Here is a 57671-nt window from a genome sequence, read left to right on the forward strand (position 1 = left end):
GAGGTGTAAGGATGGTAACATTTTTAGCTGACTAATACTAATAGGTCGAGGGCTTGACCAATTTAAAATAACTATTTGCTATGCAATTTTGAAAGTACAATACTTTCATTTACATATATATCCGGTGACAATGGCTTAGTTGTAACACCCGTTCCCATTCCGAACACGAAGGTTAAGAACTAATACGCCGATGGTAGTGCAGAGGAGGCTCTGTGTGAGAGTAGGACGTTGCCGGGTACTTTACAATATGGATCTTTAGCTCAGTTGGTTAGAGCAACCGGCTCATAACCGGTCGGTCCGGGGTTCGAGTCCCTGAAGGTCCACCATATGGGGGATTAGCTCAGCTGGGAGAGCACCTGCCTTGCACGCAGGGGGTCAAGAGTTCGAATCTCTTATTCTCCACCAAAAAACAGTGATTTAAATAATCACTGTTTTTTTATATTTTTTTGTAGAGTATTAAAAGGAAGAATAAACTTAGGTATAGAACTCAAATTGCGACTTTTGTTAAAGATAATCTTTCATAAGTAGAGAAATTTTATTTTCTCTATTTTTTTATATATTTGTTGAAGTTATTTCACTATAATTATACAATTAGAGTATTGAGGTGATATCTTGAATAGGGTAAAGCAGTTTTTTAGTTATGCAATTGCAAAACTAGATATAAATGATAAAATGTATATTGAAAAACACTTAAACGATGATGAAATTGCGCTCTTTAATAAATTATCTATTCATGAACAAAAACACTCGGTTAATGTTGCGAGAGATGTAGAAAGTGAATGCAGGATTAATTTAGTGGACTCAAATAATCTAGTTAAGACAGCACTGCTGCACGATATAGGTAAAATAAAAGTGCCAGTAAATATAATAGATAAGTCAATTGTAGTTATTTTAGATAAGATAACAAACAGTAAAATAAAAGAGTTAAAAAATGTAAAAAAAATATATATTCATTATAATCATGGATATGAAGGGTACAAGATTTTAAAGAAAATTAATGAAGATGAACAAATTTTGTTTATGGTAAAGAATCACCATAATGCAGAATTAAAAGATAATTTAGAATTAAATATACTTAGAAAATGTGATGATAGGAATTGAAGGTTAAGGAATGGTGAAATTTAATTATGAATTCAGATGAAAGAAGAAATTCTATAAGAAAAAAATTAGAGGATGAAGGTAGACCGATAAAAGGCAGCGCGCTTGCAAAAGAATTTGGGGTAACTCGGCAGATAATTGTTAAGGATATTGCTATACTGAGAGCAGAAGGTTCAGATATATTTGCTACACCTAAGGGATATATAATAAATAAGAGTAATACAAACATAGTAAAAAGGGTAATAGCCGTATCTCATAAACCAGAAGAAATAGAGGATGAATTAAATTCTATAGTAAAGTTTGGAGGGACAGCTTATGATGTTGTTATAGAACATTCTTTGTATGGTGAGATAAGGGGAGTACTTATGGTTAAAACTCCGTACGATGTGCAAAATTTTATGGAGAAGCTTAATAAGCATAGAGCTGAACCTTTATGTATTTTGACAGGAGGTGTACACCTTCATACTATAATTGCAAATAGTGAAGAGGATTTAAATAAAATAATAAATGAGCTTAATGAAAAGGGATATATAATTTCTGATTAATAATTAATAATTTTTGGGAGTGATTTTATTTGAAAAAGGGTTTGAAGTATATATGGATACCTATTCTTTTAATTATTATCGTTGGTTTTTTTGGAAGAATTACAAACTTTATAATTAATATTGAATGGTTTAAAGAAGTGGGATATTTATCAGTATATTTTACTAGAATTGTAGCAGTGCTAATTCTTATGGTACCTTTATTTGCAATTATATATACAATGGTATGGCTGTATTATAGGAGCATTAGAAAGAGCATAATTAAATGGGATAAAGTAGTTGAAGTAAGCACTAAAAAGGCAAAACTTCAAAAAAGAATATTTTTTATTGTAGATTTAGTAGTATCACTTTTACTTTCATATTCTGTAGCAGATACCTACTGGTATAAAATACTTCAGTTTGCTAAATCATCTTCTTTTAATACAAAGGATCCTATATTTGGCATAGACATATCTTTTTATGTATTTAAGCTGCCACTAATACAATCTTTGTATGGAGTTATAATGTTTCTATTAATTTTTCTTTTTATTTTAACAGTAATAATTTATATTTTATTCAATGTAAAAGATTCTATAAATGCAAGAAGCAGAGGAATAAATATTATTAATCTAAAAGGCTTTGGAAGTGGTTTAGTTAAATTTGCGGGAAAGCTTTTAGCAACATTATCATCACTTATAATTTTTTTACTTTCTTTTGGATACCTTATAAGAGCTTGGAATTTAGTTTATTCTCCTAGAGGTGTAGTTTATGGAGCAGGCTATACAGATATTCATGTATCACTTATTTTTTATGCTATAATAGCTGTGTTTTCCATAATAGCAGGTATTGTTATATTTATAAGTGTAGTTAAATCTAAGGTAAGACCAATAATTATTTCTATTTGTATAATTGTAGTTCTCGTCATAGCAGAAGGGGTTTCCTCACCAATAGTTCAGAACCTCTTTGTTAAATCAAATGAAAAAACTAAGGAAGCTTCGTATATAAGATATAATATAGATTATACTAGAAAGGCTTTTAACGTAGATAAAATTGATGAAAAAGAATTTCCGGCAAATGAAGATTTAACTGTAGATGATATAAAAAATAACAGGCCAACTATAGATAATATAAAGGTAAATTCTTATGACCCATCACTTGAGTTTTATAATCAAGTTCAAGTTATAAGGTATTATTATGATTTTAATGATATTGATGTAGACAGATATAATATAAATGGCAAGTACAATCAAGTGTTTATAGCACCAAGAGAACTTGACACTAAAACTCTTCAAGGAAATGCAGATACATGGCAGAACAAGCATCTTGTTTATACCCATGGATATGGGGCTGTTATGAGTAAAGTAAATTCTATAACGGATTCGGGACAGCCAGATTTTGTTATGAAGGATATACCACCGGTTAATAGCACTAAAATTCCTTTTACTGATCCAAGGATATATTTTGGAGAGGAAACAAATGATTATGTTATAGGTAACAATACTCTTGGAGAATTTGATTATCCAAATGGATCTGTAAATAAGACAAATAACTATGATGGCAAAGGTGGAATAAAAGCAAGTTTAATAAACAGATTTTTATTTGCAGTAAATAAGCATGATATAAACTTTATTCTTTCAGGAAATATAAATTCTAACAGTAAAATATTAATAAATAGAAATATAACCGATAGAGTAGAGAAAATAGCACCTTTTTTAAGCTATGACAAAGACCCATATGCGGTCATAAGCAATGGAAAAATATATTGGATTATAGATGCTTATACGACTTCTGACAGATACCCTTACTCTCAACCAGTTGATAACGTAAATTATATAAGAAACTCAGTAAAGGTTGTTGTAGATGCCCTAGATGGGACTACGAACTTCTATATTGTAGATAAGAATGATCCTATAGCTAATAGCTATGCTAAAATTTTTCCAGGTTTATTTAAGGATGCAAGTGAAGTTCCAACAGATATAAAAAATCATTTTAAATATCCGGAAGACTTATTTAGAATCCAAAGTACTGTACTTGAAAAATACCATGTTACAGATACAGGAATATTCTACAATGGTGAAGATTTGTGGGATGTATCTAAAAATATGAATGATGTTGAGGGCGAAAAAAGTGTAAGTGATTCATCTTATATGGTTATGAAGCTTCCAAATGAAAGCAAAGAAGAAATGGTACTTATGCAGTATTTTAATATGAGAAGTAAAAACAATATGGTGGCACTTTTGGGAGCAAGAATGGATGGAAATAACTATGGAAAGATGGTTTTATACAAACTTCCTACAGATAAAACTATAGATAGTCCATATTTATTTAATCAAAAGCTTAGGCAGGATCCTACTATTTCAAAGGAAATTTCCTTATGGAATACCCAAGGTTCTAAGGTGCAATTTGGGGATACCTCTGTTGTTCCTATTAATAAGTCCCTTATATATATAGTTCCTGTTTATATAAGAGCTCAGGGTAAAAATAGTATTCCAGAAGTAAAAAGGGTTATAGTTTCTTATGGAAGCAAGGTTGTTATGGATGATAATGTTGATAAAGCACTGCAGCAAATTTTTAACTATACCGATAATGATAATAATAATCCTCAAACTGAAGTCCCAAATAAGGATAATAAGGTTAAAACCGATGTGAGCTTAGATAGAGAAAAATTAAAGACAGCACAAGATTTGTATGATAAGGCTATCGATGCTCAGAAAAATGGGGATTGGTCAAAGTATGGAGACTATATAAAAGAATTGGGAAAAACTATAGAAGAACTAAATAAATAGTAATTCAGTAATCACTAGTCTATTAATTATAAATTATTTGTTTGATTAGGGAGATTTCATTAGTATAAAAAATATGTTAATGAGATCTCTCTTTTATTTTTATACGGAAAAAGGTTATTAGAACAATTGAATTTTAATTCGTAGCAAATAATACTAATTCTTGTTTTAAAGAAGTTAATTTTATTTTTATGGTTACATTTTCCTAAATGTGTGTTTAAAAATTTTTTAAGTGTAAAGAATATTAAATAGCATTTAGGAGGTTCAGTTATGAGTAAAAAATCTTTTATAAATTTTTTAGCGGGATGTTTTTTTAGTGCGGTTATTGCATGTCTTATAATAATATCTCCTGTATTTTTTACATGTTATGATACTGGTGGAGATAAATACATATCTGGAAGCAATGTTAGCACTTTAAGTGAAAAAAATACTAAAGCCGAAGCTACAAATAAAGATAATAAAAAAGAGGATATTGCAGTTTTTTCTTCAGAAACATGCTTTAAGAAAACATATTATGTTGCTCAAAATGGAGTTAAAATGTTTAGTAATATAGATAATGCCTCATCACAAATAACCATTTTAAATAAAGATGATGAGCTTGTTTGTGATAAGGAAAAGGATGGATATTTGTATTGTGAAAGCAATCATATTGATTCTAAAGGAAAACTAGTAAACGGATGGGTAAAAAAAGATAATAATAATTTAAAAGGAATGGTTTTTAAAAATGCAAAGCTTATAGTAGATATAAACTTAACTAATCAAACTTTAAATATGTACAGAAACAATATTCCTATAAATAATGCTCCTATAAAGTGTTCAAGTGGAATAAAAGGCAATAATGATACAGAAACGCCTTTAGGCTTTTTTACGATTAAAGATAAGTTTGAAAATCTTACAAGTGTAAAATATAATGAGAATTTAAAATATGCTGTTAAATTTCTTGGAAATTATTTAATTCACTCTTTACCGATTGATGAAACCAAAAAAGATGGTAAAATTAAATATGAAGAACAAAAACAAGCGAAGGATGATTTAGGAAAAGAAGCATCTCATGGATGCATAAGATTGTCTATGGATGATGCTAAAACTGTTTATAATACTGTAAGTAGGGGAGATCTAGTGTATATACATTATTAGAGAAAAATATTTATGGTAATTGGGGTGTGAATTTATGGATTACGATGTACTTATTCTTGGAGGTGGAATTGTTGGATGTTCCATAGCTTATGAGCTATCAAAATATAGCCTTAATGTTTCAATTATTGAAAAAGAATTAGATATAGGAAATGATGTTTCAGAGACTAATGCCTCTTTAATATTCGATGGAATGGAAATAGATAATGACTTAAACTACTATATGGAGTACTATGGAAATAGAAATATGAGGGATATAACAAGAAATTTTAATGTTCCTTTTAAAAGATTTAAGTCAGTTATTTTTGAAGAAAATTCAATAGAGAATAAAAATTTTATAGAAAAGATGTATGCTAGATCTATTAGAAGAGGAATTAAAGGAATACAAAAGGTTAGTGGCAATAATTTAAAGTTTGGATTAGATACTAAAATTAATTTCAATAAGGCAATTATATCTAAAAATTGGGGTGTTATATGCCCGTATGATTTATCTATAGCTTATGGAGAAATAGCTTTTGATAATGGAGTTAATTTTAGATTGGGAGAAAAAGTTGTTGAAATAAAAAAAATATCTAAGGGATTTAAAGTAACAACTACAAAAAATAAATTTACATGTAAGTTTGTTATTAATACAATTCCAGATGATGATTATAAGTTAGGAAGTAAAATAAAGAAAAATAGTCATAAGAATAATAACGCTAAATGTTTTTTAATAAACAAAAAATTTAAATTCAAAGACATTGCTGTTATATTAGGAGAGGATGAAGAAAGGATTTTTATTTATCCTAATTTTAATGGTGAAACTGTAGCTTATGTTATAACTAAAAATGAGATAAGCTATGAGGAGGCATTTGAAAAATTACAAAATAGATTTCCTGCAATCAATCATAACTATATTAACAATTCTTACAACAAGCAGTTTTTTAATGACAGAATAATTATTGATGATAAACTAATTAGTAAAGGATATATTAAGATAGATGGTAAGAATTATGGAACAGTAACAATGACTCAATTTATTGCAAATACTATAAGAAAAATGGTTATAGAAAATATTCCATCCAAGCTTAAAAAGGATTTCTACGGGAAAAGAAGAGAAATATATAGATTTAGGGATATGACTAATGAGGAAAGAAAGAACTTAATAAATATAAATCCTAAGTATGGTAAGATAATATGCTTGTGTAATCAGGTTACAGAAGGAGAAATAATAGATTCTATAAGAAGACCGCTGGGTGCAAGAACTATTGATGGTATAAGAAAAAGGACGGGAGTAATGAAGGGAGACTGCTGTGGAAGTTACTGCATGAGTAAAGTAATATCCATTTTAGCAAATGAAACTAATAAAGATATCACTGAAATACTTGAAAAATCAGATGGATCGAATATGATAATGAGTAGAATAAAACAGTTTAACGAAATATAGGTGATAATATATGAAGGGTGAAGTGAATAAAAAAAAGGACATACTTACAACTTTAGTTAGAGTAAAAGGTTCAAAAGTAAAAGTGGTTTCAGTAAAAAGTGCTGAGCCAATAGAAAAGGAATTGTTTATAGAATGTTCTAAGGCACTTGGAAGACTTTATGTTAGTGCTCCTATAAAGCAAGGTGATTTAATATGCAAAAACATTTTAAATACTGGTGTGGATATAATTGCAACAAAGAATATATAAAAATTTCAAAAAAGGTATTGACATAAGAATATAATGAATATATAATTAAATTAACATTTAGATATTAAACCGTTGAAGAGAATAGTAACATTTAGTGGTTTTTAGAGAGTCAGTGGTTGGTGTAAACTGATAGCTACTAGGTTGTGAATCCGCCTCGGAGGGATTGCGATGAGCAATACGGTGTGATTACCGTTATATTTTAATTAAGTTGAATCACTTATTTTGTGATTAACTAGGGTGGTAACGCGGAGTCTTTCGTCCCTAATTTAGGGATGAAGGGCCTTTTTTATTTATTAAAAAATGTTACTGCAATGAGCATATTTTCTTAAAAGCATATTTGAATAAAATAATCTAAGCTGAAATATGAATTATGGCACATGTATAAAATTAATTGTAAGAATATTATGAATATTATCGTGACCGAAATTATATGTTATATGTTTTTTTATACATATTATTTAAGAATTTATGCAGCTATTTTTCGGAAATATAATACATAAAATACAAAAATTAAAATGAGTTTACAGAGAGTATTTAAGGAGGAAAGTTTACAATGCATAAGAAATTATTTATACCAGGACCAGTAGAGGTAAGAGAAGATGTACTTGAAAAAATGGCAACACCTATGATAGGACATAGGAGCAAAGATGCATCAGCACTTCAAAGGGGAATAAGTGATAAGCTAAGATTAGTATTTAATACAAAAGAGGAAATTTTATTATCTACAAGTTCAGGTAGTGGACTTATGGAAGGTGCTATTAGATCATGTACAGCTAAAAGGGCTGCTGTATTTTCAATCGGCGCTTTTGGAAAAAGATGGTATGAGATGGCTTTAAATAATAATGTACCTGCTGATTTATACGAAGTTGAATGGGGAGAAGCACTTAACCCACAGTTTGTAGATGAAGTTTTAGGCACTGGAAAGTACGATTTGATAACAATAACTCACAATGAGACATCAACAGGAATAATGAATCCAGTTGAAGAATTAGCAAAAGTTATAAAAAAATATCCAGATGTAGTTTGGTGTCTTGATACAGTAAGCTCTATGGGTGGAACTAAAATAGAAGTAGATAAGCTTGGTGTGGACATATGCATAACATCATCTCAAAAAGCTATTGGACTTCCTCCTGGACTTGCAATATGTTCATTTTCTAAAAAAGCTGTAGAAAGAGCAAAAACAGTTGAGTTCAGAGGATATTATCTGGATTTACTAAATCTATATGAATTTATACAGAAAAAAGATTACCAATATCCATCTACCCCATCATTATCACATATGTTTGCACTTGATTATGTACTTGATAATATGCTTAAAGAAGGATTAGAAAACAGATATAATAGGCATATAGAAATGGCTGAATATGTTAGAAATTGGGCTAGAAAGTACTTTGAAGTATTTGGGGATGAAAACAATCTTTCAAATACTGTAACAACTATAAAAAATACAAGAGGTATAAGCGTTGCAGATTTAAATAAGAAGCTTGGTGAAAGAGGTTTCCAGATATCTAACGGCTACGGAAAATTAAAAGAAAAAACCTTTAGAATTGCCCATATGGCAGAGATGACTTTAGATGATATAAAAGAGCTTATTTGTAACATAAATGATATATTAGGATTAGAATAAGGAGGAAGTTAATATGATAAGATTACTAGCAAACGATGGAATGGATAAGGATGCAGCAGCTAAATTACGCGAACTTGGATATGATGTGGTAGAAGACCATTATGAAGGTGAAGAGCTGTTTGAGAAAATAAAGACTTTTGATATTTTAGTTGTAAGATCAAATACAAAGGTTAGAAAAGATTTAATAGATGCAGCAGTAGGCGGAAAACTTAAACTTGTTATAAGAGCTGGTGTCGGTGTAGATAATATAGACGTTAAGTATGCTAGAGAAAAAGGAATTAATGTTAGCAATACCCCTAAAGCAAGCAGTATATCAGTTGCAGAGTTAACTTTAGGTCATATATTTGCAGTATCAAGATTCATAAATACTTCTAATGTTACAATGAGAGAAGGAAAATGGGAGAAAAAAGCTTATAAAGGAGTAGAGCTTTTTGGTAAAACTTTAGGACTTATAGGCTTTGGAAGAATATCAAAAGAGGTGGCTAAAAGAGCAAATGCCTTAGGAATGAAAATAATTTATACAGATATATGCGGAAAAGCTGAAGGATATGATGAATATAAATTTGTAGAATTAAATGAACTACTTAAAAAAGCAGATTTTGTTTCACTTCACGTTCCTTTGGATAAAAATAAAGGATATGTTATAGGAAAAGAAGAAATTAATATGATGAAGGATGGAGCTTATCTAATAAACTGTGCAAGAGGCGGCGTTGTAGATGAGGAAGCATTAGTTGAGGCATTGAATACAGGAAAAATTTCTGGAGCAGCTCTTGATGTTTTTGAAAATGAACCTAAGCCTAATAAAGAACTTTTAGATAATCCAAAGGTTTCCGTTACTCCACACATAGGGGCATCTACTGCAGAAGCTCAAGAAAGAATTGGAGTAGAGATAGTTAATATAGTTAATGAATTCTTTGAAAAAGCTAGTTAAATAATTTTGCTAAAAACTTTCCCTAATAAAGCCGCCGCTTTGATTTCTGCGGCGGCATTTATATTATGTGAGGATACGATATTTTACATATTAAAGTTTAACCATGAAGTAGAAAGGAAGAATATTTATGGCAGTACTAAAACCCTTTAAGGCTGTAAGACCTGTAAAAGAGCTAGCAGGAAATGTTGCAGAACTTCCCTATGATGTAATGAATACAGAGGAAGCAAGGACAATTGGAGAAAAAAATGCGTTTTCATTTATACATGTAGATAGAGCTGAAATAGATTTGGAGAAAGACGTAAATCCGTATAGCGTTAAAGTATATGAAAAAGCTAGAAATAATTTATTTGATATGATTAAAAAGAGAATATTAGTCAAAGATAATAAAGAAAACTTATATGTATATAGACAAATAATGAATGGAAGAAGTCAAACAGGTATAGTTGGCTGTACCTCTATAGATGATTATCAAAAGGGAATAATAAAAAAGCATGAATTTACTCTTGAAAGTAAGGAAAAGGATAGAATAAATCATGTTGATTTTTGTAATGCCAATACAGGTCCTATCTTTTTAACTTATAGAGCAAAGGGCGAAATAAATAATATAGTAAGTAAAGTTACAGCTGGTGAGCCAGAATATAGTTTTGTAAGTGAAGATGGAATAACTCACATTGTTTGGGTTATAGAAGATGAAAACACTATAAATAAGTTAACAAATTTATTTAAAGAGGTTAGTGCACTTTATATTGCCGATGGTCACCACAGGGCAGCATCAGCAGTAAAAGTAGGATTAAAGAGAAGAGAAGAAAATCCAGATTATACAGGAGAAGAAGAGTTTAATTATTTTCTTTCTGTATTATTTCCAGACAGGGATCTTGCAATAATGGATTATAACAGAGTTGTTAAAGATTTAAATGGAATGGAAACATCAGAATTAATTGAAAAAATAAAAGAGTATTTTGAAGTTGAAAAGCTTGATGATGAGGTTCATTATAAGCCAGATGAAAAACATACTTTTGGAATGTATGTTGATGAAACTTGGTATAAGCTAACTGCTAAAAAGGGAACCTTTGATGAAAATGATCCTGTTCTTAGCTTGGATGTTTCAATACTTCAAAACAATTTAATTAATCCTATACTTGGTATATCTGATCCAAGAAAAGATGAAAGAATAGATTTCATAGGTGGAATAAGGGGAATAAAGGAACTTGAAAAAAGAGCTAACAACGATATGAAATTAGCATTTTCAATGTATCCTACAACAGTTCAAGATTTAATGAAGGTTGCAGACAGTGGGAATGTTATGCCACCTAAATCAACTTGGTTTGAACCAAAGCTTAGAAGTGGACTTTTTATACATGAGTTGCAATAAGGCATCTTTGAAGAATAAATTTTAATTTTATTTTAAGGGGTAATTAATTATGTTGGATTTAGAGTTAATAAGAGAAAAAACTGATGAGGTTAGAAATGCTCTACTGAAAAAGATTGACAATGTAGATTTTACTAAACTAATAGAATTTGATGATGAGAGAAGAAAACTTATAAGAGAAATAGAAGTTTTAAAAAATAAAAAAAATAAAGTTTCCAAAGAAATCTCACAAATAAAAAGTCAAGGTGGAAATGTTGATGAAGCCTGCTTTAAGCAAATGAAAGAGGTTTCTAATCAGATAGCTGAACTTGAGGAGAAATTATTACCAATAAAAGAAAAAATAGAAACCTTTTTAGAAGCTCTTCCTAATATGCCTGATCCAGATGTACTGCCAGGTGGAAAAGAAAATAATAAGGTTGTTAGAGTTCACGGTGAAAAACCACAATTTGATTTTACACCAAAAGATCATGTTGAACTTGCAAAAAAATTAAACCTCATAGATTATGAAAGAGGAACTAGGCTTTCTGGTAATGGATTTTGGATTTATAAAGGTAATGGTGCAATGCTTGAATGGGCACTTTTAAATTATTTTATAGAGCAGCATACTAAAGATGGATATGAATTTATTTTACCTCCTCATATTTTAAATTATGAATGTGGAAGAACAGCAGGTCAATTTCCTAAGTTTAAAGATGAAGTTTTTAAAGTTGGAGAAGGCAAAGATAATGATAACATGCAGTTTATCCTTCCAACAGCTGAAACTGCTTTGGTTAATCTACATCGAGGTGAGATTTTAAAAGAAAACGAACTTCCTAAAAAGTATTTTGCCTATACCCCATGTTATCGTGTTGAAGCAGGAAGCTATAGAGCATCTGAAAGAGGAATGATTAGAGGACATCAATTTAATAAAGTTGAAATGTTCCAGTATACAAAGCCAGAAGACTCAGATGCTGCACTAGAGGAACTTATAAATAAGGCAGAAAAGCTTATGCAGGGGCTTGGATTACACTATAGACTATCTAAACTTGCAGCAAAAGATTGTAGTGCGTCTATGGCAAAAACTTATGATATTGAAGTTTGGATTCCAAGTATGAATGAATACAAGGAAGTAAGCTCTGTGTCAAATGCACGGGACTATCAGGCAAGAAGAGGAATGATAAGATTTAGAAGAGAAGAAACTAAAAAAATAGAGTACGTAAATACTTTGAATGGTTCTGGTCTTGCTACAAGCAGATTAATGCCAGCAATACTTGAGCAAATGCAGGATAAGGATGGTCATATAGTTGTTCCAGAAGTTTTGAGAAAATGGATTGGAAAAGATAGAATATAGGATGATAAAAGATTACTACGGTAAAAATACTGTAGTGATTTTTTTTGTCAGCTTAAATTCTATACTTTTGTAGAGTGTTTTGCTAAATGATTATTAGATAATGGACAGCTTATTTTTTTTGTTCATCATCCGTTTATGGATTTTAAAGTGCATAATAGAAAAACCTGACACACATGAAATATTAACTAAAAAGCCTTAGTTTTTATTCATAAGTGCGAAAAAATTATCAAATTAAGAGCAATATATTGTGTAAAATTTTGATTGATTACAAATACTGTGGGAGTGAAGTAACAATGCTGAAGGAACAGTTTAAAAAATCCTAATAAATCTTGGCTCAAAAATCATAAAATACTTAGATATTTCAATTGTCTGAGCATTTTCTCAGCGAGTAAACATACACGAGGTTTGGACTTTGCCCATTATCCTTCTATACCTCAAGCAAGCACTTGCTTAGAATCACCACTTAGATTTATAGGATTTTTTTAATGTGACGAAGCATTGTTACTTCACATTATTTTTCTTGCAGCATTGCAACAATAACACGAGTACATTCATCTAAAAGTACATCTTTATTTAGTTCTGGATTTATATGAAAAACAAGCTCATCTTCGATATTTTCAATTAGTGAATACATTAAAAAGGATTGTTCTTTTTCATGGATTAACTTAATCCCTGAATTTTTTAACTGAGTTAAAACAGCATTCATAAGAACAGTTTTCATATGCTTGAAATATTTCATTATATCTTCATCGGTGTAGACTAAGGACATAAGTTCATCATGATATTTTTTAGGATAAGTAGTGTGAAGTTGTATGAAAATTTTAAGGATATTTTTTATAGTATTAAAAAGATTTTTGTCTTGTGGAAATTTTGATAATTCGTCAGTAATTTGGTTTATGTAAACAGAACCATTATTAGAAAGACATTCAAGAAGGATGTCTTTTTTATCTTTAAAGTAGGCATAAACTGTACCTGTTGAAAGTCCTGCAGCTTTTGCTATTTCTACTGTGGTCATATCAAAATAACCTTTTTCCATAAAAAGATTTTGAGCTGCCGATAATATTCTCTCTTTTTTTTCAATTGAACGTTTTTGTTTAGGTTCACGAACTTCTTTATCCAATCTTTTCACCTCTAATAGTTTTTATAGTTATCTTAATACAATAGAAATGCATTGTCAATAAATATGAAACTGAACTCACATTTCTATTGACTTTTGAAAAATAGAGAATTATAATATGAATGTGAAATGAGTTTCATATTTTGGAGGTGGATATAAAATGAATAAAAAAACCAAATACATTGGATTTATTGGAATACTTATAGCAGCCTTTCTTGGAGTAATTGACAGTACAATTGTTAATATTGCGCTTCCTAGTATAACGGATTATTTTAAGGCGAATCTAAATGATACTAGCTGGATAAGCACTATTTATTCTTTAGCATTGGCAGTTTTTATGATCACAGCTTCAAAACTTGCAGATCAATTTGGAAGAAAAAAGTTGATGGCCATTGGTCTTTTGATTTTTGGAATTAGTTCAACCCTTTGTGCCATGTCTAATTCACTGTTATTTCTTATTGTTATGAGATTTATACAGGGTATTGGAGGAGCTATTATCACTCCAATAGTACTTCCAATGGGTATTGAAATCTTTGGAAAAGAAAAAATGCAGATAGTTGTCGGAGCATCAGGTGCTATAGTTGGACTGGCAGCTGCAAGTGGGCCACCGGTTGGAGGAATTTTAATAAAATATATAAATTGGCAGTCGGTTTTCTTTGTTAATGTACCACTCGCTATTATTGCATTAGTTTTAATATTAATTTTTGTAGATGAATCATATGATGATACGGTTTCAAAAAGCATAGATTGGCTTGGAATGATAATGATCACAATAAGTTTATTTTGTCTTACTTTTGCACTTCTTAAGGGAAAAGATTACGGATGGAGTTCAACTATTATACTATCTTTATTTATAACTTTTGTAGTAGCTTTAATTATATTTATTATAGCAGAACTTAAAGTTTCTGCACCTATGGTAGAACTTGACCTTTTTAAAGAACCAACTTTTACAGCTTCAAATATATGCTACTTAATAACAGGCTTTGGAATTATGTGTCCTCTTCTCATTTTTAATTATTATCTTCAAAATGTGATGGAATATGATACTCTCAAAGCTGCTTTTATTATGATGAGTGTCTCACTTACAACAATGTTTGCAACACCAATAGGGAGCATTTTAAGTAAAAAAATTGGCACGAGAGTTGTAAATTTTATTGGTATATTAATACTTGGAATTGCAACTTTTAAATTATCATATTTAAGCACAGATATGACGAGAGGCACAATGATATTTGATTTAATTATTTCTGGAATAGGACTTGGATTTTCTGTTCAAGCACTTTCATCTTCTGTAAAATATATTCCTAAAGAAAAAAGTGGAATGGGTTCTGGCATAATAAATGCAGCTAGGCAGATAGGAAGTTGTATTGGAATTGCAATGCTTGTAAGTATGCTAAATGGGAATGTATCTACTGCAAAGACTGATATTAAAAATAACATTACTTCATATATAGATAATAAAAAGGGAATAATTAAACCTGTAAGAACTGAACTTGTAAAAATAATAGATGATAAATTTAAAAATACAGATAATGATAAAAATACTATATCTCAAAGTTCAATTGAAAAATCAGTTGAAAAAATTATAAAAGATAATAAGAACTTATTTTCAAAAAATGCAACTTTTTATAATAATACAACCTTGAAAAAATTATATGATGGAACAAGTACGCTTAGGGATGGACAAAATAAAGTATATGATGGGCAAAATGCTTTAAATGACGGAATAGAAAAATTAGATAATGGATTAGGTACAATTTATAATGGAAGTAATTCTTTGAATTCCAGTTTAGGCACCTTTAATGATGGAGTTAGTAAATTAGCAGCGGGAAGTCAAAAGTTAGCAGATGGAAGTCAGGGAATAGCTACATTAGTTAATGGAATAAATGCATTAGATTCTGGATCACAAAAACTTATGGGACAATTTTCATCAAGTGGTGATATAAATAAGCCAAGTTTGTATGATGGAATTACAGCTGTTGATGCTGGGACACAGAAAGTTTCTGATGGGGTTGATAGTTATGCAGCTGCTGTAAATAATACATTATATATGATGATAAAAAGTAATCCAGCTGCAGCTAATTTGCTTGATGGATACAAAAATAGTTTTACTAAAGCAATGAAAGCTAAGGATGCTGAGCAAGTGAAAATGCTTTCAAACATGATAAGTATTTATACAGCTGCTATAGATTCTTCCAGCGAAGGTGAATTTGAAAATAAATTAAAAGGTTCTGAGAATGTTGTGTCTGCTGGTGGAGAACTTGAAAACGGAGCAAAAAATCTTCAAGGTGGAGTTTCTAAGGTTGCAGCACAATTTAACGATGGTGGAGCATTTAAAAATGGCATATCACAGCTTGCTGCGGGAACTCATACACTTTCAGGGGCTTCTCAAAAGCTTACACAACTTAAAGATGGAATAGAGACTATTAATACTTCAATTTTAAAGTTAAGTGATGGTTCAGAAAAATTATATGATGGTTCTTCAAAGTTAAAAGCTGGTATATATAATGCCAAAGGTGGAAATGATAAACTGATGGATGGATCTAATAAGCTTATGAGTGCTTCAGGTAAGATAAATGATGGAACTGAAACCTTAGTAACAAGCATAGGAATGGCTGGACAAAAAGGAGCAATTCAGAGTGTAATGGATAAAGTGAAGAGCGAAAAGAATGATAAATTATCAAATGCTTTTAGTAAAACCTTTTTTATTGCATCAATAATAGTAATGGTGTTTTCTGTATTTGGATTATTTACAGATAAAAAGGTGAAAATAGAAGATGAGGCTAGGGAATATAGTGAGAATAAATCCTTGGGTAATATGTAAAGATATATGCTTCTAACTGTTTTATTGTGCAGTTTCAATTGAATTTTTCTAGTATTAGTGATAAACTACTTTATGTATGCAAATATGAACATTTAGTATATTTAATCTTATTACGAAAATATAATATGACATCAATTTTGGATGGCATATGCATATATAGATGTGGGAGGAGGAAACTATTGAATTTGATGTTCAATAGAAATAAGTATGTTAGATTTAAAGAAGATAAGAAACAATCCTGAAGAGGTAAAAAAATCTCTTTTAAATAGAGGAGAGGACTTTGATGTTTCTGTAATTGATAAGGTTGTAGAGCTTGATGAAAAAAGAAGAAAAAATTTAGTTGAGGTTGAAAACTTAAAAAGCAAGAGAAACAAAGATTCTGGTGAAATACCAAAGTTAAAAAAAGCAGGTCAAAATACAGATGCATTAATGGCAGAGATGAAAAAGCTTTCTGATGATATTAAAAACATCGATGCTGAAGTTTCAAAGATAGATGAAGAAATAGAGTACATAATGCTTAGAATTCCTAATATACCTCATCCAAGCGTTCCAGAAGGTAAATCAGATGAAGATAATGTTGAAATAAGAAAATGGGGAGAACCTAGAAAATTTGATTTCGAATTTAAAGCTCACTGGGATGTTGGAACAGGTTTAGACATACTTGATTTTGAAAGAGCAGGAAAAGTAGCTGGCTCAAGATTTACTTTTTATAAGGGTCTTGGTGCAAGACTTGAAAGATCTGTAATAAACTTTTTCTTAGATACACATGTTGAAAAGCATGGATATAAAGAAGTACTTCCACCATACATGGTAAACAGAAACAGTATGACAGGAACTGGTCAGCTTCCAAAGTTCGAAGAAGATGCTTTCAAAGTAGAAAACAATGGATTTTTCTTAATCCCTACAGCAGAAGTTCCAGTTACAAATTTACACAGAGATGAAATGCTTAAGGCTGAAGATTTGCCTATAAAATATGCTGCATATAGTGCATGCTTTAGATCAGAAGCAGGTTCAGCAGGAAGAGATACTAGAGGACTTGTTCGTCAGCACCAGTTTAATAAGGTTGAACTTGTTAAATTTGCAAAACCAGAAGATTCATACGATGAACTTGAAAAATTAACTCACGATGCTGAAGAAGTTCTTCAAATGCTAGGCCTTCCATATAGAGTTGTTAGAATATGCAAAGGTGATTTAGGTTTTACAGCTGCATTAAAATATGATATAGAGGTTTGGATGCCAAGTTACAATAGATATGTTGAAATATCAAGTTGCAGTAACTTTGAAGATTTCCAGGCAAGACGTGCAAATATTAAATTTAAGAGAGATCCTAAAGCAAAACCAGAATTTGTTCATACATTAAATGGATCTGGAGTTGCTATTGGAAGAACTGTAGCTGCTATACTTGAAAACTATCAAAATGCAGATGGAAGTGTAACTGTTCCAGAAGTTTTAAAGCAGTACATGGGAAGAGATATAATTAAATAGGATATAGTATAAAAGCTGCTGCATTTATTGCAGCAGCTTTATGTCTCATTAATTTCTAAAGAATGATTTTTGTCAGTAAATTTTATGTTGAAAAAAATTATAAAAATATGTTGACAACATTTTCAGTGAATGATATAATGTAATCTGTCGTGGTCGTGGAAAGATGGTCGAGTTGGTTTAAGGCACCGGTCTTGAAAACCGGCGTGCGGGTGACCGCACCTAGGGTTCGAATCCCTATCTTTCCGCCATTATTTTATATAAAAAATTATAAAGTAAAGCACATGGAGAAGTACTCAAGTGGTTGAAGAGGTGCCCTTGCTAAGGGTATAGATCGGGTGACCGGTGCGAGGGTTCGAAACCCTCCTTCTCCGCCATAAAGGAACATATTTATTATGTTCCTTTATTTTTTTACATATAAATATTATTTAATATGAAAATGTGTTGACTTTTTCTAAAATTATTGATATAATTTTTATTGTTGTTTGTGTGGAAAGATGGTCGAGTTGGTTTAAGGCACCGGTCTTGAAAACCGGCGTGCGGGTGACCGCACCTAGGGTTCGAATCCCTATCTTTCCGCCATTATTTTATATAAAAAGTTATAAAGTAAAGCACATGGAGAAGTACTCAAGTGGTTGAAGAGGTGCCCTTGCTAAGGGTATAGATCGGGTGACCGGTGCGAGGGTTCGAAACCCTCCTTCTCCGCCATAAAAGAACATATTTATTATGTTCTTTTATTTTTATAGAATATTTGATTTTTATGTGTTATTGTGGTAATATGTTTATGGTAAATTTAATAGCTATGCGATAGTACCTCAACTGGATAGAGGACTCGGCTACGAACCGAGGCGCTGCGGGTTCAAGTCCTGCCTGTCGCACCAAAAAAAGTCCATGTGTCCGTATTTAAACTGACATATGGACTTTTTTATTTCGTGATAGAATTGCTACAAAGATTATTTATATAACTTGTGCAGAGAGGTGTGACATGAAGTACAATAAAGATCTAATTGAAAAATTAATATATTTGATAAATATTGTTTTGGTTTGCGTTTGTGCAAACTGCTTTTATCTTGCGAAGCGATTCCCGGCACTGATTCCTGTTTTTGCTGTTGGACTTATCTTCTCTAATTTTCTACCAATGTACTCGGCAAATAATTTTCCAAACAAGCAGATGAAAATTTGTAATCACGGTACAAAATGCCTGAAAGTATTTTCACTGTCTGTGATGATATCGATTGTTTATCATATTGTCATCATATTTTACCTTTTTCCTATACAATGGTTACAATGGATTTTGAGTGCAGTAATTTGCATTTGTGTGGAGTCAATTATTTTTTGGAATGGAATCATTAGCGTTTATTCTACATCGTTGCAGCTCGGTATTAAGCTGCGGGTACTCGGTATCATTTTCGGAATGATTCCGGTGGCGCATCTCCTTATGCTGGGTAAAATCATACATATAACTTCGGAAGAAGTACGCTTTGAGACAGAGAAATACAAGATTAATATGACACGACATGATGAGCAGCGCTGCGACACAAAATACCCCATTTTGCTTGTTCACGGAGTGTTTTTCAGGGATTTTAAATATTTCAACTATTGGGGACGAATTCCGAAAGAGCTTATAGAAAATGGTGCACAGATATATTACGGTGAACATCAGTCGGCAGCATCTGTACAAGCAAGTGCTGCTGAACTTGCGGAGCGAATTAAAAAAATTATTCAGGAAACGGACTGTGAAAAGGTCAATATAATTGCACATTCAAAGGGTGGTATTGACTGCCGATATGCGATTAGCCATACAGATATTGCTCAGTATGTTGCGTCACTGACTACCATAAACACGCCGCACCGCGGTTGTAAATTCGCTGATTATCTTTTAAATAAAGTTCCAAAGTCAGCGCAACAGAAGCTTGCCAATACTTATAACACCGCCTTACGAAAATTTGGGGACAAAAATCCGGATTTTATTGCCGCTGTACGTGACCTGACATCGGAACGGTGCATGATACTGGATCAGATGATGCCTGTTCCTAAAGGAATTGTATGTAGTAGCATCGGTTCCAAACTAAATCATGCTACAAACGGAAAATTCCCACTTAACTTTTCATATTATCTAGTAAAGCATTTTGATGGTTCTAACGATGGACTTGTGGGAGAAGAGTCTTTTCGCTGGGGTGAAAATTATACATTTTTGACGGTTAAGGGTAAACGTGGTATTTCGCATGGAGATATGATTGATTTGAACCGAGAAAATATTCCAGGTTTTGATGTGCGCGAATTTTATGTAAAACTGGTTTGCAATCTGAAACGACAGGGATTGTGAGCATTTCGCGCAGTTGTAACCTGCATCTAAATTGAGTAAATAAATGACACAATAAAAATAAAGTATAGATAAATCGCTTCAACTATTGAAATTCATGTGCACCATAATGTCCAGAGGATGGCGTTTTGGTACAAATAAATTTCAAGTTTCAAGGTGGTTTATCTTTAGGAGTATTTGAATCTTGATATGATTCAAATCTTTTTTTGCCTAAAAAATGTTGACTCTAACACCATGTCATAGTGTAATATAAAAACAGAGATTAGCAAAACTCATACCGGTAGGAGTATTGAAGCTCTAAAATCAGAGTAGGAGGAAGAGTTATGAAAACAGTAAAACAAGTTTCAGATTTGACAGGAATAAGTGTGCGTATGCTGCATCACTACGATAAGATTGGATTATTAAAACCTACAAAATTAACAGAAGCTGGTTATAGGCTTTATGATGATGAAGCTCTTGAAACTTTGCAGCAGATTTTGTTTTTTAGAGAACTTGATTTACCACTAAAAGAAATTAAAGAAATCATAACTAGTCCTAGCTTTGATAAGATGAAGGCTCTAGAAAGTCATAAAAAGCTAATTATTTTAAAACGGAATAGATTGAATGGTTTAATAGAGCTTATAAATAAAACTTTAAAAGGAGCGAATGGGATGAGTTTTAAAGAATTTGATATGACTGAGTATTATAGGGTGCTAGAAGAATTTAAGACAGAACATGAGGACAAAGTAATCAAAATGTATGGAAGTGTAGACAGATTTAATGAACATATTGAAAAATTTAAGTCTAAGGAAACTGAAATCGCTAAGGAAGCTATAAAGCATTATGGAAGTATAAAAAAATTTACTGAAGCTTTAAAGAAAAATTTAAATAGTGATGCAATAACTAAATCGGAGCAAATTGATAAGTTTAAAAAAGATTGTTTTTATGAAAGACACCCTGAACTAAAAGAATTATATAAAAAGCTTACAGCTGATTTAAGTAAAGATCCTTTGTCAGATGAGATTCAGCAAATTGCTGGTGAAATAACTAATATAGCTAAAAGAGATTATGACGCTTTTAGAGATGAACTTGGGGATTATTATTGGCTTATTATGGTAAGGCTATATTTAAATCCTTTTCCTAAGGAGCTAGAAAAGTATGAAAAGGAAAATGGAGGAGTTGGCATGGCATGGATAGATGAAAGATATGGAGAGGGTGCAGCTAAGTTCATTGGAAAGGCTTTGAAAACTTATTTGGGTGATTATGAACCTAAAATAGAAAATCTATATAAAAAGCTTACAGCGGACTTAAGTAAAGAACCTACTTCAAAGGAAGTTCAACAAATTGTTTTTGAAATAGCAGATGAAACGCAAAGACAGAATGAAATCTTAAAAGTAGATGAGGGAGAAAATCATTTTGGATATATGGCAGATTGGTATTTAACAAAACCCACATTTATAGAATCAACAGATAAAAAATATGGTGAAGGTGCATCAAAATTTATTGGCGAAGCTTTTAAATTTTATTCTGAAAATAGTGAGAATATGTCTAAGTAATGATGATTTTCAACTACACGTTAATTATTTTAAAGACCTATTAATTTCAAGCAGCGATTTAATAGGTCTTCTTGGTATAAATATTATATAATAAAGGTAGCGATTACAAATAAAATAGCGGCTATTATGATTGAAGCTATGCTGTATGGTAAAATTGTCTTGACATGTTTCATAAGAGGAACTTCAGCGATTGTAGATGATAATATTGCGGTTTCACCTAGTGGTGAGGCATTATCTCCTAATGAACCACCTGAAAGCACAGCGCCAATAACTAAGGGTAGGCTTGAATTAGAAGTTACGGCTAGAGGAATAGCTATTGGCATTAGAAGTGCCCAAGTTCCCCATGCTGATCCCATAAAATATGAAGCAGCACATCCAATTAAAAATATTACCACAGGTATCAGCATTGCAGGTATTTGAGGACCTATATTATTTGTTATGAATTTTACAAATCCTAAATCCTCTATAATACTGGATAGCCCCCAGCTTAGAACTAATACAATTATTGGAGGCATCATTTCATTTCCGCCAGATAAAAAACTGCTTTCTATTTTTTTCATAGGTATCTTTTGAAAGAGGTAAAATATAGTTGTGATTACAATGGTTATTACTGCTGATATCAATATAGATTTCTCAAATTCAGCATTCATAATAGCACCTAAAAAGCCATGCCCTTTTCCTTTTCCGGTATACCAAAAGAAAAAGAAAGTTGCAGTTATTAGTAAAACTAAAGGTAAAATCAAATTAAGCGGACGCGGCGAAGCCTTTTCTCCAAATTCACTTTGTTCGTGAGCCTCATGGTTATGCTCATGTCCTTGGTATTCTTCATCATCTTTAATATTTGAAAGTCTATTAACCACACTGTCAAATTTTAAATTAAATATAATTATACCTATGCTTACGAATATCATTATAATGGCATAGAAGTTAAATGGAATACTTTTAAGATAAAGATTATAGGCCGATATTTTTAAACCAGCCTTATTAAGCGAGGAATTAATAACTCCAATAATATAACCTACATAGGTGGTTCCAAAGGGTATTAAAATAATCAATAGGCATGAGGTTACATTAAGAACAAACGCTAACTTTTCTTTGCTGCCTTTAACCTTATCTATCAATGCTTTTCCTATTGTACCAGCTGCTATGCCATGAAAACAGCAGTCTATAAAAGTGAATATGGTAACTAACCAAACAGCACCTAAAGCACCCTTTTCAGTTTTAACATATTTATTGGCAAGGTTTGCAAATCCACTTATCCCGCCTGATAGTGCCATGATTTCTCCAAAAGCACCAAATATGAATAAAAACATAATTATATATACACTTTCCTCACTGGCAATGGATTTAACAATGTGTTCAACAGCATATATGCAGCCATTAATAATGTTTCCACCAGCAAGTAATATTCCACCAGCTAATATTCCTACCACAAGTGCAGTTATAATTCTTTTTGTAGTCATAGCTAAAATAATAACTATTACAGGTATGCACAATGATATTAATCCTAGATTCATATCTTCACCGTCTTTCTTGTAGGGTTTTACTATAATTAGTATTTACGAAAGCACTATTATTACTCTTAACAGTTATAGATTAATTTTAAGATTGACTCTAATAAATTTTTAATAATTAAGGTTTAAAAATGGGAATAATAAAATTTTATCTATAAGGGTGCGTTATGTTATAATTATAAAAATGATACTTTTGGGAAATATACAAAGGTTAGGAGGATTTTATGATACTTTCAGGTAAAAAGATAAAAGAACAATTAGGAAAAGAAATAATAATAGAACCTTATAGTGAGAAGCAGCTTAATCCAAATAGCTATAATTTAAAATTGCACAATGAACTTCTTGTTTATGATGAAGAAGTTTTAGATATGAAAAAAGAAAATAAAGCAAGTAAAATTATAATTCCAGAGGATGGAATAGTTTTGCAGCCAAGAAAATTGTATCTGGGAAGAACCATGGAATATACAGAAACAGATAAATATGTACCTATGCTTGAAGGAAGGTCATCTGTTGGAAGACTAGGGCTTTTCATACATGTTACAGCAGGGTTTGGCGATGTTGGATTTAAGGGATATTGGACACTTGAAATTTTCTGTGTTCAGCCAATAAGAATTTATCCGGGAGTTGAGATTTGCCAGATTTACTATCATGATATAGACGGAGAATATGATAAATATTCAAGCGGTAAATACCAAAATAATAGTGGTATTCAAACAAGTTTACTTTATAAAGACTTTGGAAAATAGAAATGAGGGTGTAACAATGAATCAAGATTTATTAACAAAGTATGCAGAGTTAGTAGTTAAAATAGGAGTTAACATACAAAAGAATCAAACGCTTGTAGTAAACTCGCCTATTGAATGTGCAGACTTTGTAAGAGAGATAACAGAATCTGCATATAAGTGTGGAGCTAGAGATGTACAGGTAAGATGGAAGGACGATAAACTTTCAAGAATAAAATATCTTAATGCACCAGAAGAGATTTTTGAGGAGTTTCCTGAGTGGCAGAAGGAATTTTATATATCTTATGCTAGACAAGGGGCTGCATTTCTTAGTATAGCCGCATCAGATCCAGAGGCACTTAAGGGAGTAGATCCAAATAGAATGGTGAAGGCAGAAAAAGCTTCTGATGCTGCAATAAAAGAATATGTAGATAGAATGATGAGTGACAAAAATCCATGGTGTGTAGTGTCTATGCCTACAAAAAAATGGGCACAAAAGGTTTTTCCTAATGTTTCTGAAGAAGAAGCAGTAGAAAAATTAGGAGAAGCAATAGCAAAAACTATAAGGCTTAATGAAAAGGACCCTGTAGCTGCATGGATGAAACATAAGGATAATATGATTAGAAATGCAGAGTTTTTAAATAAGCATAATTTTAAATATCTTAAATATAAAAATTCACTTGGAACAGATTTGAAGATAGAATTGCCAGAAGGACATATGTGGCTTGCGGCTTCATCAAAAACTCCTGAAGGCATAGAATTTATACCTAATATGCCAACAGAAGAGGTATTTACTTTACCTAAGAAAACAGGTGTAAATGGAAAAGTTGTTAGCTCAAAGCCTTTAAATTATAATGGAAATTTAATTGAGAATTTTTCATTTACTTTTAAAGATGGTAGAGTTGTAGATTTTACTGCTGAAAAAGGTAATGAAGTTTTAAAAAGCATGATAGATACAGATGAAGGCTCACATTATTTAGGTGAAGTTGCTTTAGTTCCATATGATTCACCAATTTCAAATTCAAATATATTATTTTATAATACTTTATTTGACGAGAATGCATCCTGCCATTTAGCAATAGGAAAGGCTTATCCAACATGCATTAAAGGCGGCAGTGATATGTCTGAAAAAGAGCTTGAAGCTTTAGATGTAAATAATTCTATAACACATGTAGATTTCATGGTTGGAACAAGTGATTTAAGCATAATAGGAGTTACAGAAAACGGAGAAGAAGTAACTGTATTTAAAGATGGAAATTTTAGCATTTAAGCTAAGCTTTATAGGAGGGCTAATTAATAATTATTAGCCCTATATATTATATATTAAAATATTGAAACAAGAAGGTAGCATAAATTGAGTAGTATAATTAAATCACAAAAGTTTGATGAAGTATATGGAGAATACTACAGTGACGAGAAAGCAAAATCATTAGCTGTAATATTTCCTGGATTAAAATATGGGCATGATAAACCGCTTTTACACTATGCAAGAAAGGCAGCTCAAGAAAGTGAAAAGGATGTATTGTGCCTTAATTATGAAAAAAAGCTTGATTGGGATGACATAGGTAAGCCAATTATAGATACGGTAGCTGACGAATGTTTAAATATTTTAAAAGAGGTTATGAAAAAGGAATATAAAAGTGTTTATTTTCTTAGTAAGAGTATAGGAACAGAAGTTGCAGGAAACGTGGCTGGTAAATTTAATTATAGTAATACAAAGTTTTTGTATCTAACTCCAACACAATCAGCTGTAAAATATATTTGTAAATCAAAATGCTTTGCAATTGCTGGAACTAATGATAATATATTTAAGAACGAATACATAGAAAAAATTAAAAAAAGTGGCAATGTAAAATTAATGCTTGTAGAGGGTGGTAATCATTCCCTTGAACTTTCAAATAATTTGATTGGAAGCATTGATGTATTAAAAAATGTTGTTAAAGCTTATATTGATTTCTTTGAGGAGGATTAAAATGGAAAAGTATAAAGAAGAATTTATTGAGTTTATGGTGGAAAGTAATGTGCTTACTTTTGGAGACTTTGTTACAAAGAGCGGAAGGAAAACTCCATTTTTTATAAACACAGGAAACTATACAACAGGAAAACAGTTAAGTAAGCTCGGAGAATATTATGCAAAGGCTATTCATGACAACTTTGGAGATGATTTTGATATATTATTTGGACCAGCATATAAGGGTATTCCATTAAGCGTTACGGCGGCTATAGCACTTAACAATTTATATGGTGTTAATGCAGCTTACTGCTCAAACAGGAAAGAAATTAAAGATCATGGAGACAAAGGTATACTTTTAGGTTCAAAAATCAAAGATAATGATAGAATTGTAATTATTGAAGATGTTACTACGGCGGGAACATCAGTATATGAAACTATGCCACTTTTAAAGTCTCAGGCAGATGTAAGTGTAAAAGGTCTTATAATATCCGTTGATAGAATGGAAAGAGGAAAAGGAGAAAAATCTGCCCTTACAGAGCTTAAGGAAAAGTTTGGATTTAAGACATGCGCAATAGTTACTATGGCAGAGGTTGTAGAATATCTTTACAATAAAAAAGTAAATGGTAGTGTTTTAATTGATGATGAAATGAAGAAGAAGATAGATAACTACTACAAGGAATATGGGGTAGTAAATAAATAACAATTAGAAATATAAACATATGTGGTATTTATGGTGCAACCAATCTAACATATGTTTATATATTTACACAAGCTAGTTTTTTACTTTTATATAAAAACTATTCAGATAGTAGTTAGAGGACGACTTACATTAACAAATTTTAAAAATGTATTGACAAATATTAGATAAAATTGTATATTTATAGTGAATTATAAATAAATACTAAATGCATTGAATACTTTTAATGATGTTTATTAAAATAAACTTTAATGAGACGTTGAAAATGTTTACAAGATGCTTTATAATATAAATTGAAAATACAAATAATTGTACATTAGGGTGTTAAAATATGATTAAGAGAGAGTTAATGCAAAAGAATGGAATAATAGCTATGAAGTTAGCACAAGAATTTTTATCAAAAGAATGTGGAGATAGAATAGATACAGTATCCAACTATTCTGAAAAATTTGATATTGCAAGAGGCACTGTTCAAAATGCAATAAAATTTTTGCAAGATGAAAAGGCTATTTTTCTTGAAGCAAGAGGACATATGGGAACTTTTATAGTTAAAATTAATTATGAAAAACTTTTACAGGTTTCCGGAATAGGATCAATTGTTGGAGTAATGCCATTGCCTTATTCAAAATTATATGAAGGAATAGCAACTGGATTGTATAATACTATGGAGGAAAGCAAAATACCATTTAACTTAGCATACATGAGGGGATCAGCTAATAGAATAAAAGCATTATCAAAAGGAAGGTATGATTTTGCTCTGATTTCTAAACTTGCTGCTGAAAATTTAATGGAAACTGAAAATCTAGAAGTTATTATGGACTTTGGTGAATTTAGTTACGTTAGTGAGCATGCTATAATTTTTCATGATTTTTCAAGAAAAAGTATAGAAAATGGAATGAAAATAGGAATAGATAATAGCTCAATTGATCATAAAATTCTTACTCAAAAACAATGTAGTGGGAAAAGAGTTATTATGGTTGAATTGCCATATAATCAAATTATATCAAAAGTTATGAATGGAGAAATTGATGCAGCTATTTGGAATATAGATGAAATCATAGATAGAAAACTCAATCTTAAATATTATCCAATGAGTTCAAAGTATGATAATAAGGATACAAATGCAGTAGTAGTTGTTGAAAGCTCCAAGAGTGATATAAAAGCGATATTAAAAAGATATTTGAAAAAAAGCAAAATTTTAGATATACAAAAAAAGATTGTGAAGGGTGCAATAGTGCCAAGATACTGAGTATATAAATTTTTTTATTCCAATATACAAAATAATGTATATTGAAAATCGAAAGGAGGAAATAATAGATGAATTTGAAAGAAAGAATAAAAATACTAAAGGACGCAAATCAAATTGATAATAGCGTTGAAGTTAGCTTACTTAATATTATCAATATGTTTTGGGACAACTTTAATATTAAACTTACTGAAAAAAATGGTTCTATGCTTATAACTCATCTTGCAGTAGCATTGGAAAGAATTAAACAGGGAAAATGTAAAACAGGCATTGATGAAGATATATATAAGGAAATTCAGCAAAATGAGTTTTATGGTAAAAGTGTTAATGCTTTAAGTAAAATAGCTGATATATGCAATATTGATATACCATACAATGAACAGACTTTTATAATAATGCATTTATGTACATTATTTCAAAATAATTTATGGGAGAGTGATTAAAATGATTAGGATAGTAGTTGGAGGGCAAATAGACAAGGAAAGAATTTCGCATATCATAAAAGATTTGGGTGGAGATAAGGTAGAGGTAAAAGTAATGTCTGATATTGAAGCAGCTATGGCGATAAAGACAAATCAAGCAGACTATTATTTTGGAGCGTGCAACACAGGTGGAGGGGGTGCATTAGCAATTGCAATAGCAATTCTTGGATATAATAATTGTGTCACTATATCTATGCCTGGAAATATAAAAAGTAATAAAGAAATAGAAGATGAAATTGATAAGGGCAAAAAGGCATTTGGATTTACACCACAACATGCAGAGCAAGTAATACCTGTTGTTTTAAATAAGTTATTAAAATGAAAAGGGGGATTTATCTATGAAATACTTAATTGTAGCTTTAATTGGAGCGTTGGCATCAATTCTTGCAAATAAAGGTGTGGCAGTATTTAATGATGGATTAAGACCTATAATTCCAGAGTATCTTGAGAAGAGAATGGATAAGAAGGCATTAGCTGCTACAAGTTTTGCTTTAAGCTTTGGACTTGTAATTGGTTATGGAATTCCAGTATCAATTGCAGCATCTATTCTTTTAATACATAGCATTCTTTTAGGAACTGATATTATTGGGACATGGTCACCTGAGGGTAAAAAGGGAATGATAATTTCAGGAGTTATTGGTGCTGTATATGGTATTGGACTTGTAGTTGGACTCAAATTTATAGTTGATGCTTTTAAGTTGCTTCCGGTTAATTTTTTACCACAACTTGGAACTGTTGGAACACCAATTGTAGCAGCATTTGCAGTTTTTCCGGCATTAGTTGTTGGATATCAATACGGGGTTAAAAATGGAATAATTACACTTGTTATATCATTCATCGTAAGACAATTAGTGCAATATCATGGTACATTTAAAATTGATACAGCAAAAATATCATTAAACCCAGAAGGAATGGCACTTGTTACAGGAGTTATTATTATGATTGTATATTCAATGAGAGAAAAGCAAGATAAAGATGCTGTAACTATTGATATTACGTCAATATTCTCTGAAAGAGTAAAGAAAATAAAAAAGAATATTATTTATCTTGTTATAATTGGAGGTTTGGTAGCAGCAGGTACAAGCTTAACAGTAATTGCGGGAGATCCTATTTCTTTAAATTTGTTGGCCAAAAATAAAAATTTTGAGGCTGGAATTACTGCACTTGCAAGAGGAATTGGCTTTATACCTTTGGTTGCAACTACTGCTATTACAACAGGTGTATATTCACCTACAGGTATGACATTTGTATTTGTAGTAGGTATTTTACTTAAAGGCAATCCTATACTTGCGTTTTTAGCTGGTGCGGTTGTGATTTTTGTGGAAATTTATTTATTAGATTTTCTTGCAAAGTTCTTAGATAGATTCCCAGGCATGAAAAAGTGTGGTGATAATATAAGAACTGCAATGTCAAAGGTTATTGAAGTAGCGCTTCTAATAGGAGGAATGATGGCAGCTTACAGTATGGCTGGAAACCTTGGGTTCTTTATAGTTATTGGATTATATGTTTTAAATAAAACTTCTAAAAAGCCAATTGTCGATGCGGCAGTAGGACCTGTTGGAGCAATTTTTGTTGGTATATTAATAAATTTATTATACTTGTGTGGTCTATATTTACCAACAGTTTCCAAATAGAAGAAATGATTAAAACAATACGAAAGAAGATGAGAATAAGTGCAATTTAAAGATGGTAGAACTTATACACACGAACATGTAACTATTGATCTTTCAGGACCCAAACAAGATGAAGATTGTAAATTAGATGATTTTGATGAAACTGTAAAAGAGTTTAAGACACTTAAGAATCAGAATGTTTGCAATATTATAGATTTAACTAATAGGGGAATGGGAAGAAATGTTGATTATGTAATGAAGGTAAAAGAAGAAACAGGAATTAACATTGTTTGTTCCACTGGATATTATAAGGAGCCATTTTTACCTAAGGAAGTTTATGATCTATCTGAAAAAGAACTATCAAAAATTATGATTGATGAAATTGTAAATGGAATAGAAAAAAGCAAAGTAAAGGCTGAAGTTATTGGTGAAATTGGAACTGGAAAAGAAAATATAAAACCTGAAGAAGAAAAGGTATTTAAAGCAGCTTCAAGAGCACATATTGAAACTGGAAAGCCAATTGTTACACATACGACACTTGGAAGATTAGGTGATGAGCAAATTAAAATATTTAAAGCTTTTAATGTAAATTTGGATAAGGTAGTAATAAGTCATGTTGATTTAAGTGGAGATCTAAATTATATAGTAAGACTTATAGATGAGGGAGTTAATGTAGCATTTGATACCATAGGAAAAATAAAATATAAACCAGATGAAATGAGAGTTGATTTTATTAAAGAACTTTGTAGTATGGGATTTTCGAGCAAAATTGTTTTATCAATGGATATAACGAGAAAATCTCATCTTAAAAATAAAGGAGGGTGTGGGTATAGTTTTCTCATTCAGGATTTTTTACCTAAGCTAAAAAAGGCTGGTGTAAGTGAAAAAAATATAGAAAATATGACAGAAAAGAATGCAGTTAGAATATTTGGTTAGGAGTGATAGCATGAATACTTATCCACTAAAATCTATGACAGTAGATGAGGCAAAAAAGTTTCAATTTAAGTTAGTTGACATGGTAACTAGACACTTTAAAGGAAGTGAAGTTTTATCATTAGGAGATTTGGGTGTTGTTATGGGACTTAATAAACCGAGAACAACACTTAGAGTAGAGGAAACAATAGCGGATTTTTTTGGAGTTGAAAAGGCTGCTTTAGTACGTGGAGCCGGTACTGGAGCTTTAAGAAGCGGCATAATGAGTATATTTAAAAATGGAGATGCTATTTTAGTTCATAAAGCACCAATATATCCAACCACCAAGATTACCATTGAAAATATGGGACTTAAACCTGTAGAAGCTGATTTTAATAACTCTTATGATTTGTCAAATGCATTAAAAAATAATGATTTAAAGGGTGTTCTTATACAATATACAAGGCAAAAAATAGATGATAAGTATGATATGGAAGAATGCATTAAAACAATTAGAAAAGTTAGCCCAAGTATCCCCATTATTACTGATGATAATTATGCAGTAATGAAGGTAAAGGAAATAGGGGTTCAATTGGGAGCGGATGTATCTGCTTTTTCAACATTTAAGTTACTTGGACCTGAGGGTGTAGGCTGTGTTATTGGAAAGAGAAAATATATAGATTATATAATAAGTCAAAATTACTCAGGTGGAAGCCAAGTTCAAGGACATGAATCTATGGAAGTTTTGAGAGGAATGATATATGCACCTGTAATGCTTGCTATTCAAGCCGAGGTTAATAATGAGCTTGTTCATAGGCTCAATAGTGGAGAAGTAAAAGGAATAAAGAGCGCCTTCCTTGCTAATGCTCAATCTAAGGTACTACTTGTTGAGTTTAAAGATAATATAGCTAAAGAAGTTTTAAAGATTTCAGAAGAATTGGGAGGTGCCCCTAATCCTGTAGGAGCAGAATCAAAGTATGAATTTGTACCTATGATCTATAGGGTTTCTGGAACTTTTAGAGCAGCAGATCCAACCCTTGAGGAAAGAATGATAAGGATAAATCCAATGAGATGCGGTGCTGATACCATTATAAGGATACTTAAAGAAGCACTTGAAAGGATTGAAGAATAGGGGTGGGATTATGTTTCTTAAAGCGACGGTTAATAAAAATCCAAAATTGATAGAAACAGCTATGTTTTTGCATAGAAAGGGAATCATAGAGCCAGATACTTATGTATTAGATTTGGATTCAATACTTAACAATGGAAAGTTAATTATGCAAGAGGCAGATAAATATGGGATAAAAGCTTATTTTATGACTAAACAGTTTGGAAGAAATCCATATATAGCTAAGGAGCTTATGAAGCTTGGGTACGAAGGTGCCGTTACTGTTGATTTTAGAGAGGCAAAATTACTTGGCAATAGTGGAATAAAGCTTTCTCATGTAGGACATTTAGTGCAAATACCTGACAAATCCATTGAAGAAATTTTAAAATTGAGGCCAGATTATATAACTGTATATTCTATAGAAAAAGCAAAAAGCCTAAGTGAATTATCATTAAAATTAGGTATCAAGCAAAAAATTATGCTGAGAGTTATAGACAATAATGATGTGCTTTATCCAGCTCAATATGGAGGATTTTATGTTGATGAGCTTAGTGAAAGCGTAAATAAAATTTTAAACTTTAAGGGCATAGAAATTAAAGGTATAACATCGTTTCCTTGTTTTTTATATAATGAAAAAAGTGGAAGAATTGAGAAGACGCATAATGTTAAAACTGTACAAAAAGCTAAATATATTATTGAGAATATGGGCATAAAAATTCAAGAGATGAATATGCCATCTGCAAACTGTGTTGAGAGCATGAAACTTGTAGCGGAGAATGGTGGTACAAGTATTGAACCTGGTCATGGACTTACTGGAACTACACCAATGCATGGGAGTGGAAAGAATTGTGCAGAAACTCCAGCCATGGTGTATGTAAGTGAAATATCACACAATCTTGGTGAAAGTAGTTTCTGTTATGGAGGCGGACATTACAGAAGATCTCATATGAAGGAAGCCCTTGTGCTAGAAAATAATCACAGTAAATATTTCAAGGTAAAAAAACCTGATGATGAAAGTATAGATTATTATTTTGAACTTGAAGAAAATGCTGAAGTTGGAAGTACCGTAGTAATGGCATATAGAACGCAAATTTTTGTTACAAGAAGTAATGTTGCAGTAGTCAAGGGAATCTCAAAAGGTAAACCAGAATTAATTGGCATATATGATAGCCTTGGCAAAATTGTAGGGAGATGATACTTTTTGAAAAGGTTTATAGTTATAGTTCTGGATAGTTTTGGAATTGGATATATGGAGGATGCAGCGCTAGTTAGAAAGCAGGATGTCGGTGCTAACACTTTAAAGCACATTTTAAGAGAAGTGCCCAATTTAAAATTAAAAAATCTTGAGAAAATGGGAATAATGAATGCATTAGGTAAGGATTATAAAGAAATGAAAAAAAGTAAAGCAGCTACTTTTGGAAAGTCAGCATTAATGCATGATGGAGCAGATACTTTTCTTGGACACCAGGAAATAATGGGTACAAGGCCACAAAAGCCGCTTATGGAGCCATTCTCAAAATCTATTGAGAAGGTTAAAAGTGCACTTGAAAAAGAAGGATATAATGTTGAATATAAAATAAAAGATAACTTAAAGCTGCTTTTTGTAAATGGATGTGTCACAGTAGGAGATAATATAGAGGCTGATTTAGGTCAAGTATATAATATTACTGCTGCGCTGGATAATATTGATTATAGCGAAGTTCTTAAAATAGGAAAGATAGTTAGGAAAAGTGTAAAAGTTTCAAGAGTAATTACATTTGGTGGAAGAAGAACCTCACCTTCTAATATATTGGCAGCAATGGAGGCAAAGGAAGGAAAATATTTAGGCATAAATGCTCCAGAGTCAGGAGTTTACAACTGTGATTATCATTGTGTACATTTAGGGTATGGTATAGACGAAAATGTACAAGTACCTACTATACTGGGCAAGGCAGGGATACAGGTTTCTCTTTTCGGTAAAGTTGCGGACATTGTATCAAATGAATATGGTAAAAGTGTTGGTTGTGTTGATACGGAAGAAGTAATGAAACTTACATTAGAGGAGCTTAATAAAATGGAAGAAGGATTTATCTGTACAAATGTTCAAGAAACTGATTTAGCAGGACATGCGCAAGATGCAGAAAAATATGCAGAAAAGCTTAAGATTGCAGATAAATATATAGGTCTAATAATAGACAAAATGACAAAAGAAGACAGGCTTATTGTAATGGCAGACCATGGCAATGATCCTACTATTGGTCATAGCCATCATACAAGAGAGTATGTGCCGCTTCTCATATATGGTGAAAACTTAAAAGTTGGGTTTATAGGAAGCAGAAAAACGCTGTCTGATGTTGGAGCTACTGTTAGTGACTTCTTTCATGTAAAAAGCCCGGAAAATGGGCAATCTTTTTTAGAATTAATATAAAATGAGGTTGTTGGAAAAATTAGAACTGTGTAAACTTAATATATGAACTCCTTCTCGATGATATTATAATAACAATATATTAAAAAGGAGGAGTTTTTTATATTTCGAATGTGTCAAAGGATTTATCAAGAGAATACATAAGGGCACAGAAATTTGCTATATATAAACAAAATCAAAGATTTAAATTCACAATACCAAATTTATGATGTTAGTCATTTCAAACTTTCATGTTGTCTATCTATAAAAGCTAAATTTAAAGTAATAGTCTAATCACAAATATGTGCCATATAGTAACTGCAGCTTTTTTGTTACATATGTATAAAAATAATAGATAGAACATACACATATTGTGTGCAGCCTATCTATTACATTAGTTTAATATAAATTTTATTCTCTATTTTTCATATACATGATGAAGTAATTTATGAGCTAGCCCTTCACCTGGTTTTCCAAAGTAACTTTCATACATTTTTACTATAGCAGGGTTTTTGTGTGATTTTCTCTTTGGAAGATTTTTATCTTGATTGTACAATACAGAAGCTCTTAAAGTCCTGTAGTCTACAGCGGATCTAGTTTCAGCATTTACATGAGGTTGTCCACCACCATTTACACATCCACCAGGGCAAGCCATAACCTCTATAAAGTGATATTGTTTTTCATCCATTTTACCAGATTTCATGAATTCAAAGAAGTTAGCAGCACCGTTTATAACAGCAACATTATAGTTATTTCCTGCAATTTCAACAGTTGCTTCTTTTATTCCTTCGAGGCCTCTTACTTGTGTGTATTCTACATTTTCAAGTTCTGCATTTTCAGCGAAATCTTTTGCAGTTCTAAGAGCTGCTTCCATAACTCCACCTGTTGCACCGAAGATTACACCAGCGCCAGAATACTCTCCCATTGCTGGATCGTGTTCGCTGTCTTCAAGCTCTGCAAATTTGATTTTTGCATCCTTGATCATTTTAGCAAGTTCTCTTGTAGTTAATACTGCATCTATTTGTCTCAAGCCGTTAACTTCCATTGCCTCTAAATCAGCTTCATATTTTTTGTCGTTACAAGGCATTATTGTAACTGTATATACATCCTCTGGATTGATTCCAGTTATAGATGGATAATAAGTTTTTGTTGCAGTACCAAATATCTGCTGTGGAGATTTTGCAGAGGATAAGTTTTTAAGTAAATCTGGATAGTAATTTTGAGCTAGTCTTACCCATGCAGGACAGCAGGATGTAAACATTGGGAAAGGACCATTATTTTTTACCCTTTGAAGAAGTTCTGTTGCTTCTTCCATAATAGTCATATCAGCACCAAAGTTTATATCAAATATTTTATCAAAACCTAAAGTTCTTAAAGCTGTATAAAGCTTGCCAGTTACGTCTTTACCAAAGCCCATGTTGAATAATTCACCCATAGCAGTTCTAACAGCAGGAGCCATAGCTACTACTACGTGTTTTTTAGGATCGGCTAAGGCTGCTTTTACCTTTTCAGTATGAGATTTTTCTTTTAAAGCAGCTACAGGACATGCAATAACACATTGTCCGCATAATAAGCAATTAGAATCGTCAAAGGATACATCATTTTCAGTTCCAACAACTCTTTGACCATCCTTTTTTATAAATTTAATTGATTCAGTTTGAGTGTATTTTTTACAAGCAGCAACACATCTTCCGCATAATACACATTTACTTCTATCTAAAACGATAGCATTGCTTCTATCTTCGATATATGGAGTCTTGTCCTGAGGTAAAAATGGTTTATTAGCTCTAGCCTTTGTTTTTATAACTAATTTTAAGAATTCACAGTTTTCTCTTCTTGGACAAGGACCGCATTTAAATTCATGTTTATCAAGAAGCATTGATACTCTCTTTTTGATTCTTTCATTTACTTCCTCAGTATTTGTATTTATGACCATACCATCTTTAACTTTTGCAACACAAGATGCTAAAATTTTTCCATCAACTTCTGCAAGACATACTCCACATTTTCCAAAGTTACCGCAATCTTTTAGGTAACATAAAGTAGGTATATCCACATTGTTTTCTCTTGCTACTTCAAGTACAGTAGTACCTTCGTTAGCTTGCACTTCTTTACCGTTCAAAACTAATGTAATCATCTTTATCCTCCCAAACTTAAGTTTAAAAAATCCACTTTAATTATAACATATCAAAATGCTTGTTAAAATATTATCTATCAAAATTAGAAAATATTTTTCAAACAGGTTTGGAAGTATTTCTTTATCATGTTAAATGATGAATTTATCTAAGAAAGTAATTAATTATGGGTTTTTTTTAGTTTGTTAAAATAATAGCAAAGATAACTATTTACTTCCTATTTTTTCACCCATTAGAATTTTGGTTTCATATCCTAATTCTGTTTGATTAACTATATCTTCATCTATTTTTGCGACATTTTTTTCTAAAAATATAACAACTGTAGAACCGCCAAATTTAAAGTATCCTTTTTCATCACCTTTTTTTATTCTAGAACCTGGAGTATACGTTTGAAGTATGCTTCCAACACAAGTTGCACCAACCTCTACGTATAATATGTCCTTAAAGTTCTCAGAATGAAATACACTCCACTCTCGTTTATTTTCACAAAATAATTTTGGTATTCTTTTTAAGGCAACTGGGTTTACGGAATAGTATGAACCATTAATCTTGTTACTTTTTTCGCAAACTCCATTGTCGATAAAATGAAATCTATGATAATCTGTGGGACAGAGTCTAAATATAAGGCAAGTTCCCCCTACATATTTTGAAGCTGTGTTTTTATCATTTATAAGCTCAAATAGGCTGTAATTTACTCCCTTTATCTGCATTATGTTATTTAAATCTATATTTTCATAAGCAAACATTCTACCATCAGCAGGAGAAATTAATATATTTTTTTCATCAGAAAATGGTCTTGCATTGGTTTTAAGCTTTCTTGTAAAAAAATCATTGAAAGAGCTAAATTCATCTTGAGTTTTTTCAACTAAAGACATATCAATATTAAGATCTTTTATAAATGCATCAATTTTTGACTTACTCATTTTTGTATCGCAGTATAAGCCGTACAATTTTGAAAAGGCTTTTTTCTTTACAAACAATTCAAGCAGATTCATTCCCACCCTTGATGAATAAATCCAATTTAAGTATTTTTCACCTGCTACTAATTCTATTTCATATTCTTTTAACTTACGATTATAAAATTTTATCATTTTTAAACCTCATTATTATAAAATAAATTTTCTTCTAAATTATAGTATTATAGAGCTAGGGAATCAACCGCTAATTTATGTATAGTATATTAAAAATTTTGCTAAAATATATTGAGTTTTGGCAAAGCATAAGAGTATAATATAAATTAATGTATTGTACTGACTGGTCATTAAATTGTTATTATAAAGTTTGGTAACAAGAATGTGGAGTGATTATATGAATAAAACTAAAAGATCCATATTTGAGTCTGCTTTAAAGATATTTTCTAACAGTGGATATAGCGAAGCAACTATGGATGATATAGCAATTAATGCCGGAGTTGCAAAGGGAACTCTTTATTATCATTTCAAAAGCAAAGAGGAAATATTCAAATATGTAATTTCGGAAGGTATGAATGTTATAACAGAAGAAATGGAAGAAGCAACAAAGCATATTACTGATCCTATACAAAAAATTATTGCAGTTTGCAAGGTTCAGTTTGGGTTAGTATATAGAAATAAAGATTTTTTTAAAGTTGTAATGAGCCAACTTTGGGGGCAGGAATCAAGGCAATTTGAGTTAAGAGAGGTAGTAAGAGTTTATATTGGAGAAATAGAAAGATTTCTTAAAGAGGCTATGGATGCAGGGGCATTAAAAAAAGGAGAAACTGAATTTATGGCATATACTTTGTTTGGAACAATATGCTCTGGAGCAGTTTATGAGCTCATAAATGATAACCAAAAGAAAATTGATGACTTAGTGGAAAGTATAACAAGCTATATTTTAAAAGGAATAGAAACAGACAAATAATAAAGCATATTCTTTAGAATCGGTAATTGCGCCGGTTCTTTTTTATTTTTGCAATTAACAGACTATTGACAATCTTTGCAAAAAGATGTATAAATAAACTGACCAGTCAGTTCATACACAAATGGGGGTGATTTGATGGATTTCCTTAGGATTGCATGGCGGGATATTAAGAGTATCTTAAAAAACAGATTTATAAGGGTGTCTGTAATAGCCATTATAATTGTACCTTTATTATACAGTTTGCTTTATCTTGCAGCGTTTTGGGACCCTTATAGTAAGCTGAAGAGTGTTCCCGTTGCAGTTGTTAATCTGGATGAGGGTGCTACTAAAGATGGGAAAGCTGTTAATTATGGTGAGGATGTTGTTAAAAAATTAAAGAATAACAATGAACTAGGCTGGAAAATTACTAACTATAAGGATGCTGATTCGGGGACTAAAGGTGAAAAATATTATGCGGAATTTATTATTCCTCAGAATTTTTCAGAAAAAGTTGTAAGTGCAAAGGATAAAAAACCGGAACAAGCAAAGATCTTGTATAGAGATAATGAAAAAAGAAACTTCATAATGTCTCAAGTTAATTCAAAAGCTGAAATGACTTTAAAAGATGAAATTGCGAGGACAATAACCAGCGAGTACACTAAAGTTACTTTTGACAATTTGTATGATGTTAAAGATGGGTTTAAAACGGCAGCTGATGGAAGTAAGAAAATAAAGGATGGACTTTCAGATGCTAAAAATGGAAGTGGAGCACTAAAGGATGGCATAGGTCAGATTAAAGATAAAATGCCACAAATTCAAAGCGGAACCCAGCAGCTTTATGATGGAGCAAACCAGCTTGTTAACGGAATTAATACAGATGCTGTTGATCAAAATGGAAAGCCACAGGGACTTAAAAATGGTGCCCAGCAATTGAACAATGGACTTTATACAGCGGCTTTTGGAGTTTCATCAGCACAAGGTCAAATTTCACAGGCGGTAAATGCTTTAAATGGACAGAAAAGTCTTGCAGCTTTAATTAATATTAATAATGCAAGAGCACTTCGAAACATTATGGGTGATGCAGGCTCACTTTCCCAGGTGGATTTAAGTGGTGTAACTGGGGTTTTGCCTTATATGAATTCAAAGAATATGGCTTCAATTAATAAAACAATAGCAGACTTTAATTCTGTTAATTTAAATTCAATATTATCAATGCCTCAGCTTGCTCAATTAATGTCACCACAAAATATTAACAATATAAATAACTTATTAAATAGTACGGAGGCTTTAAGTCAAATTGATACTAGTAAGCTTATGCCTATTGTGGAACTTATGGGGAGTTCGCAGCAATTAAATGACTTATTAAAACAAGCCACTGCATTGGGCAGTATGGATATGACTCCTATAAATTCAATAAAGCCTTTATTAAATACAAATAATGCACAAGTATTGAGTACTTTACTTCAAGGCTCTAAAGATAATTTAGGAGGACAAAACGGACAAGATAAGATTAATTTTATAAAAGGACAGGAACTTGCAGCTGCATCATTTATTAAGGCAGCTAGTACTTTAAATGATTCCTATAATAAAATTAATAATACTCAGTTACCAGCAGAACAAAAGCTTGAAGCCCAAAAACAGCTTTTAGATCAGTATAATAATCTTGTAACACACACAGCACAATCCATGAACAGCTCAAAAGATTACATGGCTTCAATGGAAAGTTTACTTGAAAATATGAAAAATTTAATAGATAGCAATAGTTCAGTTATAAATGGAGCTCAAACTGCACTTAAACCAGATAACATAAACTCAGTTAATAATATGATAACGAGTTTAGGAGAAGCACAGGCAAAGATTAATTCTCCAGAGACAAAGCAGACGATACAAGCAGTTCAAAATGCTATGTCGCCTTCTAATATAGCCTATATTCAGCAGCTTGTTTCTCAATTTAGTAATATAAAGACTGAACTTGATCAAAATAAAGATAACCTTGCAGCAGTGCAAAGCCTTTTGACAGCAGTTAAGTCTAACGGAGGAGTTCAGGAATCCTTAGGCAAAATAGCTGCACTGCAAAGTGACATGAAGGAAGCACAGCCAATATTAAATACATTTAACACTATGATGAATGATCCAAAGCTTAAGGCTGAGCTTGCAAATGCACCACAACTTTTAAATCAAGTTACAAAGGTTCAAAAAGAACTTAAAGATAACCAAAAATTACTTGAAGTTGCACAGGATGAATTAAACGATGGAAATATTAAAATGGCAAATAATCTTATAGCTCAAATTCCAAACATGACAGGAAAGTTTAATGAGCTTGCATCAGGAATTAATCAGCTAAGTGATGGATCTAGTGATTTACTTACTGGTATAAATACATTATCAAATGGTTCATTTAAACTTAGGGATGGTATAGGAACATTAAACAGTGGAATGCCTACTCTAAATGATGGAGTTAATAAACTGTATAATGGTTCGAGTGACCTTAATGATGGAATTGGAAAACTATATAACGGTTCAGATGAGCTAGCTTCAAAATTACAGGATGGTTCAGATAAGATAAGCAAGAATCTTGTGAATACAAGCAGTGACATGGCTAAATTTGTATCAGAACCACTTGCAATGAAGAATGAACCAATTGGAGCAGTTAATAATTACGGAACAGGTTTTACACCTTACTTTATACCTCTCTCCTTATGGGTAGGCGCTATAATGATGTTCTTTGTAATAACAGATAAGGTTGATGATGATATAAATGCAAGTCCAGCAGCCGTTGTGGCAGGCAAGTTCATATCCTATGGTTATATAGGTATAATACAGGCAATTTTAGCTAGTGCAGTAGTATTAACACTTGGACTTAAACCGAAAAGCTTAATTTTGTACTTTTTATTTAATATATTTATGTCCTACGTGTTCATAGCGATAATCCAGTGTTTGGTATTTTTGCTTGGAATGGCAGGAAGGCTTCTTTCTATAGCAATTTTAATATTGCAGCTTACTTCTTGCGCAGGTACTTTCCCATTAGAGGTTGTACCAAAATTCTTCAAGGTTATAAATCCATTCATGCCATTTACGTACTGTGTATCAGCAATTAGGGAAATTATTGCAGGAGTAAATTATGCTACTTTGACTAAGGATGTTTGTATATTAGCTGCTACTATGTTTGTATTCCTTGCAATATCGATGGCACTTAAAGGACACGCAGATAAGGTTAAAGAAATAATAAAAGAAAAGAAAGACGAAAGTTTATCACAGTAACAATACTCAAGAAATATTAAATAAAATTAATAAATCCAAGAAAAAAATATCCAAAATCCTAAGAAGTTTCAATAACTCACTAGCGTTTAGACGGATTGAAACATTTAAGGATTTTGGATATTTTTCGCTGCTATGCTTCGGAAAATCTTAAACTTAGTGCTTGCGCATGGCTTAAAATATAATATTCAGTGCAGTTGATATTAATAAGTTCTAAGATTCACCTGAGAGAAACGAAAGGTAAATCCACATTGATTGTCCTCTGACCATACTGTTTATCTATAGTTTTTTGGAGCGTATAATTGAAATTAAAAGCCAAAAACCAAGGATGGCAGCTATTCCATAACCAGTTATACCTATTATCGACATTCCGTACATTTTAGGACCGATGTTTGAATGAAGTATTAAAGAAGAACTTATTATCATTGAAGAAATTATAAGTGCTAAAACAACTCTGTTTACCATTTTATTTATTTCACTTATAGGTTCATCAATATTTTTTATATTAAATTGAATTTTCGCTCTTCCGCGCATAAGTCCATTGCTTAACTCTATAATTTTAGAGGGAAGCTTTGAGGAATTTTTTAAAAATAAATACGAGTTTAAAAGAGCCTCATTAACATTAAAATTTTTAAGAATTGAATCGTTATTTTGGGATTTAACAAAGGGAATTGCCACATCTAATATAGAAATATCCGGTGAAATTTTTGCAATTACTCCCTCTAATATAACGCAGCTTCTAACAAGGATTATTAAATCTTTAGGAAGACTTATGTTGTTTCTCTTAGCACAATCGAATACCTCTTGAAGAAATTGTGATATTTTTATATTTTCTAATGATGCAGAGAGATAACTAGAAAATATATAATCTATATCCTCGTAAAGCTGATTTCTATCTACGTATCCATGACGTATTCCCACAGCCATAATAACTGAAATGATTTTATCTATATCATAGTAAGCAACAGATAAAATCATATCGTTTAAGGCGTTTTTTAAATTCTTCGATAGATTTCCCATAAGACCAAAGTCTATAAAGCATATTTGTTTATCTCTAAGTAATATATTTCCAGGGTGAGGATCTCCATGAAAAAATCCATCTTGAAAAACCTGTTTAAAGTATGTAAGTGCTAGTTTTTTTCCTAAATCGTTTAGGTCATAATTTTCTGCGGCCAACTTTTTTATATTATCAATTTTGAAGCCATCTATTTTCTCCATGGTTAAAATATGTTTTGTACTTAACTCTTTAAATATGTACGGGCAGGTTACATAAGATACATCCTTGTTAAGCTCTTTAAAATGCTCTATATTTTTAGCTTCTGTATTAAAGTCCAGTTCCATTTTTGTGGACATTGAAATTTCATCCAAGGCTTCTGTAGGATTTATTATAAAGTCCGTAAATCTGGCCTTTGTAAGACTAGCTAATTTATATAATATGGATAAATCCAATTTCATTTTCTCTTCTATATTTGGACGTTGAATTTTAACTATAACTTTTGTTCCATCCTTTAATATAGCCTCATGAACTTGAGCAATGGAAGCACAGGCAAGAGGTTTTTTATTGAACTTTTCAAAGGTTTCTTCAACAGTTTTGTGAAATTCACTGTTAAAAATGGTTTCTATGGTATCATAGCTTTCGGCTGGAACATCATCTTGAAGCTTAGATAGCTCTTTTATGTATGCATCAGATATAATATCAGGACGAGTACTTAGAATTTGCCCTATCTTTATGAAGGTAGGCCCTAATTCTTCAAAAGCCCTTCTTAAATTTTGGGGAAATCTCTTTGCTCTATTTTTCTTAGAATCCACAAGATAGCCAAATCCATAATATGCAAGAACCTTTACTATCTCTCTGAATCTTTGTACAGATTTTTTCATAACGGTGACCTCACTTTTTAGCTGGAGTTTACAAAAAATGTTTATATAAAAGCCCTAACAAAAAAGTTGGGGCTTTTACATTTATTAAGGCGATTTCATCAAAAATGCATCTAAGCTTCAGAGGACTTGATGCTTTTGAAATCTTATTTATAGTATATTTTATAAGTTACTGATTTAATTTTTCTTCTAGTTTGCTTATTCTTTCTTTTAATTCAGATAAATCTTCTTTAGTAGCAAAATTAATTTCCTTTAAAACAGCTGTTAAATCCTCTTTAGTTAAAGGTTTAACTTTGCTTACTTTGTCGCCTACTGCACTGCTTTTTTCTTTTAAGTTCTTTTTAAGTTCTTGAGACAATTCTTTGCCTTCATCAATAGTGATTTTTCCTTTTTCAACGAGGTCATCAACTACCTTTGAAGCCTTTTCATAAGTATAAGCGGCAGAACCCAATCCCGCAAGAACAACTTTTTTTAGTTCATCTACCATCAAATCCATCCCCTTTATATAATTTCCAATCTATAACCTAATAATATCAGAACAAACTGCCTTTGTAAATTGAAATGGACGTTATTTGAGGGAATTATCAAAATATTAATAATTTTATATTTACCATAGGTTTAAAAGATTATGTTATCTTATAGAATATTGATAACTTATTTATTAGAAGATGTATTGACATATCTGAGGTTTAGTAATAAAATATTATCTTGTGATAGTAAAATAAAAATTTATGCACTCGTAGCTCAGTAGGATAGAGCAGCGGTTTCCTAAACCGCGTGCCGGAGGTTCGAATCCCCTCGGGTGCACCAAGCATAAACCTTGTGATATTAACGTATTGCAAGGTTTTTTATTTTTTGAGGACTGTGTATAAAGCACGCAGCTTAGTATGCTTACATCAGAACTTTATGTAATTGACTAAGATTAAGGTGGATTTTTGAATTTTATCAAAGTCATTGAATGAATATTAGTAACCATTAAAATAAGGGAGGTGCTTTATGAATATAGGAGATATTAAAAAAGTAGAGATATTGTTTAAAGAACTTATTGCTATTTTAAATAAGTATGGGGACAGTACAATATCAAATCAAAAAAGAATAGTCGAAGATACAATAGACTTTATTGAGGATAATACTATTGAAGATGATAAAAAAATTATTGAAATAGAACAAAATTATAAAATGCTATACCCAGCACATGGAGGGTTATCTGAATTTTATATCTGGGATAATGATTTTGAAAAGAGAAAGAAATTAAATGAACCTTTAGATAAAGTTACAGAAGAATTATGGGAAATATTTAAATAATTAATTTAATAGTATTAATAATGCAGCAGTGAAAATATAAAATGAATCAGTTGAAATTAAGTAGGCTGATTCATTATTTTTTTTAATGTGAAATTATATTGAAAAGAATATGAGAAATTACACATCAAAATATAAGGGTTATTAATATGATCCTATAAGTAAAAATGATAGAGTTAATTTATTACAAGGAGACAATGCTGAAACAATAATTATTGATAAAAGGAGTGATATTAAATGGATAAGTATTTATAAATAGGCTCAGTAGCTCTTTTAAAAGAAGGTAAAAAAAGATTAATGATATATGGGGTATAGATTAGAAAAAAAGCAATACAGGAGAAGTTTGAGGTTATATTGGCTGTTTATTTTTGGAGGGAAATATTGAGGCATACATATCTATTTAATCATAACAAAATTGATAGGATATTTTTTTGGTATGCAGGATAAAGAATAAATGGGGTTAACAAACTTATCTCAAATTTAAAATGAAAATAATTGGAGTTATGGTATTAAGTTATATTTGTAACAATATTTGTTTACAAAGTTCGTATTAAGCATTATAATTATTGGTAATTAATATAAGTTTTGTAAGCAGGGAGATTTAAAAGAATGGAAAAATACGCAATATTATCGGACGGTGATAAGTTAAAAGAAATCAGAAAAAAATATGAAGTAAAACAAGAAGAGATTGAGGGAGAAGGAATTACAAGAAATCTTATAAGTGAAATTGAAAATGATAAAGCTATTATTACTAAAAGGGCGGCTGAAATAATTATAAAAAATGTAACTGCACTGGCTAAAAAGAAGAACTTTAAAGTTACTGAAACTGTTGATTATTTAATGGAAAATCAGATTGTACAGGCTACAAAGATACTTGATAAGTACATAGAAGAACTGAAAACTTTAATTATTTCAAAAGATGAAAGCTTTATTAAAACGTTTAAAGAAGCAGAGATTTTTTTAATTGATTGGGATATTAAAGATAAAAAATTAAGGATATATGAGCTTGCGGGAGACTATTATTGCAACAATAATGAGATGTATAAAAGTGCTGTATATTATGAAAAAGCTTTAGCATTAATTAATCGGGTGTTTTTAGATAGAGAATTAATACCTCTTTCAAGGAAATTATCTATGGTTTATGGGTATATAGGTGACTATAAGAAAAGTATTGAATGTTGTGAGTTTGCATTGAGTAGGTTTGGTAATATGTCAATTAATGATAAGGTCATCTTTAGGCGTAATAATGCTTTGAACTATAAACATATTAATAATTTACAATTAGCATTAAAAAATATTGAAATAGCAGAAAATTTAGTTGATAAATCAGATATTTCAACATATATTAAAATTTTAAATAATAAGGGAAATTGCTTTTATGAAATAAAACTTTATGATGAGGCTATTAAAGTATTTAATCAAATATTTGGTTTAATTAATAAACGAGGAAAAGATAGATATTTAATTAATTTAATAAATATTGTTAATAGTTATTGGTATGCCGGCATAAAAGATAAGTCGATTGAAAATTTTAATACTGTAATTAGAGAATTACCTAATTTAGATAATATTAGTCTATATGTAGCCAACATCTATTTTGAGATAGGAAAGGTATATGCAAGATTAGATAAATTGAAGTTATCAGAAGAGTATTATTTAAAAGCTTTGGATTTCTCTGAAAAACAAAAAAATTATGTTTTAGAAAATGACATATTGCATAATTTAATAGAATTATATACAACTACAAATAATGTTGAAAAGATGGATAGTATAAAAAACAAGGTGCTTATAGTATCTAACATACAAGGTAAAGTAAATAATGTTCTTACATACAAATTAATAATTTTTTATGCTGGAAAAAGTGATAACATAGTAAAACAGATAGCTGCTTTTTCCTTGAATTATAATTAAATGGGGGTGAGTATTGTGTTTGGAAAAAGGATTAAATTATCAGTATTATTAGCAGTATGTGGAGTGCTTTTATTTTCATCTTTAATGTTTAATTTAGGTTGTACTAAAAGTTTGTGTAATATAGATTACACATATGAATTTATTTGGAAGTAATGTATTCCATTTTTATTTTAATCATAATTTAAAGATAACAAAAGGCAATCTGGGGGACAAAACCAAGTTGCTTTTTGTTTTGAAAGGTATGTATGGGTATATCCAAGTATATTAGCATACTGCAATTTGAGAATAAAGAAATCAACAATGGAAATGCAATGGCTGTACTACAAATGATTTTACTAATTTTTTTCGTTAAAATGCATCTTTTTCACTTAGTTTAAGCTTGATTATTGGATTTTAGCCAATCAGTCCATTTGGTTTTGTAGTCATCTGTATTTTTACTACAATAATTATAAAAGTTTTTTAAAAATTTAGAACGTATATTACCATCAGATACACTAGAAGCATCCTGTCCGCTTAACAAGTTTGCGCCACCGATTAGCTGCTGCCTTTTCATAATATCATTAAAGCTTACAGTTTTTGCATTTTTCATCATATCGTACATAGCCATAAATGTAGTAGTTCTTCCTACGCCAGCTCTACAATGAAAGTGCAGCCAAGTATTATTTGGAAGTGTCCTTATGAATTGAATAAAGGAATCAACTTGAGTATCTTGGGGGCGTTCGTGATCTGGCACTGCAAATCTTACATAACCTAAACCTAAAGATTTTGCAAGCTGTTCTTCATTTTCAAAGCTTTTTATATTGTCTATGCTTGAAACATGAATAACTGATTTTTTATTTTTACCATCTATTTTTAACTTATCACCAGATTTTATTTTATTTAATTTGGTTATTTCATCATTTAAAACTTGATTTTGTGTAAGCTTAATATTAGCATGATTTTTTTTGCCATACCAGCTTATGCCTATTCCATTTACGAATAAATGAGATTCTTGTCTTAAATCTACATCTATAATATTTTTACTATTAATCTTTTCTTTCAGCAGCTTAAGACTATTTTCCGAAACTGCGCCGCTTCCTGACATATTCATTGAAGAGAGTCCGGCTAAATTTATAGAGGTGCTTTTATTAATTTTATCATTTGCCATTCTGAAGTTCTTGGGTAATTTATTTTTATTTGCATTGTCTATTATTAAATGCACATCTTTTGAATCACTTCCAGTTTTGCTACTATGCTTTTTGGTGCAGCCGCTAATTGAAAGTACCGCAATTATTAAAATAAATATAAATAATAACTTTTTCTTTCCCATTTAGGTCTCCTCCACTTAATGTATAAATTTTCAATATAATAATACCATTGTTAAACTAAGAATTAATTAACATTATGTAAAATATAAGTTGCTTAATTTAAAATTATTGAGTGAGTAATTATTACTCATTGACTTTCAATATATTGTATATTACAATTAAAAAAGTAAAAGGAGTGAAGTATATGAACAGAATCTCAAAGCCACCAGAAATAAGAAAACAAGAAATATTAGGTGAGGCAAAAAAACAATTCCTTAAAAATGGATATGAAGGCACGTCTATGACTAATATAGCAGCTGCCATTCATGTTACAGAAGGGCTGTGTTACAAATATTTCAGATCAAAGCAGGAATTATTTCAAAGTGTAATAGACAAATATGTTGAAGAAATCTATGAAAAATTTGAGGCAGTTGTTTCGGATGAATCAATGTCTTTAGAAGAAAGAATAAATTTAAATTTTAAAATTTTAAGAAGTATAGAAACTCCAAATGGAATTAATAAGTACTTTCACAATGAGAAAAATGAAGCACTGCATCTTCAAATTATTTACAAAATTATGAATAGGCTTTCTGAACCTTTTCAAAGAATTTTAGAAGAAGAGAACAGGAAAAGAACTATACATATTGATAACTCAAAGGATGTAGTTCATTTTATTACATTTGGGGCATTAGGAGTACTGCTAAGTGATGCGGCAGATGATGAAGATAAAGAAGAGAAAATTAAAAAATATATATTTAAAACGCTTGGATATTCTGATTAATCTCAGGAAAGAAGGAAAACTTTTATGGTTAATTCTCATAAGGATGGTGCTACTAAAACAAACTTTATAATTTATTTTGTTTCAAGGCTTATTTCAGATCTTGGATCTAGTATATTCAGTTTTGCATTGAGCTTGTATGTACTTGATGTAACTGGATCAGCTGCATTATTTACAATTATTGTTGGATTTTCATATTTACCTAAAACTATTGTGAATATTGCTGCTGGTGTTTATGTTGATAAGCATGACAAGAAAAAGCTAGTAATTTTATTTGATTTTATTAGTGGAATAGCTACTTTAATATTTTGGATGATTTTTAAAACGCATGCTAAAAGTATACCACTCATAACAGGATTTCAAATCGTTCTAAGTGCTTTAGTTGGAATGTTTGTACTTGCACTTAACTCATCTATTCCTAATCTTTCTACAAAAGAAAATGTAGTTAAATTTAATTCTATGTCTATGGGCATTACAGCAGTAGTTAGCATGGGAGGCCCTGTAATTGGAGCTATTGCATATAAAGCCTTTGGAATTTTTGGAGTAACCTTTATTGATGGAATTACCTTTTTTATTTCCGGAGCAATGGAAGTTTTTCTTAAATACAATAAAACAGTTGCAAATAAAGATGGAAAAAGTTATTTTGAAAGTTTTCGCACAGTCTGGGCTTATCTTAATGGAGAGAAAGTTTTAAAGAATATGCTTTTTATTATAGTTATTTTAAATTGCATCATGACGCCTATGGTCACTGTTGTTTTGCAGTATGTAAACTATCATGAGTTAAAGGTATCAGGTTCACAGCTTTCATTAATACAAGCTTCTTGGTCCTTAGGAATTATTATTGGTGCGGTATTTGTTTCAACAAGAAAATCTATATATGGCTTACTTCGAAAGTTTTTAATATTTATTCAAATCCAATCAGTTATGATTATACTATGGTTTATTTTTAAGTTGCCGTATTTTACTAAGCCGGGTTCAGCAAGTTTAAAAATAACAGCTGCATTTTGCATAATCATGCTTGTTGCGGGACTTTTTAATGGATTTTCAAGCATATCTGCCATGAGCTTTATACAAACAGATACACCAGAAGACATTCTTGCTGGAATTGTAGGGGTTGTTAATGCCTGCCAAATTGCTGTGCCAGTTGGTATGTGGATTTATGGAATTTTGCTTGAAAAAGTGCCTTGGGTTTATGATACAGTTATATCAGGGGTTTTACTGTTTTCAATTGCAGGCTTTGTAAATTTGAAGATTAATTTAAAGGATTATTTTATGCACAAAGAAAGTAAAAATGTGAGTGTTTCAAAGGAGTCTTCGTTTTGAGATATTTAAAAAGGTTTGGTATTGCAATTTTAAGTGCCATTTCATTTGTTTTAATTTAATGGATAACATTTATTTTCATAATATTAGAACGATTTATAGGCAAAAATGAAAATATTTAAAGTAAAATAGTTGTAAAATACCTGACTTATTGCTTAGATATACCTAACAATGGAGCTATAATGATATTAAGTAATAAATTAGGAAGTGAATTATATATGATTAAAAAATTATTAGTAGCATCGGCAGTTAGTATATTGTTATTGTTTTCAACTGTAAATGCAAAAGCAGCTACATTTACAGACAATCAAGTTGTAGATGCTAATAAAAATTGGACAATTCATTTTAATGGAACAGTTTTTCTTGATGATTCTCTTAAACAAGATATTAAAGTAGTAGATAGTGAAGGAAATAAGGCTAATATAACACTTAATTTTGGAGAAGATGAAAAAACTATTATAGTAAATGCACCACAAGATGGATACTCAGCTGGAGATAAATATACTTTAACTATTGATGGCTATGTACATAGTAAAATGGGTAAAAGTATAAATCAAGCTGTTAAATTAAATTTTAGTGTTAAGGATTATGCTGTTACTTTTAAAGACAAAAATTTAGAGCAAATTATACGAAATAAAATAAATAAACCTACAGGAGATATATTAAAGAGCGATGTTGAAAAGATTACTGATTTAAGTGCAAAGAATACAGCAATCTCTGACATTAGTGGTATAGAAAATTTAAACAATCTACGATGCCTTGATTTAAGTGGTTCTAAAATAAGTGATATAAGTGCACTTAAAGATTTAAAAAAGTTGGGAGAAATTTATTTGGACAATACGCAGGTAAGTGATATAAGTGCATTAAGCAATTTAACTGATTTATGGGTACTTAGTTTAAATAATACACAAGTAACCGATATAAGTGCACTGAAGAATTTGGCTAATAGCTTATCTACTATCAATTTAAAGAACGATAAGATAAGTGATGTAAGTATACTCAAAAATTTTAAAAGCTTGCAAAGTATTGATTTGGATGGTACTGAAGTAACAGCTTCAGACAAGCAAGATTTAAAGAAGCTTTTAATTCCAATTTTTGATGTGACAAATTTGGAATAGAAAAATTGTAGTTTATAAAAGAGTTCACAGCTAAAATTGCTGTAAACTCTTTTATTATATAATTTAATATGTATTTTAAGACCGTATTTTTGGTTGGATACCTATTTTTGTATTAAATTCAATAAAATGCATGATATAATACTAGCAAAATTAGAACTTTTTTAAACTTATATGATTGGGAAAATGGGAATAAAGATGAAAAAAAGATTAGCAATTATAATAATTATAGGCATGCTTATGCTTACTACTACTGGGTGTTCAGGAAGTGAGGATAAGACTTCTTCAAGTAATGGACAATTAACACAGGAACAAAAGTTAAAGGATTTTGATTATATGTATAAAATTCTTAAGGATAATTATCCGTATTTTGAGGTTAATAAAAGACTCAATGGTGTAGATTGGCTGGCAAATAAAAATAAGTATATAGCACAGATAAAAGCTACCAAGAGTGATGAAGCTTACTATGAAACCTTAAAGAGTATTTTACATCAGCTTAATAATGGCTATACATTATATTGGACTAACGATATAGTTTCAATGCTGCTTAATAAACCAGTAAAATATACACAATATATTGCTTTTAGAGGTGGAAGTTTTGCAGTGTTTTCAAAGAGTACAGGCTTTGCAACCTTAGTAGGAGAGAAAACAGGTGGAGATGGTATTGCAATGGATCCAATTTTGTGTGCTCTGCCAAATAGTGGCTATGTTTTTCGATTCCCAGTAGATATGGGGCTTACATCAGACGGAACTTGTAATTTTGAACATAAGACTGAGCCAGACATCAAAGTATCAGCAAAGGTTGGGGCTACCTTTTCAGATGATGAGGCTATTAAAACTGTATTAAAGCTGGTAAATTAATTCTTAAAAATCAAAGAAAAAAAGCAGTTGCACAAAGATGTGAACTGCTTTTCTATTTCAGGTTATTTACAAGTATTATGCTTGACTCTCACGTACCGTTATAGTGTATTCTATAAACATCCCGGGACGAAAAGAGGTAGTACAATGAATATTAAAGCAATTAGATCAGATGAAATTTATGAGAGGATGATTCTAGGAAAGACTGGAGAGCGGGAGGACATATATCGTTATGAACTTATGAAACCATTTGAATTTAAGTGGTCTTGTATAGGTATTCCACTTAAAGCAGAAAAGCCAGGTGGTTATGATGTTGTTATGGCAAGTGCTATGGGAGGAGGATTTGCTCCAAGTAAAATAGACGTTGAGCGAATAGATGATGTTCGAAAAATTAGTAACGAAGACTTTTGGAAGGCCTGCGAGGAAAGCATTAAAAATACACTTGAAGGGTTTGAAGGTAATGGCGTTTTACTTCCGGTACAAGATTATATTTTTACTGTTTTGCTAAATGATCCACAAAATCCAATGTCCAGAATGACTGGTGACTATTGTGGTGATGGTGGGATTCCTGGATATATTATAGGAACAATAATTCCCAACGAAAAATCGCTTAAAATGCTACCAGTAGCTCTTGCACATGAAGCAAATCACAATGTGAGGTGGCAGTTTGTGAAATGGAGTAATGAAATTACATTAGGAGATATGATTGTAAGTGAAGGCTTAGCAGAAAATTTTGCTGCTTTTATGTTTGGAGAAGATAAAATTGGTATGTGGGTCAAAAATACCACAAGGGAAACTCTTGAAAGTGTTATTAAACCTGCAATTAAAGAGAATATTAATTGTAATGATTTTAATAAACTGTCAGCATTTTTATATGGAGATGAAATTATGACTGTGCGTGGAGGTGACCCAGTTGGTATGCCATATTGTGGAGGATATGCCTGTGGGTATTATTTAATCAAGCACTATCTTAACAAGACAGGAAAAACTATATTTGAAGCTACAATTATGCCAACTGCTGATATTTTAAAGGAGGTAAAGGACTTTTGGAATTGAAGATCAATGAAGTTGCAAAGTTAACAGGAATAACTGTAAGAACGCTTCATTATTATGATGAAATAAATTTGCTAAAGCCAAGCAAGATTACTGAAGCGGGTTACCGTTTATACGATGAAGAGGCTATTGCTACTCTTCAGCAGATATTATTTTTTAAAGAATTAGATTTTCCACTTAATGAAATTAAGGATATTATTACAAGTCCTGAATTTGATAGAATTAAGGCACTAAAAAAGCATAAGGAACTGCTTATTAAAAAACGTGGACGGATTGATAAGCTGATAAAGCTTGTGGACAAAACAATAGAAGGAGAGGATAATATGAGTTTTGATGAATTTGATATGACTGAAATTGAAAGTGCAAAAAAGAAGTATGCCAAAGAAGTTAAAGAACGCTGGGGAAGCTCTGATGCTTATGCGGAAAGTGAGAAGAAGGCTAAAGGTTACAATAAAGAACAGTGGCAGCAAATAGATGAAGAAAGCAAAAAAATTTTAAAAGCTTTTGCTGACAATATGGATAAAGCACCAGACAGCAAAGAAGCTCAAGAGCTTGTTAGTAATTGGCAAAATTTCATTACAGAAAGATTTTATAAGTGCTCAAATGAAATACTGCAGGGGCTTGGAGCAATGTATTCTGCTGATGAGCGGTTTAAGAAAAATATTGATCGCAATGGTAAAGGAACAGCTGAATTTATGTCAAAGGCAATTGAATTTTACTGCAAAAAATAACTAAAAAAGCAGCCTGCCAATTATGGCTAAGGCTGCTTTTCATTTTTAAGCTCCTAAGAATCCAAAGTAAGCTCCTACAATTCCTAGCACAGCTATGATTGCTAAAATATGAGTGGTTTTTAAACCTTTTTTTAGCATCCAGTAAAGAAGAGCAGTAAACAATAATGGAAGTACGTTAGGGATTATTCCATTAATAATACTTTCAATGGAAACTGCAGTTTTTCCTGTGCCAATCTTTAAAGGTATTTTTAATGTTACAAAGCTTGATATCATACCGCCTATTACCATTAAAGCAAGTATGGAAGCACCATAAGTTAATCCGTCCATCATACCAGACTTTTGTAATTTGCTTAAGAAGCCTGATCCTAATTTGTAGCCAGTCATCATGCAAAAATAACGGATTAGGTAATGTGGAACATTAAATACAAGTAGGAATAAAATAGGTCCTAAAATATTTCCTTGTAATGCCAATGAAGTACCAATTCCTGTTGCTATAATTCTTAGAGTACCCCATATAAAGGAATCTCCAATACCAGCAATAGGTCCCATAAGACCAACCTTTACAGTACTTATAGAGTCAGTATCAAAGTTTTCAGTAGTAGCATTTGTCTCTTCCATTGCAGATGATATACCAAGCAATAAAGTGGATACATGAGGAGTTGTGTTTATAAATTCTAGATGTCTTTTAAGAGCTTGTGCTCTATCCTCGGCTTTATCGTAAAGCTTTCTAATTATAGGAATCATGCTGTAGCAATATCCTAAATTTTGTTGTCTTTCATAGTTCCATGCCCATTCCATTGATAGTGATCTAAAGAATACTTTAATTAAATCTTTTTTAGTAATTTTTTTATCAGAAGTCATCACTAACACCTCCATCATCTGTTGCAGTAGCAACCTTTTGTTTGTTTTCTATTTTAACTAATATTATTGCAAGGATGGTTCCAAAGATTGCGATACCTGTTACTGGAATTGAGCCATAAGCAGATAATCCAAAACCTAAAATTAAGAATATAATAACACTTTTATTTATTATCATTCTAGCTAAAAGCGCAAAACCAAGAGCTGGTAATAAGCCTGTAGCAATAGTTAAACCAGTAGTTACAAAGGAAGGAATTGAACTTAAAAATGCTTTCATTACAGGACTTCCTAAGTAAAAGGAAACAGAAACTATAATAGCGATTGGTACATATAGTACAGGTCCACCTATAATTTGCATTAATTCTACGCCTCGACAATCTCCTTTTTCCGCGTAGGCGTCCGCTTTATGTACTATTAAAGGTAAAACAAAGATTAAGATTACATTCTTAACAATAAGTACTAGTGATGCTATTGGTATTCCAAGTGTAAGTGCAACAGCGGCTCCTTTTCCTGTTGATATTGCAAATGCAGTTCCAAGTATACATCCAGATATCATGTCAGGCGGTAGTGCAGCACCTATAGAGAAAGCACCCATGAAAGCTAGTTCAAGCGTAGCACCTAAAATTATTCCTTTTTTAATATCTCCAAGAACTATTCCAGTAAGCAGACCTGTTATGAGCGGTCTTTGAATTAGAGCAGTTCCTAAAAGATAGTCACAGTTGGCTACAATAGCAATTAGTCCAAGAAGAATTGCTTGTATTAACATAATATAAATCCCCCTTTATATAAAAAATTATTTTAAAGCGTTTTGAATAAAGACTTTGCTGTCATCTGGTACTTGTCTTATTTCAATTTGTATTCCAGCCTGATGTAGTTCCTTAAGCATGTTTTCTTCTTCCTCATTTATGAATATTGCCTTTGAAATTTGTTTTGTATTTTCTCTTGACTTTGTTCCGCCAAGGTTAATAGATTTTATAGCATCAACCTCTTTAGCCATTCTGTAGGCATCTTTTATGGTTTCAACAACTATGAAAAGGTTGTATTTGTCAGTGACGCCACTTTGAAGTGCTTTTATGGAGTCTTCAATGTTTTTAATAACTAGTTTAACTCCATGAGGTTTTGCTAGCTTGATTCCGGCCATTCTAATATCGTCTTTAAATATGCCATCGTTTGCAATTAAAATACAGTCACTTCCAATAGCTGATGTCCATGAAAAAGCTACTTGTCCATGTAATAATCTGTGATCTACTCTCATTAATTTAATCATTATTCTTCCTCCTCTTTAAAAATCATCATTTTGTGTTTTTTTAACTGTATATTTGTCAATATAAGTAAGTCCACTCTTAGCGTTTTCAAGTATTGTTTTGGATTCATTCTCATTTATGTTTTCAGGATGAGATAAAATTATTTCTAAAATTAAATTCATGTTCATGCCGGAAAATAGTTTTACGTTTTCAAATTTGGTAAGTTCCATAAACGCTGTATTAACACTTCCGCCAGTAATATCTGTAATAATAATATACTCATCATTTTTATTGAGTTTTGTTTTCAAAGCTTCCACATAATCATTAGGACTTTGTCCAGGATATAAACAAAATACTTCTATACTGCGTGCTGTTTCTCCAATAATCATGCTTAAGGAATTGAGCATGCCCTTTGCTAATTCTCCATGAGATGCTAAAATTACTTTTCTCAATTTCTTCACTCCTCTCTATAAATTTATATAGCAATATTTGTGCCAACTTAAATTTTAATAAAATATAGGCATGTTTATGTATGTATATCGACGGTAAATACAACTTTATCGACGCTATTTATATTGTTGCTAAAAAAGAAAAACTACCGTCTATTAAAATTAGAGGTAGTTTTTTTATTACTTATTTTACTTTACTTTTTAATACACTATCGAAATCTGGGAATGGACTTACAGATAAGTCTATTCCAATGCTTTTAGATAATCTATAAGCTAAAACTTGGAAAGGAATAACAAGCAATAAAGTTGAGAAATATTCTCCTGTATTACAATCTATTGCGATATCCTTTGGGTTTTGTGAATTGCCGCAGGTTACAGTAAAAATGTGTTTGGTGTAATCTGATGTATACTTTTTTAAAAGATTATTTCTTTCTTCGAGTATACCTTTAGACTCTATATAAAATAGATAGTTAGTGTCGTCAAGTTCTAGATAAGGTCCGTGCATATACTCTTCTAATTCATGGCCTGTACATGGTATTCTCACAGTTTCTGTTATTTTAGTGTCAGCTTCACAAGCAATGCCGTAGCCAGCACCATAGCCTATTGCAACTACTCTTTTGGCTTTTTTAAATTCAGCTTCATTTCTATCAAACCATTCCATACTCTTGCCTATAATATCATCTATCTTGGCTATTGTAGCTTCAAGCTTTGAAATTTCACTTTCATATGTGCTTAAGTCAATTGTTCCTTTAGCAAGAGCTCCCTCAATACCCATTAATAAAATATTTAATACCGTAGCTGAAAAACCTTTTGTTACAAAGCCTACCTTTTCTTCACCGCAGCCCATATCTATTAAATTTGATGTCGCTCTTGATATGGCACTTTTTAAATTTGAAGTTAGTACAAAGTGGTCACAATTATTTTCTTTAACTTTTTTTACAGCTTCTATAGTAGAGTAGCTGCTGCCGCTTTGTGAGACACCTATATACAAAGCATCTGTATCAGTGTAATTCTCATAATATTTGTATATAAAAGGGTTTTTTATGTCGACTTCTACTTTTAGAATATCACTTAGGTAATTTTTACAGCAGTTAACTTCATTTAAAGAAGAACCTGTAGCTAAAACTGTAATTCTTTTTAGAGCTTTGTTTTCCTTCATGTAATCGATGAAGGAGCTTAGTGAACTTTTTCTATTTGCAAGAATTTTTGTGCAGCACTCCTTTTCTTCTTTTATGTAAGTTAGCATAGTTTCTTTTACTT

At 31.2% G+C, this 57671-nt stretch carries 49 protein-coding genes, 8 tRNA genes, 1 rRNA gene and 1 other annotated feature (1 of these 59 running past the window's edge); of the genes, 46 read left to right on the forward strand and 12 right to left on the reverse strand.

Features of this window, described 5'->3' with window-relative positions; translation table 11 throughout:
• Positions 1-120 precede the first annotated feature (120 nt).
• From rrf to serS (ACJDT4_RS12720), 13 genes are all read left to right on the forward strand, one after another.
• Positions 121-237: ribosomal RNA gene (gene rrf / locus ACJDT4_RS12660) — 5S ribosomal RNA — on the forward strand.
• A gap of 12 nt (positions 238-249) precedes the next feature.
• Positions 250-326 (forward strand) — tRNA-Ile (locus ACJDT4_RS12665).
• Positions 327-329: 3 nt separating this feature from the next.
• Positions 330-405: transfer RNA gene (locus tag ACJDT4_RS12670), tRNA-Ala, on the forward strand.
• A gap of 207 nt (positions 406-612) precedes the next feature.
• Complete coding sequence (locus tag ACJDT4_RS12675; protein WP_406787946.1) at positions 613-1101, forward strand: HD domain-containing protein; 489 nt, start codon at positions 613-615, stop codon at positions 1099-1101.
• 26 nt (positions 1102-1127) lie between these two features.
• A complete protein-coding gene (locus ACJDT4_RS12680; RefSeq protein WP_406787947.1) occupies positions 1128-1643 on the forward strand; it encodes a transcription repressor NadR in 516 nt (171 codons plus the stop codon).
• A 29-nt stretch (positions 1644-1672) separates the two neighbouring features.
• On the forward strand, positions 1673-4405 hold the full coding sequence (locus ACJDT4_RS12685; RefSeq protein ID WP_406787948.1) for a UPF0182 family protein: 2733 nt from the start codon (positions 1673-1675) through the stop codon (positions 4403-4405).
• 267 nt (positions 4406-4672) lie between these two features.
• Complete coding sequence (locus ACJDT4_RS12690; protein ID WP_406787949.1) at positions 4673-5539, forward strand: L,D-transpeptidase; 867 nt, start codon at positions 4673-4675, stop codon at positions 5537-5539.
• Positions 5540-5573: 34 nt separating this feature from the next.
• Complete coding sequence (locus ACJDT4_RS12695) at positions 5574-6962, forward strand: NAD(P)/FAD-dependent oxidoreductase (RefSeq protein ID WP_406787950.1); 1389 nt, start codon at positions 5574-5576, stop codon at positions 6960-6962.
• Between the two features lie 10 nt (positions 6963-6972).
• Positions 6973-7209: a DUF1667 domain-containing protein gene (locus tag ACJDT4_RS12700; RefSeq protein WP_406787951.1), complete on the forward strand. Its 237-nt coding sequence runs from the start codon at positions 6973-6975 to the stop codon at positions 7207-7209.
• A gap of 63 nt (positions 7210-7272) precedes the next feature.
• Positions 7273-7475, forward strand: a binding site (T-box leader).
• A 287-nt stretch (positions 7476-7762) separates the two neighbouring features.
• Complete coding sequence (locus ACJDT4_RS12705) at positions 7763-8836, forward strand: pyridoxal-phosphate-dependent aminotransferase family protein (RefSeq protein ID WP_406787952.1); 1074 nt, start codon at positions 7763-7765, stop codon at positions 8834-8836.
• 13 nt (positions 8837-8849) lie between these two features.
• Positions 8850-9767, forward strand: a complete 918-nt coding sequence (locus tag ACJDT4_RS12710; RefSeq protein WP_406787953.1) for a D-2-hydroxyacid dehydrogenase — start codon at positions 8850-8852, stop codon at positions 9765-9767.
• A 127-nt stretch (positions 9768-9894) separates the two neighbouring features.
• Entirely contained in the window at positions 9895-11139 is a 1245-nt protein-coding gene (locus ACJDT4_RS12715; RefSeq protein WP_406787954.1) for a DUF1015 domain-containing protein, read from the forward strand.
• Between the two features lie 49 nt (positions 11140-11188).
• Positions 11189-12466, forward strand: a complete 1278-nt coding sequence (gene serS, locus ACJDT4_RS12720) for a serine--tRNA ligase (RefSeq protein WP_406787955.1) — start codon at positions 11189-11191, stop codon at positions 12464-12466.
• Positions 12467-12977: 511 nt separating this feature from the next.
• Here the strand turns inward: serS (ACJDT4_RS12720) and ACJDT4_RS12725 are convergent.
• The gene (locus ACJDT4_RS12725; protein ID WP_406787956.1) at positions 12978-13586 is read right to left on the reverse strand and encodes a TetR/AcrR family transcriptional regulator; all 609 of its coding nucleotides are present in this window, start codon (positions 13584-13586) and stop codon (positions 12978-12980) included.
• Positions 13587-13743: 157 nt separating this feature from the next.
• On the opposite strand from ACJDT4_RS12725, the gene ACJDT4_RS12730 reads away from it, so the two are divergent.
• The 9 genes from ACJDT4_RS12730 to ACJDT4_RS12770 all read left to right on the forward strand — a co-directional run bounded on the left by ACJDT4_RS12730 (position 13744) and on the right by ACJDT4_RS12770 (position 21747).
• On the forward strand, positions 13744-16407 hold the full coding sequence (locus ACJDT4_RS12730; protein ID WP_406787957.1) for an MFS transporter: 2664 nt from the start codon (positions 13744-13746) through the stop codon (positions 16405-16407).
• Positions 16408-16614: 207 nt separating this feature from the next.
• A complete protein-coding gene (serS, locus tag ACJDT4_RS12735; RefSeq protein WP_406787958.1) occupies positions 16615-17892 on the forward strand; it encodes a serine--tRNA ligase in 1278 nt (425 codons plus the stop codon).
• Positions 17893-18049: 157 nt separating this feature from the next.
• Positions 18050-18140 (forward strand) — tRNA-Ser (locus ACJDT4_RS12740).
• Positions 18141-18175: 35 nt separating this feature from the next.
• Positions 18176-18266: transfer RNA gene (locus ACJDT4_RS12745), tRNA-Ser, on the forward strand.
• 114 nt (positions 18267-18380) lie between these two features.
• Positions 18381-18471: transfer RNA gene (locus ACJDT4_RS12750), tRNA-Ser, on the forward strand.
• A 35-nt stretch (positions 18472-18506) separates the two neighbouring features.
• A tRNA-Ser gene (locus ACJDT4_RS12755) sits at positions 18507-18597 on the forward strand.
• 96 nt (positions 18598-18693) lie between these two features.
• A tRNA-Arg gene (locus ACJDT4_RS12760) sits at positions 18694-18770 on the forward strand.
• Positions 18771-18874: 104 nt separating this feature from the next.
• Positions 18875-20215 (forward strand): esterase/lipase family protein, encoded by a 1341-nt coding sequence (locus ACJDT4_RS12765; protein WP_406787959.1) that lies wholly within the window; start codon positions 18875-18877, stop codon positions 20213-20215.
• Positions 20216-20535: 320 nt separating this feature from the next.
• Positions 20536-21747, forward strand: a complete 1212-nt coding sequence (locus ACJDT4_RS12770) for a MerR family transcriptional regulator (RefSeq protein ID WP_406787960.1) — start codon at positions 20536-20538, stop codon at positions 21745-21747.
• A gap of 83 nt (positions 21748-21830) precedes the next feature.
• Here ACJDT4_RS12770 and ACJDT4_RS12775 read toward each other — a convergent pair whose 3' ends face one another.
• Positions 21831-23264, reverse strand: a complete 1434-nt coding sequence (locus ACJDT4_RS12775; protein ID WP_406787961.1) for a Na+/H+ antiporter NhaC family protein — start codon at positions 23262-23264, stop codon at positions 21831-21833.
• 221 nt (positions 23265-23485) lie between these two features.
• Here ACJDT4_RS12775 and dcd point away from each other — a divergent pair, with 221 nt between their 5' ends.
• The 12 genes from dcd (at position 23486) to ACJDT4_RS12835 (ending at position 34402) form a co-directional block, all read left to right on the forward strand.
• Positions 23486-24007: a dCTP deaminase gene (gene dcd, locus ACJDT4_RS12780; RefSeq protein WP_406787962.1), complete on the forward strand. Its 522-nt coding sequence runs from the start codon at positions 23486-23488 to the stop codon at positions 24005-24007.
• 16 nt (positions 24008-24023) lie between these two features.
• Positions 24024-25253, forward strand: a complete 1230-nt coding sequence (locus ACJDT4_RS12785; RefSeq protein ID WP_406787963.1) for an aminopeptidase — start codon at positions 24024-24026, stop codon at positions 25251-25253.
• 84 nt (positions 25254-25337) lie between these two features.
• Entirely contained in the window at positions 25338-25955 is a 618-nt protein-coding gene (locus tag ACJDT4_RS12790; RefSeq protein ID WP_406787964.1) for an alpha/beta hydrolase, read from the forward strand.
• 1 nt (position 25956) lies between these two features.
• A complete protein-coding gene (gene pyrE / locus ACJDT4_RS12795) occupies positions 25957-26637 on the forward strand; it encodes an orotate phosphoribosyltransferase (RefSeq protein ID WP_406787965.1) in 681 nt (226 codons plus the stop codon).
• Positions 26638-26965: 328 nt separating this feature from the next.
• Complete coding sequence (gene yhfZ, locus ACJDT4_RS12800) at positions 26966-27883, forward strand: GntR family transcriptional regulator YhfZ (protein ID WP_406787966.1); 918 nt, start codon at positions 26966-26968, stop codon at positions 27881-27883.
• 68 nt (positions 27884-27951) lie between these two features.
• Positions 27952-28323: a PRD domain-containing protein gene (locus ACJDT4_RS12805; protein WP_406787967.1), complete on the forward strand. Its 372-nt coding sequence runs from the start codon at positions 27952-27954 to the stop codon at positions 28321-28323.
• Position 28324: 1 nt separating this feature from the next.
• Positions 28325-28684 carry a DUF2620 domain-containing protein gene (locus tag ACJDT4_RS12810; RefSeq protein ID WP_406787968.1) on the forward strand — a complete coding sequence of 120 codons (360 nt, stop codon included), beginning with the start codon at positions 28325-28327 and terminating at the stop codon, positions 28682-28684.
• Between the two features lie 16 nt (positions 28685-28700).
• Positions 28701-29996, forward strand: a complete 1296-nt coding sequence (locus ACJDT4_RS12815) for a YhfT family protein (RefSeq protein WP_406787969.1) — start codon at positions 28701-28703, stop codon at positions 29994-29996.
• 39 nt (positions 29997-30035) lie between these two features.
• The gene (locus ACJDT4_RS12820; RefSeq protein WP_406787970.1) at positions 30036-30911 is read left to right on the forward strand and encodes a phosphotriesterase family protein; all 876 of its coding nucleotides are present in this window, start codon (positions 30036-30038) and stop codon (positions 30909-30911) included.
• Between the two features lie 10 nt (positions 30912-30921).
• Entirely contained in the window at positions 30922-32019 is a 1098-nt protein-coding gene (locus ACJDT4_RS12825; protein WP_406787971.1) for an aminotransferase class V-fold PLP-dependent enzyme, read from the forward strand.
• Between the two features lie 10 nt (positions 32020-32029).
• A complete protein-coding gene (locus tag ACJDT4_RS12830; protein ID WP_406787972.1) occupies positions 32030-33190 on the forward strand; it encodes a YhfX family PLP-dependent enzyme in 1161 nt (386 codons plus the stop codon).
• 6 nt (positions 33191-33196) lie between these two features.
• The gene (locus ACJDT4_RS12835; RefSeq protein WP_406787973.1) at positions 33197-34402 is read left to right on the forward strand and encodes a phosphopentomutase; all 1206 of its coding nucleotides are present in this window, start codon (positions 33197-33199) and stop codon (positions 34400-34402) included.
• A gap of 394 nt (positions 34403-34796) precedes the next feature.
• On the opposite strand, the gene ACJDT4_RS12840 is transcribed toward ACJDT4_RS12835, so the two are convergent.
• A complete protein-coding gene (locus tag ACJDT4_RS12840) occupies positions 34797-36515 on the reverse strand; it encodes a ferredoxin hydrogenase (protein WP_406787974.1) in 1719 nt (572 codons plus the stop codon).
• 204 nt (positions 36516-36719) lie between these two features.
• Entirely contained in the window at positions 36720-37604 is an 885-nt protein-coding gene (locus ACJDT4_RS12845) for a phosphatidylserine decarboxylase (protein WP_406787975.1), read from the reverse strand.
• A gap of 217 nt (positions 37605-37821) precedes the next feature.
• Here ACJDT4_RS12845 and ACJDT4_RS12850 point away from each other — a divergent pair, with 217 nt between their 5' ends.
• Both ACJDT4_RS12850 and ACJDT4_RS12855 read left to right on the forward strand, forming a co-directional pair.
• Positions 37822-38394: a TetR/AcrR family transcriptional regulator gene (locus tag ACJDT4_RS12850; RefSeq protein WP_406787976.1), complete on the forward strand. Its 573-nt coding sequence runs from the start codon at positions 37822-37824 to the stop codon at positions 38392-38394.
• Positions 38395-38529: 135 nt separating this feature from the next.
• A complete protein-coding gene (locus ACJDT4_RS12855) occupies positions 38530-41634 on the forward strand; it encodes a YhgE/Pip family protein (protein WP_406787977.1) in 3105 nt (1034 codons plus the stop codon).
• Between the two features lie 276 nt (positions 41635-41910).
• On the opposite strand, the gene ACJDT4_RS12860 is transcribed toward ACJDT4_RS12855, so the two are convergent.
• Both ACJDT4_RS12860 and ACJDT4_RS12865 read right to left on the reverse strand, forming a co-directional pair.
• The gene (locus ACJDT4_RS12860; protein WP_406787978.1) at positions 41911-43509 is read right to left on the reverse strand and encodes an ABC1 kinase family protein; all 1599 of its coding nucleotides are present in this window, start codon (positions 43507-43509) and stop codon (positions 41911-41913) included.
• A gap of 166 nt (positions 43510-43675) precedes the next feature.
• On the reverse strand, positions 43676-43993 hold the full coding sequence (locus ACJDT4_RS12865; protein ID WP_406787979.1) for a phasin family protein: 318 nt from the start codon (positions 43991-43993) through the stop codon (positions 43676-43678).
• Between the two features lie 246 nt (positions 43994-44239).
• On the opposite strand from ACJDT4_RS12865, the gene ACJDT4_RS12870 reads away from it, so the two are divergent.
• From ACJDT4_RS12870 to ACJDT4_RS12885, 4 genes are all read left to right on the forward strand, one after another.
• A tRNA-Arg gene (locus ACJDT4_RS12870) sits at positions 44240-44316 on the forward strand.
• A 186-nt stretch (positions 44317-44502) separates the two neighbouring features.
• Entirely contained in the window at positions 44503-44811 is a 309-nt protein-coding gene (locus ACJDT4_RS12875; protein ID WP_406787980.1) for a hypothetical protein, read from the forward strand.
• Positions 44812-45417: 606 nt separating this feature from the next.
• Positions 45418-46719, forward strand: a complete 1302-nt coding sequence (locus ACJDT4_RS12880) for a transcriptional regulator (RefSeq protein ID WP_406787981.1) — start codon at positions 45418-45420, stop codon at positions 46717-46719.
• A 15-nt stretch (positions 46720-46734) separates the two neighbouring features.
• Positions 46735-46872, forward strand: a complete 138-nt coding sequence (locus tag ACJDT4_RS12885; protein WP_406787982.1) for a hypothetical protein — start codon at positions 46735-46737, stop codon at positions 46870-46872.
• Positions 46873-47092: 220 nt separating this feature from the next.
• On the opposite strand, the gene ACJDT4_RS12890 is transcribed toward ACJDT4_RS12885, so the two are convergent.
• Positions 47093-48028: a phosphatase domain-containing putative toxin gene (locus ACJDT4_RS12890; protein ID WP_406787983.1), complete on the reverse strand. Its 936-nt coding sequence runs from the start codon at positions 48026-48028 to the stop codon at positions 47093-47095.
• A 182-nt stretch (positions 48029-48210) separates the two neighbouring features.
• Here ACJDT4_RS12890 and ACJDT4_RS12895 point away from each other — a divergent pair, with 182 nt between their 5' ends.
• The 6 genes from ACJDT4_RS12895 (at position 48211) to ACJDT4_RS12920 (ending at position 53860) form a co-directional block, all read left to right on the forward strand.
• A complete protein-coding gene (locus ACJDT4_RS12895) occupies positions 48211-48786 on the forward strand; it encodes a TetR/AcrR family transcriptional regulator (RefSeq protein ID WP_406787984.1) in 576 nt (191 codons plus the stop codon).
• Between the two features lie 24 nt (positions 48787-48810).
• Positions 48811-50106 carry an MFS transporter gene (locus ACJDT4_RS12900; protein WP_406787985.1) on the forward strand — a complete coding sequence of 432 codons (1296 nt, stop codon included), beginning with the start codon at positions 48811-48813 and terminating at the stop codon, positions 50104-50106.
• Positions 50107-50321: 215 nt separating this feature from the next.
• Entirely contained in the window at positions 50322-51221 is a 900-nt protein-coding gene (locus ACJDT4_RS12905; protein WP_406787986.1) for a leucine-rich repeat domain-containing protein, read from the forward strand.
• Positions 51222-51416: 195 nt separating this feature from the next.
• Complete coding sequence (locus tag ACJDT4_RS12910; protein ID WP_406787987.1) at positions 51417-52079, forward strand: S41 family peptidase; 663 nt, start codon at positions 51417-51419, stop codon at positions 52077-52079.
• Between the two features lie 144 nt (positions 52080-52223).
• The gene (locus tag ACJDT4_RS12915; RefSeq protein WP_406787988.1) at positions 52224-53132 is read left to right on the forward strand and encodes a DUF2268 domain-containing putative Zn-dependent protease; all 909 of its coding nucleotides are present in this window, start codon (positions 52224-52226) and stop codon (positions 53130-53132) included.
• Positions 53123-53860 carry a MerR family transcriptional regulator gene (locus ACJDT4_RS12920; RefSeq protein WP_406787989.1) on the forward strand — a complete coding sequence of 246 codons (738 nt, stop codon included), beginning with the start codon at positions 53123-53125 and terminating at the stop codon, positions 53858-53860. The genes ACJDT4_RS12915 and ACJDT4_RS12920 overlap by 10 nt, the downstream gene beginning before the upstream one ends.
• Before the next feature lie 45 nt (positions 53861-53905).
• On the opposite strand, the gene ACJDT4_RS12925 is transcribed toward ACJDT4_RS12920, so the two are convergent.
• From ACJDT4_RS12925 to ACJDT4_RS12945, 5 genes are all read right to left on the reverse strand, one after another.
• Positions 53906-54721 carry a PTS system mannose/fructose/sorbose family transporter subunit IID gene (locus tag ACJDT4_RS12925; protein WP_406787990.1) on the reverse strand — a complete coding sequence of 272 codons (816 nt, stop codon included), beginning with the start codon at positions 54719-54721 and terminating at the stop codon, positions 53906-53908.
• Positions 54711-55484 (reverse strand): PTS mannose/fructose/sorbose/N-acetylgalactosamine transporter subunit IIC, encoded by a 774-nt coding sequence (locus ACJDT4_RS12930; RefSeq protein ID WP_406787991.1) that lies wholly within the window; start codon positions 55482-55484, stop codon positions 54711-54713. The genes ACJDT4_RS12925 and ACJDT4_RS12930 overlap by 11 nt, the downstream gene beginning before the upstream one ends.
• A gap of 27 nt (positions 55485-55511) precedes the next feature.
• Positions 55512-55985, reverse strand: a complete 474-nt coding sequence (locus ACJDT4_RS12935; RefSeq protein ID WP_406787992.1) for a PTS sugar transporter subunit IIB — start codon at positions 55983-55985, stop codon at positions 55512-55514.
• Positions 55986-56000: 15 nt separating this feature from the next.
• Positions 56001-56414, reverse strand: coding sequence for a PTS sugar transporter subunit IIA (locus ACJDT4_RS12940; RefSeq protein WP_406787993.1), 414 nt, complete (start codon positions 56412-56414; stop codon positions 56001-56003).
• A 181-nt stretch (positions 56415-56595) separates the two neighbouring features.
• On the reverse strand, positions 56596-57671 hold the 3' portion of the coding sequence (locus tag ACJDT4_RS12945) for an SIS domain-containing protein (RefSeq protein WP_406787994.1). 4 nt of this gene lie beyond the right edge of the window; 1076 of the gene's 1080 nt are visible here — the last part of the coding sequence; its start codon lies off the right edge, out of view — the gene reads right to left on this strand; its stop codon occupies positions 56596-56598.

This window comes from Clostridium neuense (genome assembly GCF_045310695.1).
Lineage (GTDB): Bacteria > Bacillota > Clostridia > Clostridiales > Clostridiaceae > Clostridium_S > Clostridium_S neuense.

What these genes read in the sequence shown, in the direction of transcription:
- yhfZ (WP_406787966.1), top strand. Translation starts at nt 26,966, where the DNA reads ATGATTAAGAGAGAGTTAATGCAAAAGAATGGAATAATAGCTATGAAG.
- ACJDT4_RS12935 (WP_406787992.1), bottom strand. Translation starts at nt 55,985, where the DNA reads ATGATTAAATTAATGAGAGTAGATCACAGATTATTACATGGACAAGTA.
- ACJDT4_RS12825 (WP_406787971.1), top strand. Translation starts at nt 30,922, where the DNA reads ATGAATACTTATCCACTAAAATCTATGACAGTAGATGAGGCAAAAAAG.
- ACJDT4_RS12905 (WP_406787986.1), top strand. Translation starts at nt 50,322, where the DNA reads ATGATTAAAAAATTATTAGTAGCATCGGCAGTTAGTATATTGTTATTG.
- ACJDT4_RS12855 (WP_406787977.1), top strand. Translation starts at nt 38,530, where the DNA reads ATGGATTTCCTTAGGATTGCATGGCGGGATATTAAGAGTATCTTAAAA.
- dcd (WP_406787962.1), top strand. Translation starts at nt 23,486, where the DNA reads ATGATACTTTCAGGTAAAAAGATAAAAGAACAATTAGGAAAAGAAATA.
- ACJDT4_RS12805 (WP_406787967.1), top strand. Translation starts at nt 27,952, where the DNA reads ATGAATTTGAAAGAAAGAATAAAAATACTAAAGGACGCAAATCAAATT.
- ACJDT4_RS12815 (WP_406787969.1), top strand. Translation starts at nt 28,701, where the DNA reads ATGAAATACTTAATTGTAGCTTTAATTGGAGCGTTGGCATCAATTCTT.
- ACJDT4_RS12765 (WP_406787959.1), top strand. Translation starts at nt 18,875, where the DNA reads ATGAAGTACAATAAAGATCTAATTGAAAAATTAATATATTTGATAAAT.
- ACJDT4_RS12680 (WP_406787947.1), top strand. Translation starts at nt 1,128, where the DNA reads ATGAATTCAGATGAAAGAAGAAATTCTATAAGAAAAAAATTAGAGGAT.
- ACJDT4_RS12930 (WP_406787991.1), bottom strand. Translation starts at nt 55,484, where the DNA reads ATGTTAATACAAGCAATTCTTCTTGGACTAATTGCTATTGTAGCCAAC.
- ACJDT4_RS12910 (WP_406787987.1), top strand. Translation starts at nt 51,417, where the DNA reads ATGAAAAAAAGATTAGCAATTATAATAATTATAGGCATGCTTATGCTT.
- ACJDT4_RS12860 (WP_406787978.1), bottom strand. Translation starts at nt 43,509, where the DNA reads ATGAAAAAATCTGTACAAAGATTCAGAGAGATAGTAAAGGTTCTTGCA.
- ACJDT4_RS12850 (WP_406787976.1), top strand. Translation starts at nt 37,822, where the DNA reads ATGAATAAAACTAAAAGATCCATATTTGAGTCTGCTTTAAAGATATTT.
- ACJDT4_RS12775 (WP_406787961.1), bottom strand. Translation starts at nt 23,264, where the DNA reads ATGAATCTAGGATTAATATCATTGTGCATACCTGTAATAGTTATTATT.
- ACJDT4_RS12715 (WP_406787954.1), top strand. Translation starts at nt 9,895, where the DNA reads ATGGCAGTACTAAAACCCTTTAAGGCTGTAAGACCTGTAAAAGAGCTA.
- ACJDT4_RS12845 (WP_406787975.1), bottom strand. Translation starts at nt 37,604, where the DNA reads ATGATAAAATTTTATAATCGTAAGTTAAAAGAATATGAAATAGAATTA.
- ACJDT4_RS12865 (WP_406787979.1), bottom strand. Translation starts at nt 43,993, where the DNA reads ATGGTAGATGAACTAAAAAAAGTTGTTCTTGCGGGATTGGGTTCTGCC.
- ACJDT4_RS12925 (WP_406787990.1), bottom strand. Translation starts at nt 54,721, where the DNA reads ATGACTTCTGATAAAAAAATTACTAAAAAAGATTTAATTAAAGTATTC.
- ACJDT4_RS12730 (WP_406787957.1), top strand. Translation starts at nt 13,744, where the DNA reads ATGAATAAAAAAACCAAATACATTGGATTTATTGGAATACTTATAGCA.
- serS (WP_406787955.1), top strand. Translation starts at nt 11,189, where the DNA reads ATGTTGGATTTAGAGTTAATAAGAGAAAAAACTGATGAGGTTAGAAAT.
- ACJDT4_RS12895 (WP_406787984.1), top strand. Translation starts at nt 48,211, where the DNA reads ATGAACAGAATCTCAAAGCCACCAGAAATAAGAAAACAAGAAATATTA.
- ACJDT4_RS12840 (WP_406787974.1), bottom strand. Translation starts at nt 36,515, where the DNA reads ATGATTACATTAGTTTTGAACGGTAAAGAAGTGCAAGCTAACGAAGGT.
- ACJDT4_RS12705 (WP_406787952.1), top strand. Translation starts at nt 7,763, where the DNA reads ATGCATAAGAAATTATTTATACCAGGACCAGTAGAGGTAAGAGAAGAT.
- ACJDT4_RS12830 (WP_406787972.1), top strand. Translation starts at nt 32,030, where the DNA reads ATGTTTCTTAAAGCGACGGTTAATAAAAATCCAAAATTGATAGAAACA.
- serS (WP_406787958.1), top strand. Translation starts at nt 16,615, where the DNA reads ATGTTAGATTTAAAGAAGATAAGAAACAATCCTGAAGAGGTAAAAAAA.
- ACJDT4_RS12700 (WP_406787951.1), top strand. Translation starts at nt 6,973, where the DNA reads ATGAAGGGTGAAGTGAATAAAAAAAAGGACATACTTACAACTTTAGTT.
- ACJDT4_RS12770 (WP_406787960.1), top strand. Translation starts at nt 20,536, where the DNA reads ATGAAAACAGTAAAACAAGTTTCAGATTTGACAGGAATAAGTGTGCGT.
- ACJDT4_RS12785 (WP_406787963.1), top strand. Translation starts at nt 24,024, where the DNA reads ATGAATCAAGATTTATTAACAAAGTATGCAGAGTTAGTAGTTAAAATA.
- ACJDT4_RS12810 (WP_406787968.1), top strand. Translation starts at nt 28,325, where the DNA reads ATGATTAGGATAGTAGTTGGAGGGCAAATAGACAAGGAAAGAATTTCG.
- ACJDT4_RS12880 (WP_406787981.1), top strand. Translation starts at nt 45,418, where the DNA reads ATGGAAAAATACGCAATATTATCGGACGGTGATAAGTTAAAAGAAATC.
- ACJDT4_RS12875 (WP_406787980.1), top strand. Translation starts at nt 44,503, where the DNA reads ATGAATATAGGAGATATTAAAAAAGTAGAGATATTGTTTAAAGAACTT.
- ACJDT4_RS12890 (WP_406787983.1), bottom strand. Translation starts at nt 48,028, where the DNA reads ATGGGAAAGAAAAAGTTATTATTTATATTTATTTTAATAATTGCGGTA.
- ACJDT4_RS12690 (WP_406787949.1), top strand. Translation starts at nt 4,673, where the DNA reads ATGAGTAAAAAATCTTTTATAAATTTTTTAGCGGGATGTTTTTTTAGT.
- ACJDT4_RS12710 (WP_406787953.1), top strand. Translation starts at nt 8,850, where the DNA reads ATGATAAGATTACTAGCAAACGATGGAATGGATAAGGATGCAGCAGCT.
- pyrE (WP_406787965.1), top strand. Translation starts at nt 25,957, where the DNA reads ATGGAAAAGTATAAAGAAGAATTTATTGAGTTTATGGTGGAAAGTAAT.
- ACJDT4_RS12900 (WP_406787985.1), top strand. Translation starts at nt 48,811, where the DNA reads ATGGTTAATTCTCATAAGGATGGTGCTACTAAAACAAACTTTATAATT.
- ACJDT4_RS12915 (WP_406787988.1), top strand. Translation starts at nt 52,224, where the DNA reads ATGAATATTAAAGCAATTAGATCAGATGAAATTTATGAGAGGATGATT.
- ACJDT4_RS12695 (WP_406787950.1), top strand. Translation starts at nt 5,574, where the DNA reads ATGGATTACGATGTACTTATTCTTGGAGGTGGAATTGTTGGATGTTCC.